The sequence below is a fragment of the Dyadobacter jejuensis genome (assembly GCF_003149085.1).
Lineage (GTDB): Bacteria > Bacteroidota > Bacteroidia > Cytophagales > Spirosomataceae > Dyadobacter > Dyadobacter jejuensis.
Map to the genome: position 1 here is coordinate 173015 of NZ_QGDT01000005.1, position 57671 is coordinate 230685.

Consider the following 57671-nt stretch of genomic DNA (forward strand, 5'->3'; position numbering starts at 1 on the left):
CATCGCCGGGAAACAATATGTCGTGATTGCCTGTGGAGGTACTAAGCTGGGTACCCCTAAGGGTAATCAGTATGTAGCCTTTGCCTTACCCTAAGAAGCGAGTGGGGGGACTTTTACAAATCCTGTTGCGCCCTTGGTGATTAGTCAGTACTGCAAGGAGCACACGCAGACATGGCTATGATGTTGCCGCCAGGGATGCGCATTATAAATCCGCAGCTTCAACCATTGTAGGTAGATAGGAACCAGTAGCCCTTGGACTATTACCCATGCGGTATAGGGCTTTTACAGGAACTCGACTGAAATAAAAATCAATTACTTAACAAGAAAAGTCGTTTCAGGTTAATGTCAAAATGCTTGTAAATGGCAGATAGTGATTGGTTTGAATTATAGAATACAAAAATAAAATGGAAAAATACATAAAGTTTTGAGGCAGTTCTAATTTTGCATCATATCGAAAATTTCAAATTAAATATAAGATATGTTCAAAAAATTACTTAATCAATTTCTCTAAACTTTATGAAATTACTACAACTCAAAACTTTTAGTTTTTGGGCGTTTGCTTTCTGCTTATGCCTGTTGGCATCGGGTGAAAAGGTGAATGCGCAACAAATTATTAAGGGAAAGGTAACCTCTGCCGAGGACCAGCAGCCACTTCCTGGCGCGAACATTAAAGTTAAAGATACCACCATAGGGGTGGTCACCGATGTAGACGGGAATTTTACCTTAGATGCTCCAGAAGATTCCAAAATATTGGTGATATCCTATATTGGTTTTGCCGCCAAGGAGGAATCCATCAATGGCCGATCCATCATTAATATCGCCTTGGACAACGATCAGAAATCCTTGGAGGAAGTGGTCGTAATCGGATTTGGTACTACGTCTAAAAAGAAAATGACGGGGGCAATTTCCACCATGGACGCCAAAAAATTGGAGCAAACTCCCTTTCCAAATGTAGGCCAGGCACTACAGGGGCAGGTGGCTGGCCTAGTGATCCAGAATAATGGAGGCGGACCTGGAAGTAAGCCTTCTGTTTCTATACGGGGGGGAGGGGCCCCATTATATGTAATCGATGGAGTAGTGACTAGTGTAGAGGATTTTAATGCGCTGAATCCCAATGATGTCCAGTCTATCAGCTTTTTGAAAGACGCCTCAGCAACGGCCGTATATGGTTCTAAAGCGGGGAATGGTATCGTTTTGGTGAACACCAAAAAAGGAGAGAGTGGGAAGATTAACGTCAACTATTCTTATAACCATCAGATCAGCCAGCCTACCGTGCTTCCTAAGATGCTTAATTCCTATGACTATGCGCTGATTCAGAATCAAGCTTCTGCATATGATGGAACGGTACCTACCTATACTCCCGAGCAGCTGGAAATCATCCGTACCCATAGTGACCTAGAAGCATATCCCGACAATAACTGGCCTGACTTGGCCCTTAAAAAGTTTGCTAACGAAAGTAAGCATAATCTTTCTATTCGGGGAGGAGATCAGCGCACCAATTATTTCGTGTCCTTGGGGTATATGGACCAAGGAGGGATTCTAAAAGCCGATGTGGTTGATTTTAGCCGTTTCAACTTGCGGAGTAATATTACTTCTCATGTGGAGAAATTGGGCTTAGAATTCGGAATCAACGTGAATGCCAGTCTTGAAAGATACAGAGAACCCTCTGCGGGCATGTGGTCGATCTGGCAGGTGATTACCAATAATACACCCCCCAATTACCGGGCCTTCAATACCGATGGAACCTTGGCAGGAGGAGCGGCAGGAGATCATCCCTTGGCTATTAGCAACGAGGATGCCGGATACAAAAAAGATAGAGATAAGTTTTTAAACAGCCAAGCCTACATCAAGTGGCATGTGCCGTCAGTAGATGGATTGTCGTTTGGGGTTATGGCCAACTATCGCGATGGCGACGGCTGGAGCCGGACTTGGAATCATAATGCACCACAATACCTAAGCGATGGAACGCTGATGAAAGCCAATCCACCTACGATGTCTGTATCTTCTTATTATACCAATCGTTTGTATTATGAATCGAGTGTTTCCTATGCTAAGACTTTTGGGAAACATGGCATCGATGCTACTGCCGTATATACTCAAACGACCACCAACGGTGAAACCTTACAAGCTTCCAGAAGAAATTACCTGTCGAGTGCGGTCGATCAGTTATTTGCAGGGCCAGCCGAAGGCAAGGATAACGACGGAAATCAGACTAAAGGAGCCATTGCTGGGTATGTGGGAAGGTTAAAATACGACTATGCCGGAAAGTATATCATCGAGTTTAGTGGCCGTTACGACGGTAACGACAACTTTGCTCCTGCCAAAAGATGGGGTTTTTTTCCTGCGGTATCGGTGGGCTGGAATGTTGCCGATGAAGGATTTATGGAGCCACTTATTAGTAAAAACATCATCAATGATCTAAAGCTACGTGTTTCCTATGGTAAAACGGGGATTTCTGATGGGGTTCAGCGTTTTGGATATATACCGGTATATAACCTAGAAGCCAATGCATATAACATAGGCAATAGCCTCGTAACCGGATTTTCGGAGGGTAACTTGGTTAATCCCAATGAGCTTACCTGGTATACTAGGAACTCCTTAAATTATGGGGTCGATTTTGCCAGTCTTGGCAATAAACTGACTGGATCTTTCGATTACTTTTACTACCGTACTACGGGGTATCTCGTAAGCCCCAAGGACCGTTATACCACCCCATTGGGTAAGAACTTGCCGCAAATTGCCTCCAATTCCGCTCAAAGAAGAGCCGGTTTCGATATGGTGCTTCGTTATAAAAATAATATAGGCAAGCTTCAATATGAAATAGGTGGAAACGTCTCGTATTTCAACCAATTATGGGAACAACTAGATACTGAAAATGAGGCGACACTTAAGAACCCATATACCCGTCAGACGCACCGCACCGACTATTGGGCGGGAGGCTCGGTGTACGTTTCCGATGGACTGTATCAGAATGGTGCTGAAATACTAAACGCTCCTCGTTTGCTGGCCTCTACCGAAACTCAAGCCGGGGACATTAAGTATACCGACATCAACGGGGATGGGAAAATCGATGCCCAGGATCAAAGAAGGGTCGGCCTGCCTTCGATGCCTCATACCAACTTTGGAGTAGATTTTAACCTTCGTTATCAGGGCTGGTCTATGAGTGGATTGGTACAAGGAACGGGTAGTCGCTACATCGGTTTTCACAATTGGATCGTAGCTGGAGAGGCTCGGAAATATGTGTATGAGTATCAACAAAACTTTTGGTCACCTCAGAATCCTAATGGTGAATTTTCTCGGCCGTCGCATACCTCTGCGGTCAATGGAGGAAATAACGTAGTAGATTCTGATTATTATTTAAAAAACGCCCGCTACCTGCGACTTAAGAACTTTCAGATTGGGTATGACTTAAAGTATTCCCTTTTGAAGAACGTAAAGTTCTTGTCGACCTGTCGTATGTATATCAACGGTACCAACTTGCTGACGGCCTCAGGCATCAAAAAATACTTTGATCCAGAACAGTCTGAGTTAGCTGGTGCTGGAGAACAGAGCTATGGCTATCCAGTTCAAAGGACCTATTCTTTGGGTGTTAATGTCGCATTTTAATTGAAAAACGAGATGAAAAATATAAAATTATTGATACTGATTGCGGCCTTAAGCTTTGTCGGTATCTCTTGCAACGACGATTTGCTGAATACCAAGCCCCTGGACAAGTTTTCTGAAGAGGCCGTATGGAATGATATTAATCTAGCACAAGGGTTTATTTATAACACCTATATGTCGGTTATCCCCGAGTTATATGTCAACCCGGCTGATCCTCAGTCGCGATTTGGTGGAGTGGGCAACGACGACTACACCGATAATGTCTTGATCAAACGGTCGAATGTTGTCGTACGCGACCTCATGGATAAGTTCTTCGATGCTGGATGGGCCAAGAGCAATGCCTACTATTGGTGGAAAAGCATAAGCCCAACGAAGCAGAACTCGTTTGAAGCTATCCGAGACTGTAACCTGATCATCGAAAAAGTGGCAGCTTCTACGGGCATCAAAGAAAGTGAGAAAGCAGGGTTAATAGCCCAGGGCAAAATGTTACGTGCCTTAATGTATTACTCAAAAGCACGTTTGTTTGGTAAATATGTGATTGTGGATCATGTGCTTAGTGAAGAAGATGACTTTAAGCTGCCACGTACCAACACCATCAAAGAGACCTACGATTTTATAGTTAAGGACTTGCAAGAAGCCTCTTTGGCTTTGCCCGACAAGGGTGCGGTGGCAGCCGGCCAACTCACCAAAGGGGCAGCCTTGGCCATGCTGGCTGAAATCTCCTTACACGGCGCTGCTTACATAGAGTCAGGAAAAACAGAATATTACCAGATTTCCAAAAAGGCCAGTGAAGATTTAATAGCCTTAGGGTATACCTTGGATACCGACTATGAAGCTATGTTTAACGATTATGATCATGGGTTGAGTACTCCCGAGGGGATACTGGGGCTCTATAAGCATATTAATGTAACGGTGGGGCAACAAACGATGATGCAGGGACTGGTGCCCAATATGGAGCCGTCGGCAACCAAAGGAAGCCCAGCCTTGGTGGAGCAGTTTGTAGGATGGACGGAGATATGGCCCTCGGTCAGCCTTGTGGACGATTATCTGGTGGTGGATGCCGATGGAGAGGCTAAGAAATGGGATCAGACTAGCTATTATAAGACTTTTAAGGCCCAAGGAGGGTACGTGTCCGAAGCGATATATAAACACCGTGACAAGCGTTTTTATGCTTCGATCGTTCAAGATTCTACCAAATTTTTCAATAATTTGGTCACCACACGTGTGGGGGGGAATATGCATTATTTGTCCAGTACTAAGGGCTTTCAGTATATGACGCCATCTGGGTATTATATGCGTAAGGGAATTTATGAGAAAATAAGATTTCAATCGAACCTCAATACTTCCTACCATCAATTTATCACAAGGTTAGGCCGTGCCTATCTAAACTATGCCGAAGTGTTATTGAGGCTGGGAAACACCTCCGAGGCCATTAACTATATCAATAAAACCAGGGTCGCCCATGGAGGCCTACCCGAACTGCCTACGGGCTTGTCGGCTTCAGAAGCTTGGAAATGGTATAAGATAGAAAGAAGGGTAGAGCTTTTCTTTGAGAACGACCGCTATTGGTCCTTGCTGCGCTGGGGAATGGAAAATGGGGGCAACGTTATTCCTGAAATCAACGATACCCAGCATCAATTCATGGAGATAAGCAGTGACGGCAGGAGCTTTCAGTTAAAAGAACTTTTTCAATATAAGTCGCTTAATGAAAAGAAGTTTACCGTCAAACGGTATCTATTTCCAGTGCCTGAGAAAGAAAGACAGCAAAATGAAAATTTGGATCAAAATCCAGGATGGTAATTATAAAACTTAAGCGTTAATACGATGAAAAATCTATTTAAATATGGGCCTTTACTCTTCATAACTGTATTGATGAGTTCATGCTTAAAAGCAAATCTAGAGGTGTTACCGGTTTTTTCAGATGCCGAGATCACCAATTTTCGACTCGAATACCGTTGGGTGGAAGGCGAAGAAGCCTATGGGAAGTTGCATGTGGTACAGCTCCCTACCAAGAACACCATCGATTCGGAGACCAACACCATTATTTCGGTTATTACCTTGCCTGCCGCCAGTGCGAGCTTTCCCGAATCGGAGCGTAGCAAAGTGTCTCTACAAAACGTAGTAGGGTATGCCGACCTATCTACGGCCGCTAGCATGCATCCTATCGGGGATGCCCCGGTATTGGGCAAGCCAGGCGATTTTAGTAAAGATAATTTACAGTACGAGGTGGTTGCTGCCGATGGGCAAACCAAAAAAGTATGGAAGCTAACCCTGAGTGGATTGTAAAAAGTAGTAGGCTGTAAGCTGCGACGGACTATATATTGATTATTTTTTTAGCGGTGCTAGTCCGGCTATAGGTCGGGTAGCACCGCTATGTTAAACCCTGAATATCTAAGAAATGACAACTAGAAGGGAGTTTTTTAAAAGTACCGGTGCCGGCTTAGCTTTGGCATCACTTACAGATACTACATCACTCGGGGCTCAAGCTTTAACGAACAAACTGGTATCTGGATCGCCTGTGATGGAGTTCAAAGTGACTCCGCCCTTATTTTGTCCTTATTATAGCAGCGGCCGTGCCGACCAAAAAGGAGGGAATGCCTATTACTATAAACGGGATGCCTTTGTTGATAACCCCTTTACTACGCCGGCCTCAGGAATGTCGGGCTCGCCGGTAGTCATCGATGCCCATGGTAAAATGGTGGGCTTTACCAGTAGCCAGGGCTATGAAGATTCGACCTTCTCTTTCGATGGTAAAGATACCCTAAAAGTACAAGTCCCTCCGGGGCAGGAGCTCTTTGTGGATGAGCATGGCGATGGAGAAAAAGCTTGGAAGGATTATAATACCTTGATGATGAAACGCCTTAACATCAGTCCGTTGACCAGCTCTCCTACATTTTGGTCCGACGTGGAATATTGTACATGGGTAGAGCAGAAGTTTTTATCTACCAAAAAACAGGAGCATTTCAACCTGCTCAACCACGACTTTATCAAAAAATACCTCGACGAGTTAATCGCCTTGGGCTATCCTAAAGGTAAGTTGACCTTGGATCATGGCTGGGGGACCTTCCCCGATGGTACCATCGACTCCGGTTTTGGATCGTGGGTTCCCGACCCTAAGAAGTTTCCCGATTTTCGAAAGACAATGGATCTGATCGTAAATAAGGGGTTTACCCCAGGGCTATGGATAGGCTTTCCCAAAATACATGCGCAGAGTATGATAGCCCAGCAGTATCCCGACTTACTAGGGAGCTGGGAGGCCAATAATGCCCAACGAAAGCCTAAGGACATGCGCTATTTAAACCCTAAAGCCGACATTTATAGTTATGCTTCCGAGGTGATTCATCGGTTTTATAAGATGGGGGTCATGAAATTTAAGATCGACATGTCCTATAATACCAAGGCCGATATGTTGCCTATCCATAAATAACTCTATCATGCGGCTAAGGATATTGACCCGAAAATAGAAATGGAATTTCATGTTCCAGATATTTTCTTTACCCGCTATACCGACGTGACGCGCACCAATGATGTTTGGTTAAACGACCAGTATGACTGGCCGGCCAGGGTAAAAACGCATTATGAAATTACCTATAAGTCGTCGCCGGGAAGGGCAATAAATCTCGACCATGTGGGAGGCAATGACACCGGGGCCATTACCGAAGCTAAGTTTTTAAAGCATTTAGATATGTACAAATCCAAAATCGGCTATCCGATGGTGTCGGTATTGCCTAGTCACTTTGGAAGCAAGGTGGTCGATCGCACCGGTGACTTTTTGTGGGAATATCATAAAGGAGCCAGAAAGATCGTGTCTGACTTTTGGTCTTAGCACTAGCCGCTAAGATATCCTTAGCCTATTATTCAATATTAGACTTATCACGATGGATAAGGTAGGAGTATTTTTACTATCGGCAATGATCCACCAGCAATAGGCCGGCTCATCGATTTTAGAAAACGCGGATCGCCAATAGTTGGCTGCCCCAGCAGTACCCACCAGTAGTGATATATTCTATTCGTCTTAAAAAATATGAAACGTAGAAATTTTTTCAAAAACGCCGCTGGTATAGCGATGGTTACACAATTAACTCCGAACGGGGAAGCAGGGACCGAAAAACCAATAGAATCCTTTAAGTTCGACCGCAAGCAATGGGAAGTGATGGGCAACGGCTTTCAGGCTATGCCCGATAGGAAAAAAACGGTATCGTACGACGTAGTGGTGGTTGGTGCGGGAATGGCAGGTATTTGTGCGGCCGTTGCTTCCGCTCGTAATGGGGCCAAAACAGTACTTATCAATGACCGTCCCGTACTAGGAGGGAATGCTTCGAGTGAGATCCGCGTGACTGTCAACGGGGTGGCGCATTTAAAGCCCAAAGGCCTACCAGAAAGAGAGACGGGGATTATTGAAGAGATATTGATAGAAAACCGGGCAAGGAATCCGCAAGAGTCCTATCCGGTATGGGATCATGTACTATACGATTTCGTAACGAGAGAGTCCAATCTTACGCTAATGCTCAACACACAAGCCATGGATGCCGTCATGAAAGGCGACCGGATTACGGCGGCAAGGTGTTGGCAACTCACTACCGAAACCGAGTTTATGGTGCAGGGCCAGGTGTTTATCGATTGTTCGGGGGATGGGCTGCTGGCGGCAAAGGCCGGTGCCATATTTCGTACCGGTAGGGAGGCGGCGTCGGAGTTCGATGAGAAATATGCCCCCAAAGAGGCAGATGGGTGGCAGATGGGAGCATCTATCCTGATGCAAGCCAAAGATATGGGCCGCCCCATGCCTTACACTCCTCCCGCTTTTGTGATCAAATATGATGCTGAAAAGGCCCATGATAGAGCCATCAATCAGTTTATCGATGGTTTTTGGTGGGTAGAGCTAGGTAGTGAGTTCGATATTATCGATGAGCAAGAAGACAATCGTCATAAGCTTATGGGTTATTTGCATGGGGTATGGGATTATGTAAAAAATTCTGGTGAATTCCCTGAGTCCGAAAATTTTGCCTTGGATTGGGTGGGCGCCCTACCAGGAAGGAGAGAGTCTAGGCGGTTTATTGGGGATTTTATATAGTCGGAAAAGGACCTCACCGGGCATCGTCATTACCCGGATGCCATCGGCTTTGGCGGCTGGTCTTTGGATGAACATAACCCGGGGGGGATTGAGAGACTCGATTTGCCTCCTAGTTTTTTTCATGAAAAATTTGCCAAAGTTTACGAGGTGCCTTTCCGTTGCTTGTATTCCAAGAATATTGCTAATCTCATGTTTTCAGGAAGGAACGTAAGCCAGACGCATATTGCCTTATCCTCCACTCGGATTCAAGCTACTTGTGCATTGATGGGCCAGGCCACGGGCACCGCAGCTACTTTATGTGTTAAACTAGGCGTGTTGCCTAGGGATATTGCCCAAAAACATATGGCGGCCCTACAGGAACAATTACTGCGCGACGACGTTTTTATTCCGTTACGTCCCGCCCAGGACCCTAACGACCTGGCCACAAAAGCGAGCTCGATCTTTGGCTCTTCCACTACCACGGGCCAAGCTTCCTTATTGACAGATGGTATGTCGCGCGATATCGACGATCAGGTGCATCACTGGCAGTCGGACGGGTTACCCGCCTATGTACAGTTGGAGTGGGAAAAACCCGTAGACTTGTCAGCCATCGAAATTAAGTGCGACAGTAATCTACAACGAAATATCATGATGCGTAAGGACCATAAGGTAAACCAGAATTTTGGTACCGAAATCCCTCCCGAACTACTCAAAACGGTAGATTTTGAGGTACGAATTAAAGGGCAATGGGTAAAGGTAGGGCAGGTTAAAAATAATATAACCCGATTGGTGAAGGCGCATTTTCAAAGCCAAAAAACTACCGCTGTCCGGATAAATATGACCGAAACCTATGGAGCCGATCATGTCAAATTATTCGAAGTAAGGTGTTATTCGTAAGCTTATGATGGTCAGAAAGCCTTGGCTCAAAATATTACTAATGGTGCTGCTGTGGAGTATGCTGGGTGGGGTGGCTATGGCCCAGCCCAGCCTCACCCAGCATCCGGTTTACTTGGTACACCCTGGGAGCGTGGAGGGGACCCCAAAGGAATACTGCCTGATAGAACAGAAGAGTGGAGCTGGCCAATCTCGTTATTATATGGATGTGGAATCCGTTATTTGCGGGAGTAAAGTTTGCAAGGTCGTAACCGTTCGGCTTTTCTGGGACGAATTGGGAAGATATACCCATTTCGATATGCCGGCAGGTATGGCCCTAGAAAAGGAAGAAGGAGAGGCCTTTACCCAGGCAGATTATGACAAACTTCAACAAATCCTTGCCAATCCATTCTCGCCCCTGCAGGACGTATATAAGGAGGATCTGGTGGATCCCGCGAGTGACTATAACGCCATCGATGCATTGTCGGGAGCAACGGTTACCATCGATCAGACGGCCATCGTAAAAGGGGCCGTTTGGACTTGCTATACCCTGTGGCATTGGGCGCATGGGCCCGTGGTGGCTTATATTAGAGATCATACGGGACGTGCGTATGCCGTCGAGGAATTACTGGTATGGCTTTCCGAGCGGGATAGCCCCTATCAGGTGTTGGCCTTGGAGCAGCTCACCAAAAGAAAAGCCTATGGGGATTCCGAGATAAATGCTGTAGAGCAAATTGCCCTAAAAACAGAATCGCTATTTTCGGCGAGTCTATGTTATTTTGAAAAGGCGCCCTGGTTGTATATGAAAGAGCTATCCCCTTGCTATTCCAGCGTTCCCCAACTGCCTACAGAATGCGCTACCTGAAATCCATTCAAAACAAACCGGAGACGGCACCAAGCGGGTTTTATCAGGGCATAGTAGCGGCCTGGAACTCCAAGGCACCGTATCCGGAGGTGGTGCTGCTTCTAGATATTCTAAAAGCCAAGTCTATCGATTCTCCCGAAGTCTATCAATCTCTCCTAGCTCTGTTAGAGGATGATCTTATGGTTTCTAGAGCCGTTTATTGGTTTCTAGTAGATAAACCATTGACGCCAGAGCAGCAGTTGAAGTTAAAAATGTTTGAACAAAACCATGCTGAGGCTCTGAACTGAGTATTCGAATGAAAGTCAAAAATAGGAGGATTATCAATTTTTAGAAGAAATTGACTAATTTAGGTTCTTTATAATATTGATATTGTACTAAAATGCTGCTTCGGCTACTTAGATTAAATTTATTCCCCTTATATTTTATTCTTCTTTGTTGCCAGACTCATATGGGTTTGGCTCAAGCCAAGCCCTTTGGTTCACCCAAAAATTTATCGATCTCCGATGGATTGGCGCATAATGGGGTCACCAGCTTGTTGGAAGACAGTCAAGGATATCTTTGGGTTGGTACTTACGACGGATTAAACCAATATGATGGATTCAAATTTGTCACCTATAAAAACACCCCAGATACCGAACTTATCGCTAGTAACAGGGTTAGAAGCCTGGCTCAGGATCCTCTTGGGAATCTGTGGATAGGTACCGACGATGGTATTACCATCTATGACTATGAGTCGCAACAATTTAAAACCATCTACTCCAATAAGTTGACCGGCAAGGGATTGAATGGCCCTATCATCCGATCCATTATTGTTCAAAAAGACAAGGGGTGGATGATCTGTGCAACAGAGCTGGACGGGTTGTTGATTTTTAACACCGATTACCAGCTGAAGGCTCATTATATTCCTTCCTTAGGTCCAGGTAGCTTGGGCGTATTATTTCAGGAAGGGGTCGAGATAGGAGAAGGCATTTATGTGTATGCTACATCGGCAGGTTTGTTGCAATTTGACTCCAATAAAGGTCATTTTAGAAGGGTGTATGGCGAGAAATTACCATCTTGTGTGTCAGTAACCCGTACCCCCGACAGCCACCTCATTGTGGCAGGCCAGGACGGGGTTGATATCCTGAAATTTACTAAATCGAGCCAAGGAGTCCGTTATAAGTGGCTAAGCCATAGTTTGTCCTCCCAGCGATTTAAAATTGTAAGAGGCGATATGGAAGGGCGACTGTGGCTGGGGACCTTAAATGATGGTACTATACGGGTCAATTCTATGGCACAACTTCTATCCGCCGACCAACGTGGGCTTAAGCCCCTGGAACCTACCGATTTTGTCCGGGTAAGTAGTATACTCCTTTCACCTACTTCGGGATGTTGGGTGGGGACGTTTAATAAGGGGCTTTATAATTATAATTTAAAACCAAATCCCTTCTCTTTTTTTGATTTTACCCAAGGAAAGACCAGAGAAACGGGAGTTCAGAAAATAATAGGGCATCTGTCTGCCTTTAACGACAAGGAGGTTCTCCTTTCGAACAGGACAGGGGGGCTTAACTTACTGAATACAGAAAACCATACCATAAGGCACTTCCCTTATAAGCTTCCTTTAGGGGGAGATAAGATAGTGGGTAGGTTTATGCAAGATTCGAAGCATCACCTTTGGGTTAATTATAACGCCTTAGGTCGGTTGTATCGGATTGGCTTGGAGGAGGCAACCACTGAGCTCATCACTTTTAGAGGTGCGCCCTTAAGCTTAACTATACAGTCGATGTCCGAAGATCGATTTGGCAATATCTGGATTGGTGGGGTAGAAGGGGCCTATAAAATTACGGTCAACAAAGATGGGAGTATTGGGGAAGTGTTTTCCTTGAATAATCTTCCTTATTTCAAACAAATGGATTTGTCGTTGGTTCGGGCACTATATGCCGACCCAGAGTACGATTTTATGTGGCTAGGTACCGACGCCCAGGGCTTATTCCGAATAAAGATTACCGACCAACAGGATCCTGCCCTCGCGCCTGTCGATCATTATGTTTTTGATAGGAGGAAGCCAGGAAGTATTTCCAGCAACTTTGTGTCGAGTATACTGAGGTTGCCCAACCACGAGCTCTGGATTGGGACCGAGCGAGGAGGGATTTGTCAGGTGCTTCAGAGCGATACGGAACCACGATTCTTAGCCTTTACCGAAAAGAATGGGCTTTCTAATAATGTGGTCAAGGCCATACTCCCTACCTCTGACAACAACCTTTGGATTAGCACCAATATCGGGCTGAATTATTTTAATACCACCACTAAAACTTTCAGGAACCTAACGGCGAATGACGGGCTACCTTTCGAAGATTTTAATTATTCGGCGGTCCGGCTCAATAATGGGAATTTTGTCTTCACTGGGCTCGATGGTATCACCTATTTTAAGGCGGAGGCTATTGATCGGCATGAGGCCATCCCTAAGCTGCAATTTGGGAGTTTATTGGTCAAGAATAAAATGGTAGCACCATCCGATACGCTTAATGGCCGGGTTGTGCTACACCAAAGGTTGCGCGACGGAGGACAAGTAGAGCTCAAATATTCGGAGGATGTTTTCTCCATTGAGGTTAACTCCTTGCATTTTTCCAGTTCCGTCAATCATTTTATTAGATATCGCCTTTTGCCCGAAAATCAGGAATGGATTAAAAGGCCCTCCAATCAGAAGTTTATTAACTATGCGGGGTTGAAGCCCGGGGAATATACACTGGAAGTGGCGGTATCGAATGCCTTAAACGAATGGTCGGCTCCGCAGCAGCTGAACATCGTGATTAGTCCTCCGTTCTGGAGAACGTTTTGGGCCTATCTACTTTATTTGGTTCTGATAGCGGTTGGCATTTATGTCGTGATTCAAGTTTTTCTTCGAATTCAAGGATTACAACACAAAGTCGCATTAGAACAGCTGGAGCTAGAAACAGGACAAAGAATTAGTGAAGCGAAGCTAACTTTTTTCTCGAATATATCCCATGAAATCAAAACCCCGGTAACCCTAATACTAGGGACGATCGAGCTGTTGAGCAAACAGATGAATGCCGGAGTAGGCGTTCGGGAAAAGCTTAATTTGGTGTTAAGGCAGTCCAAAAAGATCTCTCAGCTGATCGACCAGGTGCAGGATTTTCAACGGGCCGATACCAACCTCTTACGTATGCATCCAGACACCTTTAGCTTCGATGCCTTCGTAGCCGAATTGGTGGGCGATTATCAGGTAATGGCTTTGGCCGAGCAGAAAACCATAGAGGTGATTGCTGAGGATAGTGCTGAAATTTTTGTTCGGGCCGATCCCGATAAAATGGAGAAAATTTTAAATAATTTATTAAGTAATGCCTTTAAACATACCAGTACAGGAGCCGTAATTCGGGTCCTATACCGAACAGATCAACAACAACTTTTAATAACCGTCCACGACAATGGGAAGGGGATTCACCCCAAGGATCTTCCCCATATTTTAGAGCGATTCTATCAGTCCAAATACCACCAGCAAGAATACGTAGGAGGGTCAGGGATTGGGTTAGCCTTTACCAAAGTGCTGGTAGAAATGCACTATGGGCAAATAGACATCGATAGTACTTTAGGTGTCGGAACGTCCGTTATGCTTCGCCTGCCGGTGGTGGCTGAGCCAGTAGACAGTCGGGAGCGGGAAGAAGAGACTATCCTTTTGAAAAATGAAGCAGCATACCAGCCTTCTACCATGGCTATGGCACCGTATGACCGGCAGCAGGTGGTTGCCGATAGCAGCTTTGCTGGAGCGACGGTGTTCTTAGCAGAGGATAACCCCGACATGCGCACCTTTGTAGCGGAAGTGCTCGGAGATTTTTATCAGGTCAAGAGCTTTGGGAATGGCCAGGAATGTCTGGATGCTTTGGAGGAAGAGTGGCCCGATGTGATCATCAGTGATGTACTTATGCCGGTCTTGAATGGTTTTGAGCTTTGTAAGCGCGTCAAGGCCGATGTGTCTACGAGCCATATTCCCGTTATACTGCTCACTGCTTGCATATCGGTGGACGACCAGATAACCGGGCTGAATCAGGGGGCGGATGGCTACATCAAAAAACCTTTCGATATTCAGCAGCTTATTTCTACCACCGATTCGGTATTGCGTACCCGCAAGCAAATACGCGAAAGGTTCGATTTGGGGCTTCCTTTACAATTGCAGAATACCAATGCCAAAGACCAAGTCTTTATGGAAAAACTATACCGTCTTATGGAGAGCAACCTCGATAACGAGAATCTGGATATCAGTGATTTTACTAAAGAACTTTACCTTAGCCGTACGCATTTGTATCAAAAAGTTAAGGCAATTACCAACCAAACACCATTTGACCTTTTGAAGACTTACAGGCTCAATAAGGCCGCCCAATACCTTTTGCAAGGGGAATATTCTGTTAATGATGTGTATCTGATGACTGGTTTTAAAAGTAGGACGCATTTTAGCAAGGCCTTTAAGGAGGCTTTTGGCACCTCGCCGGGGAAATATGCAAAGGCTCAACCTACTTCGGAATAAATATCTAAATGAGTTGAGCCTTTTTGCTGTCAAAATGAATCAATTTTAAAGCCTGTCGAAGGATTTCGGTCTACGTGTATTTTTTAAACAATGGATTGTCAGTAGCTTACAATAAAAAAATACATTTCGAAAGGTCCTATCACGCTCTGAGTGATCAATGTGACACGCTACTTTAAACGTCAATTAAATTGTTTTTTTATGAAATAAAATTACCCCACTGGAGGAGCGGCGATATTCATCATTTAATATGCCGCTCCTAAGGAGCTGAAATATGCAATTGAAAAATAATTTCTATTCATATGTCGCCACGCTGTGGCTTGCATAGCGGCTCGATAGGAACGAAATAATATTTTTTCGACCAATCCTCGACCCTTCATTTCTCCACTCGCCTTATGCCCGTCTCTTAGGGCGATATCGGTTTTCTGGGCTGCTAGAATCATTTTCTATTAATGTATTGCATCACTGTGGTTTTCTATGTAGCTACCATTGACCTAATTTGTAATCAATTGACTATTAGTATATTAAAAATGTCGCCTTGAGATAGCTAAGGGTTTAGTTAAATAAGGGTGCCTGTATGGAGGGATCGTCGCTAGAGAGTATTTGAGTCGCTTTACCGGTATAAGTATTGTCCTTGAAAAGCACCTCTTTAGAGGTTTTAACAACCACGGCCGGGTTCTCCGGGAATTTCTGAGGGAAGGTCCCAGAGTTTGTAATCTTATTTTTTTCAAACCTCAAATTTTCAGTATTGGAAACTTCGAGAATAAGGTTGTCAAACTGTTCGAAAGTATTGCCGTGAATATCAATATTTCGGAAGGCGATATGCTCCGATTCGTCGTCGGTCACCAGCCGGATCACCCCTCGGTTAAACCCACTGTGTTGACAATCCTTAAAGGTATTGTTGGTGATGCTGATATTAGCGCCGCTGCCTGACTCAAACCAGCTCCCACTCTCCACGGGGATAAGAATGGCCTCCATTTCGGTGCTGAAAAAATTCCCCTCTACCACCGTCTTCTTCGGTGTAGAAAGTAGCAGTCCACGAGCCCGGTTATTGCTGATGGTGCAGTTCTGTACCAAAACCTCCGGATAGGCATCGAGGTTCTCTAATAAGTCCCCAGGTTGAATGCGCGTGTCTAATTTATCTTTGAACTTGATAATATGATAGCGCCCGTTTATTTTTTGTACCGACTCCACCGTATTTTTGGCATAGGCATCAAAAGATTCGTTGAGCCGTATCAGGCCTATGCTGTCTCCCGGTTTTCCAAGAACAAAGTTTTGTTGTTGGAAATGTCCTATCCGCACGCCTAAGGTATACGGGTCCAGTTGCTCAACCACCTCTTCGTAGGTGCCATGGATGTTACTGGCGTCGTCGAGCTGATTGTTAAACACACAATTTCGGATCGAAATTTTGCCCCTACAGCCTACAAAATGGGTGGCGTCGGCGGTGGTAGAAACCATCCGGTTGCCAGATGGGCGCACATTGAAAGCGTCTAAAGTAAGGTCACTGGAGTTTTCGGCGATCAGCCCCATACCCCCTGCATGATGTACCGTTACGTTTGTGGCATTGAAAGTTTCGCAGTTCAGGACACGGAAAGCAGGAGCCACCCGGTTGCTGGCCTGATCCCCCTTGCCTACCAATATCATGCCTATAGGAGGGAGTTTCTTGGCATGGTTGAATATCCTTACCAGCCCTGGCTCTAGTTCTTTGGCTATCAACCGCTCTTGGGTACCATAAGGATGGGTTTTTTCACTCTTAAAATCCTGTGAGTATTTGTATTTCAGGGACTGTGTATTTCTGGTTATGGCCGATTTGGATAGGTTGGTAAGGGGAGTATAGTCCTCTGTATCGAATGCTATGGCCTTGCGTTTTGGGTCATAAAGGATGGACTGCCCTATGCTGTGCTCATAATATTCTTTTAGGAATATCAATTGATCGTTGCGTATGGCATAGGGGTATTCCGTGCCTATCTTGATATCAAAAGTCTTGTTAGCAACATCTTGTGCCACTACTAGGGCTTCACTATTAAAGGGTGTCTGCCAGTCTATACTGAGGTTTTTGATGCTGATATTTTTGCTGTCGGTAATCAAAAAAGGAACCATTAGCCCATGGAAAATAAATGTAGAACCCTGCCCGTCGATGGTAAGGTTTTCCTGACGATCGATGGGAAAAGCCGTTCTAGTCAGTACATTATCATGATTAGAAATAAAGACAAAGGATTCATAGCCCTTGTCGGGGTAGAAATGATAAGTACCCTTTTGGAATTTAATCTCCCGTATAGAGCCTTTTTTTGCAGACAATATGCTTTTTAACACTTCGGGAGTGGCGTCGTCTCCAATGTCGGTCGTGAAGTAGACCCTGTCCGCGACAGTAGCGAATCCTTTGAGGCCAAGGCCGAAAAGCGCTAAGAATAGGACCATCAGTAATTTAATCGATTGGTTAGGCATAGGAATGGATGATAATAACAAATAATTGAGTTAAAGGAGCTATTAAGGCATTGGGAACAGCGTGGAGTGTTGGTGCTCGTTACGCATGATTTCTTTTACTTTCTTGACGATATCGGGGTGTGCACTGGCAATATTATTCTTCTCGGCTTCGTCTACCGACAAGTTGTACAATTCGAGTTTTGTGTCACCAGTTTTATCATAATCATAAACCACCCCTTTCCATTGGCCCATCCTTACGGCTTTTCTACCCCCATTGGCCGGGAATTCCCAGTAGAGGTGATCGTGCTTTTTTTGCCTTCCCTTCCCCGTCAGGGTAGGTAAAATGGATAGGCCATCGGTACTTACTTTTTTAACTCCTGCCATATCGGCGAAAGTGGGCTTCATATCCCAGAAGGCCGAGATATGGTCCGAAACCGTATTGGGTTTAATTTGGTTGGGCCATACCGCAATAAACGGGCAGCGAATACCCCCTTCGTAGAGGTCTCTTTTCACGCCTCTCAGCCCTCCCGCTCCGTTAAAGAATTCGGGATCGCTGCCCCCTTCTTGGGCTGGTCCGTTGTCGCTGGTGAATATCACCAGAGTATTGTCTGCGATCCCTAATTCGTTCAGTTTATCCATGATTTGCCCCACATAAAGGTCCAGACGGCTCACCATGGTGGCATATACGGCGTGTGGTTCGGTCTGGGAGGCATATTTCTCCAACTGGATGTCGGGGCCATAGTCCGATAGGTAACTTTCTGGCATCACAAACGGTTTGTCCTCCTTAAATTGGCCTTTGTATTTTTGATAAACAGAATCGTTGGGTGAGATGATTTCGGCATGAGGAAGCACGAACGGTACGTAGGCGAAGAAGGGTTTATCCTTATGGTTGGTAATAAACTGAAGCGTGGCCTCCTGGATCATGTCTGGAGCATAGGTAACCTTATTGGTATAGTCGTTACCTTTTAGAAAATCCTTTTCCTGGTTATGCCATAGGTAGGTCGGGAAATAACGATGGGCTTGTCTTTGGCAGTTGTAGCCATAGAACTCGTCGAAGCCTTGCTGATTGGGGTCTCCTTCGGTGCCTATAAACCCTAGGCCCCACTTTCCAAATGCGCCTGTGGCATACCCTGCTCGCTGAAGTACCTCTGCTATGGTTTCCGCCTTTCCGGGCAAGGGGACCTGGCCTTCAGGCTTGGCCTCCTTGTTGCCCCTTATGGGCGTATGACCCGTATGTTGGCCCGTCATCAGCGACGACCGGGAAGGGGCACATACAGAGGACCCGCTATAGTGTTGGGTAAATCGGATACCTTGCTTCGCCAGCTTGTCGATGTTGGGGGTGCTGAATTTTTGTTGTCCATAACAGCTCAAATCACCATAACCGAGATCGTCGGCTAATATATAGATGATATTGGGTTTCTGATTGGACTGGGCTTGTGCACCTATGTTGACTAAAGCCAGCACGGTTAACAAATGAAAAACTCTGAAAATTGGATTAAAATGGTGCATGGGTAGTTAAGAATGACGCTGTTTTACTGAATTTGAAGGCCTATTTTTGCTATAGGCCATGCACTTGGGTATTCCTCGCCATCGATGCTTATCGGAATTGGCATCGTATGGCTTATGAAATATGTATGGCTACAAAACTCTAAAGAAAATAGGTGTCTAGCGTATTCTGTTGTCCTTAAAATGTTGTTTTGCGTATTTATTCTATAAAAATTGATGGGTTCTCGGTAGTAAACTATCTTTGCTGGGCTTGAAATAGGGGAGTAGAAATTCAGATTTGACTCATTTACAGGGAAGTTTACTGAGGAATACAAAGGAAGTACGTAGGGGTACAAATATGAAAGGCCTTGGCTTTACCTTTAATGTCGCTATCCAAATAGGAAGTATAGGAGTATTGAAATATAATATTAAACTAAAGTAATGTGCGTGTTCTTTTTTAGATATGAATTTTTTAGTGAGAATGAAACTAATCCATCTTAAAAGTCTTTTAGTTGGGCTGTTCATCGTAAGCTGCCCTGCTTTTATACATGCGGAAAAAAGGCCCAAGAAGCCTAACATAATTTTTATACTAGTCGATGATCTAGGATATGCCGACGTGGGTTTTAACGGTTCCAAATGGTTCGAAACTCCGGCGATGGATGCCCTCGCCAGGCAAAGCCTGGTGCTGGATAATGCCTATATGTATCCTACTTGCTCTCCCTCTCGAACGGCCTTCTTTACGGGTAAGCAATCCTTTAGGACCGGTGTGTATACGGTACCCGTCTTAGAAACTGGAACCGACCAAGAGAATATTTTTTCTCGCTGGACGGTCGAAAAGAAGCATACTCTTTTTTCGGTGCCTTTGGCCGAGGCTGGCTACCAGGCCATTCATCTGGGCAAGTGGCATATTGTGGGCCCCGACCCACTTCATGAGTTACAGTTGGAGTTCCCTCTTAAGGAAAAGCTAACACAACCTCAACCTGGCGATTTTAGCTGGGTGGCTGCCCATAAGTCCAAGGCCATTCAGGAATATTATCCTCAAGGTCGGGGATTTGTGAAGAACGTAGGGGGAACCTATCGGGGTGATCCTGCCCTAGAAGCCGGTGGCTATAAGAGTGAAACCATGGGCTACCACGCCCCCTTTAGCAATCCATTTATCGAGCCTAAGCCCACCGATTCCTGGCTAACCGATCGGCTGACCGACGAAGCCTTGGAATTTATGGAACAGTATAAAGATTCCTCTTTCTTCGTCAACCTGCATTATTATGCCGTTCACAGACCTATTACCAGCCGTAGCCAAACGCTGATGGATAAGTATATGGGAAAAGAGGGGGATGCCGTGACCGGACAAGGACTGGGCCCACGGCGCAAGGAAATGGCCGCTTACGCTACGATGGTCGAATCGGTAGATCAAAACTTACAACGGATCCTCGATTTTCTTGACGCCGAAGGCCTCCGCCAGAATAGCGTCATCATTCTCACTTCCGATAATGGCTATAACGGTGGTCAGAGTAGCAACGATTTGATGCGCGGCTCGAAGGGGTATATTTACGAAGGAGGCATTCGGGTTCCGGCGCTGATTAACTGGCCAGGGCAAGTGGAGCCTCGTAGGAGCCAAGTGCCTATCACAGTGTTCGATTATTACCCTACATTCCTGGACCTAGCCGGTGTTGACAATTATACTGGCCAGCTGGATGGTCATTCCTTAACCTCCTTGTTTAAAAAGGATGATCGTAAACTACAAAAAAGAAATATTTATTGGCACTTGGCCAGTCAATATAAACATGGCACCTGCTCGGTAATACGAAGTGGCCCCTATAAGCTTATTCAGTTTTTGGCCAGTGGGGAGCTAGAGCTCTACGATTTGGCTCAGGACCCTCTGGAATCGGACAATTTGGTAACGAAAGAGCCTTTGCTTACCAAACGGTTATTGGCCGATCTGGTCCACTGGAGGCAAAGCAATGCCGTGCCCTTACCTCCTAATGCTGCCTTGAAATATTAATAGATCTATAAAAATGACCGGAATACGCTGTATGAAATATTGGAAGTTAAGTCTTCTAGTTGTTTGCTTGATGGGAAGCCTAAAGGGTATGGCCCAGCAAAAACCTAATATTGTATTGTTTTTTGTGGATGACATGGGCTGGGCGGATCTAGGCTTTAGGAACCCTGTTTTTGAAACTCCCAATATCGACAAGCTCAAGAAGGAGGGAATGAGTTTTGAAAGAGCCTATATATCTACCCCTACATGTAGCCCAAGCAGAGCCTCTCTGCTGACGGGTAAGGAACCGGTACGGTTTCAAATGGTACGTCATATTCCGGAAGGTAAAGCCTATAATTTTGATGAGAATGGACGAACCCAAGAGGAATTTCACCTATGGGAGAAGGATCCGGTACAGATGCCATCTCGAAACTGGTTGCCGCTTTCAGAAATCACTTATGCCGAAAGGTTAAAACAATACGGATACTATAATATGTTTATAGGTAAGTGGCATCTGGGCAGCGAAGCGTATCATCCCATCAAGCAAGGCTTCGACGCCCAGATTGGCGCTAGTAACTTTGGGCATCCCAAAAGCTACTATCAGCCCTTTTTTAAGCAAAACAATCCACTGGCTGATAGTTCCGATGGTTCCTACCTGACGGATGTACTTACCGAAAAGACACAAGATTTTATCGCCGATTACAAGGAGTCTAAGCCCTTTATGCTCACATTATGGTATTATACCGTACATGGGCCTCATATAGGGCGGAAGGACCTGGTCGAGAAATTTAAGGCCAGGGGGTTAGAAGGTAAATATGCTGAATATGCGGCGATGGTAGCGGCGATGGATGAGTCCATCGGAAAGATCCGGCAATCCTTAGTCGATAAAGGTATTGCCGATAATACCGTCATCTTATTTTTGTCGGATCAAGGCGGATATTTTACCAATAGTCCCTTAAGTGGGGGTAAAACCGGGGGGAATACCCTCGGCGAGGGAGGGGCGCGCGTACCCTTGCTGATGTATTATCCAGGCGTGACCAAGCCAAATTCCGAAACTTCGGTTCCCGTTCAGTCTATCGATTTGTATCCTACCCTGATAGAAATTGCCTCTGGGAAAAAATGTGAGGACAAGCAGATTAATGGAGTTAGCTTAATGCCCCTGGTGAAGGGCAAAAAACTGAAGAGTCGAAATCTATACTTTTTCAGGAGTTATGAGGATCAATATGCCGCCGTTATCAGTGGCGACTGGAAGTTGGTCAAGTATCATAGTGGACGATACGACCTGTTTAACATCGCCAAGGATATTTCGGAAAAGAATAATCTGTATGGTACGAATCAAAAAGAAGAAAGCAAGCTAAAATCGGAATTGGCCAATTGGGAAAAATCGGTGGTAGTTCAATGAGCAAATACCTATGACTGGTTCAGGGGTAATGGCTAATCTTAAAATATATAAACTATGAGAAACACCTTAATAGTGTTATTAATGGCCTGTTGTGGGGCGGCTTGGGCACAGCAAAATAAGCCTACTCAGCCGAATATCATCTGGCTGATGGCTGAGGATATGAGCTTAGACTTGGAGTGCTATGGAATGCCAGCGGTAAAAACCCCCAATTTGAATAAAATGGCCGAGAATGGAGTTCGTTTCGACGCCTGTTTTGTTACTAACTCCATCTGCTCGCCCAGTAGGTCGGCTATGTTAGTAGGGACACACCAGCTCAAGATCAACGCCCAAAACCATCGGAGCAATCGCAATGTGCCTCTCGATGCGCATTTTAAGCCTTTTACCTATTGGTTACGAGAGGCTGGCTACACCTGCATACTGGGTCATCATGGAGTAATGAGACAGGGACGTAAGGTCGATGCCAATTTTAAACATGCTGATCTGGGACCTTGGGATGGTAAGACCCAGTTTGGACTCTTCGATAAGTATGATACTTTTGAAAAGGCCGACCAGCCTTTTTTCGCCCAGATTCAGCTGCTAGCCACACATCGTGGCGACTGGTGGGATGAGGTCCGTAGCCAGTCCAAGCACCCGGTCGATCCTCAATCCGTGGTGATGCCCAAATATTTGGCCGATCATCCCGTCATTCGTATGGACTGGGCCAAGTACCTCGACCAAGTGGAGTTTATCGACAACGAGGTGGGGATGATATTTAAGGAGTTGGAAGCCAAAGGAATGGCCGACAACACCATTGTTATATTTATTGGCGACAACGGGCGTTGCAACCTGAAGGGCAAAGGGTATCTGCACGATGCAGGCCTGCGCATTCCGTTTATTGTATACTACCCCAAGGTGCTTAAAGGCGGGCAGGTGCGCAAGGACGTGGTTTCTTCTACGGATATTACGGCCACGATCCTCGATTTTGCCAGCGTGAAAATCCCCGACTACATGACTGGACATCCTGTTTTTGCCAAGGACTTTAAGAGGGAGTCGGTATATGCCACCCGCGATTTGTGGGATGAAATTCAGGAAAAGTCTAGGGCCGTCACCACCAATAACTGGAAATACATCAGGAATGATATTCCGGAACTTCCATGGGATGCACACCAGGCCTATCTTGAATTTTACAGGCCTGCCTTACATGTCATGCGCCAATTGTATAAAGAGGGGAAGTTGACGGAAACAGAAAAACAATATTTCTCCAAAACGAAACCGAAGGAGGAGCTTTATGACCTTTCTAAGGATCCAGATGAGATGGTCAACCTGGCCGACAATAGCAGTTATAAAAAGCTTCTAGAAGAATTCAGGGCTGAGACCAAGCAGTTTGACCTACAAATGGCTCCTGTTTCTAATGTTTTTGAGCCGGTAACTGCCGATGCTGTGAAGGTATTGGCCTGGATAAAGAAGGATAAGCCCGAGCTTTATCAGCAGATGTTGGAAGGAAAGGAAATAGGATTCCAGCATTTATCTAAAGACTTTAAGGCTCTTAAGAGGAAAAAGTCCGAGTAGTGAATAAAAACAGACTCTGTCCATTGCCGTGCGATTTGTGGCTAGTTTGGGAGAATAGTTTGTTGAATCATATCAAAATTAGTATCAACCTTGCACCAAATAGTTAATCAATAGTACCCTGATGATAGACTCCAAAAAATACTTTGTGCCCCTGTTGATAGCGGTGGGGCTGTTGGCTTCGGGCCAGTCCCAGGCCAGTGAGGACAAACCTAAGCGACCCAATATTTTGTTTTGCATTGCCGACGATGCATCTTTCCAGCATATGGGAGCTTATGGCCTTACCAAGTGGGTGAATACACCCAATTTTAACCGGGTGGCCAATGAGGGCGTATTATTTATGAATGCCTATACACCCAATGCTAAATGTGCCCCTTCGCGATCCTGTATCCTAACCGGGCGTAATCCATGGCAGTTGGAAGAAGCAGCCAATCATGTACCATTCTTTCCCGCCAAGTTTAGAACCTGGATGGAGGAACTAGCACATCAAGGGTACCAGACAGGCTTTACCGGCAAGGGCTGGGCTCCAGGAAAACCCGGTAGCCTCGATGGGAAACCACGACAGCTGACGGGGAAACCTTTTATGACCAAAAAACTAAAGGCGCCTACCTCTTCGATTTCCACGACGGACTACGCTGGGAATTTCGAGGACTTTATGAATCAGCGTAATCCTGAGGAGCCCTTCTCGTTTTGGTATGGCGGGCACGAGCCCCACCGTACTTATGAGTATGGCTCGGGATTGGCCAAAGGAAACAAAAAGTTATCGGATATCGATCGGGTGCCAGCCTTTTGGCCCGACAATGAGGTGGTCAGAAATGATATGTTAGACTATGCTTTTGAAGTAGAATATTTCGATCAGAATCTGGGCAAAATACTCGATATATTGGAGAAAAAAGGGGAGCTGGACAATACCATTATCATCGTTACTTCCGATAACGGGATGCCTTTTCCTAGAATAAAGGGGCATGTTTATGAATATGACAATCATTTGCCCTTGGCGGTAATGTGGAAGGAAGGGATCGCTCATCCAAAAAGAAAGATAGAGGATTTTATTAGTTTTATCGATTTGGCGCCTACCATCCTAGAGGCAGCAGGGGTGAAGCGAGATAAGCAAATCATGAACGACATTCAAGGAGAATCTTTTTTGTCTATTCTGAAGTCGGATAAACAAGGTATTGTGGAACCCAAAAGAGACCATGTGTTGATCGGCAAGGAACGTACCGATGTGGGTCGCCCACACGACCAAGGCTACCCTGTACGGGGCATTATCAAGGATCATTTTATATATACCAAAAACTATGAGCCTAGCAGATGGCCAGCGGGGAATCCTGAAACGGGATATCTCGATACCGATGGCAGCCCTACAAAGACTGAAATCCTAAATGGAAGAAGGAATGGTACAGACGTGAGAAGATGGGAAATTTCCTTTGGCAAAAAGGGCCCAGAAGAGCTATATCGGTTCGATCAAGACTTTGACAATATGAACAATCTGGCTAATGATCCTAAATACGCGGATATTAAGCAGCGCCTGGTCCAACAAATGGAGAAGGAATTGAAAGAACAAAAAGACCCTAGGATGGAAGGTAAAGGGGCTATTTTCGATAGTTATCCTTATTCAGAAGCCAAAACTAGGAATTTCTATGACCGGATGATGAAGGGTGAAAAGATGGAGGCTAAGTGGGTGAACCCAACTGATGTCGAAACGGTACCCGAGCAGTAAAGTGTTGGTTAGAGGAATGATATTCACTTTGTTTTGATAGGCATTGAAAATAAGCCCCTATTGGTTTGACGATCAATAGGGGCTTTCCGTTTGATAGGAGGTCGCTACCAGTTGGTAAAGGACCCATCGGCTTTGTGCAGCCGTGGAGCCTCCCAAAAACGAAAGGGGTTCTCTTTTAGTTTTTCCTCTATCACATCCATGCCTAGTCCAGGTGCATCTGGAATGGCATAAACGGTGTTTTCAACGATGGGATGGTCTATAAAGAATGCATCCTGGCCCGACATGTCCGTGTCGTAAGGGGGTACCTCTAGCCAGGCAAAATTGGGAATGGCAGCGGCCATATGGATGGTAGCTGCCGTGCATATGGGGCCAAGTGGATCGTGGGGCATGACGTCGATATAATGGGTTTCGGCCATGGAGGCCACCTTCATAGCTTCGGTAAGGCCACCAACATTGCATACGTCAATACGTGCAAAATCTGTGATATGTCCCTCTATATAAGGCATAAAGTCCCATTTGCTGGAAAACTCCTCCCCGATAGCGAAGGGGACATCTACCATTTGGCGCAAAGCCTGATAGGCCCCAGGTACTTGGTCACGGATTGGTTCTTCTATGAAATCAAGGGTCCCCGCTGGTAGTTTATTACAGAAGGAGGCCGTTTCCGCTACAGATAACCGGTGGTGATAGTCGATGCCTAAGGTGATGGCAGGGCCCAATTCTTGTCGTAGGGTCGTCAGGCACGCACTGGTTTCGGCGATGGATTTACGAATATCGAAATGGGTGGGCTGTGTGGCATCCCCGTTGATACCCGTGGTAGTGCGGATGACCGTCCATCCTTCGTCAGCCAGTTTTTTTGCATCTGTAATAAGCCCTTCACCCATGGGTTTGGAGCTGGTAATAAAGCAGGGCACGTGGTTTCGCTGTTTGCCTCCCAAAAGCTCATAAACAGGGACGCCCAGCGCCTTCCCTTTTAAGTCGTGTAAGGCTATGTCGATAGCCGAAATGGCGGCTGTAAGTACCCGCCCCCCTTCAAAATACTGGCTACGGTACATTTCCTGCCAAAGGGCTGCAATATTAAATGGGTTTTTCCCTATTAAAAATTCTCTATAATGCTGCACTGCCCCGGCTACGGCAAGCTCCCGTCCCGAAAGCCCCGATTCTCCCCAGCCGTAAATGCCTGCGTCTGTCTCTACTTTTACGAGGCAGATGTTACGATGACCCAACCAAAAAGGGTATGTTTTGATGTCTGTGATTTTCATTGGATTATGATTTTATTATGATTCTTTCGACCTTCCCTACCAAGAGTACATAACTGAAGAAGCCCAGCATTGCCACCGATCCAATATAGAAAAGGGCAGGCTTGAAGTCCCCACCATCTACTAAGTATCCTATGGCTATGGGAGTAACTACTGCTGCCAAGCCCCCTATTAAGTTAAAAACCCCACCTACGAGCCCTATCATCTGTTTCGGCGCCATGAGCGATACAAATACCCAAGTGATAGACGCCAATCCATTTCCGAAAAAGGCCAGTGATAAAAAGGCGATTACAAGAAAGGTACTATCGCTATAATTAGCGAAAATGATAGACGTAGACAGGAACATGCCTATCAGGATGGGGGCTTTTCGGGCTAACTCGGGGGAGTATTTTTTCTTAACCAAATAGTCCGAAAGGAACCCCGACAAGATAACGCCAAAGAAAGCGGCTAGGAAGGGGATAGATGCCAGCCAGCCTTTTTTCATGAAATCGAGGCCTCTATACTCGACCAAATAAGTGGGAAACCAAGTAAGGAAGAAGATAAAAAGGGTGCCCAAACAAAATTGACCAATATAAAGTCCCCATAACTTCCTATATAAAAATGGCTCTTTGAATTCTGACCAAGTGATTGCCTTCCTTGGGGTATCGGTGTCTTGTTCGTTGACGATGCCCCCATCGTTTTCGATTAGTGATAACTCGGCCTCGTTGACCGTGGGGTGCGTCTTGGGCGAGCGGTATACATAGTACCAAATGACGGCCCAAACGAGGCCCACAATCCCCGACGAAACAAACAGCCCTTGCCAGCCTAAATGCGCCTGGACGTATATCAAAACGGGCGTTAGGAATGCCAGCCCTATGAACTGCCCTGAGGTATAGATGGCAATGGCCGAGGCTCTTTCTTTTTCGGGAAACCACGAAGAAACGATCCGATTGTTCATGGGGTAGGAGGGCGCCTCAAAAACCCCGATAGTAGCCCTAGCCACTATAAAGGCTACAAAGGTTTGTAGGTAGCCCTGAACGAGGGTGGCAAATGACCAGCAAACCAACAATATAGGATAGAGCTTGCGCGGGTTGGCCCTGTCTACTACTATACCTCCCGGAATTTGCAATAGCGCATAAGTCAGTGAGAAGGCCGAGAATATATAGCCCATCTGAATGGTATCGAAGCCCAGGTCTGTTTTTAGGGCAGCCGCTGCAATGGAAATATTGCTTCTATCCAAATAGTTGATGACTACCGAGCCAAATATCATGGCTAGAATATGGTAACGCTTACGGGTAGGTTTCACTGAGATGTTGGTTTTATTAGAGAAGGTTGGAATAGTCTTGTCAAATCAAAGAAAGTTGATAAAGCCTATTGGTGGCTTATTCTACTTCTATTTTAAATACGGTAGCCATTTCGCCTAATTCCGGCTTTTTCTTAGGCAGATTAATCTTTAGTCCATCGGCCTGTCTTGTCCAGGTTATTTTTTCGGAGCTGCCCAGCATCGATACCTTTTGTACTTTGAATTTTTTGGCTTTGTCACCGAACGTAGTGAGCAAAATGCTGGTAACTTGGTCGTTCCATCCTAGTTGAGTGCAGTAGATCACCCTTCCTTTTTGTGTGTACCTGATGTCCTTAAAGTTGAGCAGGTCCAGTCCTTTTTTTACGGCCCCGTACTCGTTCCATTCGTCACTGGTATCGACAGTGAGCCTGGTAGGTCCTTCTCCAAAAGATACGAACGGTCGAGTACCATAGACAGCCTCTCCGTATTTCTTGAGCCATGCGCCAATTCCATGAAGGGCTTCCACCTGTTCGGTCGGAATGGTGCCATCGGGCATGGGGCCGGCAGAGAGCAGCATCACCCCATTTTTACTAACAACCTCTACCAACATTCTAATGGCTTTTTCGGGTTTTATGGCGATGCGGCGCTCCTTATCATAGCTCCATGCGCCCCCCCAATATGAAGTCGGTGATCCATACGTTGGGGGTGATGTCCTGCATGGTAGCGCGTTCCACGTTCACGATAGCCAGGCTTTTAGGAAAAAAATCACCTTTGGTATTTACCAGCACCTCCTTGCCTTGCCTTTGGGCATGATTGAAATAATTGGCCAGGAATTGCTGCCGGTAAGTTTCTTTGATATAGCGTTGTCCGAAATCCATCCAAATAAAGTCGGGGGAATAACCATCGATCACCTCATTGAGTTTGTTTATCCAAAGGTTATTCGCCTCGGCATAGCCTATATTACCATAGAGGAGTCGGTACTCTGGGTCTTGGGAAGGAAATATCGTGTCGTTTTCGAGTAGCAGCTCCCGGTCGGGCCTGTCTACTGAAGCGGTTTTATGGGGGTAGAAATTCATATGAAAGCCATGGTGAAAAGTCGTCATAAATTTGAGTCCTTTCTTTTTAGTTTCTTGTTGGATGGCTCTTACGATATCGATTTTAGGTCCCATATCTTTAGCGTTCCACGGATTGGCTTTGCTTTCCCATAAAGAAAATCCATCATGATGTTCGGCAATGGAGCCTATGATTTTAGCTCCGGAGTCGGCAAAAAGGTCTACCCAGCTGGCAGCGTCAAATTTGTCGGCTTTCCACATCGGGATAAAGTCGTGGTACTGGAAGTTTTTTCCGTAGGTATCCTGGTGGTATTGGTATATTTTTTCTCCCCATCCCACTCTGTTGTTAACGTACATCCACCGGGGGTACCATTCTCCACCCCAGCCTGGCACCGAATATACCCCATAATGAAAATAGATACCAAATTTTGCATCGGCAAACCACTCAGGTACGGCCTTATGCTTTTCTAGTGAGGGCCAATTGGCCTCGAAGTCGGTCGTTTGCCCCCAGCTATGCTTCGCTACGCACAGTAGTAAAAGCGCCTGGATGGAGGCCATGAAGTATTTCATGCGATTTTGATTGTTTATATCTTAACTTAAAAAAGTTATATTTATAAAAAGATAGTACACTTCTAAGTAAAGCGAGGCTGGCCTAGACTATTGACACCAGGCATCATTTCACTTTTGGATGGTACAGTGAAATCTAAAAAAATGCACCACCGACGGATTGTCGATGGTGCTAAGGCGTTATTTAAATGAAGGTTAGTTAATTTTAAAGACGTAGGCGTATTTACCTACTTCTTTCGATGGCATCTCGATGGTCAAGCCATCTTTAGATTGTTTAAATTTAAGGTTTCCTTCGTTTCCAAGCAGAGCCACTTTAGATACTTTTTTGGTCATCAGTTTATTGCCTTTTGCCAAGGTGTGGATGGTTGCCTTTCCATTGGCTGGCCATGCCATAATGGTAGCATAAAGCTGATCGCCTTTTACGGTATAGCGTACATCGTGCTCGCCTAGGGCTTTATTTTTTTGCTCTGAAATATGACCTTCTACAATCTCGGTAGGTCCTTCACCGTATATAGTGAAGGGTCTGCTGCCATAGATGGCCTCACCGTTAATTTTAAGCCATGCTCCCAACTCACGTAAAACTTGCCTTTGGTCGTCGGGGATGGTGCCGTCGGCTTTAGGTCCAACATTGAGGAGCAGGCAGCCATTTTTGCTGACAATGTCCACCAGGTCGTCTACAATAGTGTCGGGACTCTTTGAGATCCATCCTTCTACATATCCCCAAGAGTTGGCGCCTACAGAAGTATCTGTTTGCCATGGATCTTTGCGGATATTGGCCAATTTACTTCTTTCAATATCCAACATATGAGTGCCTTCAGGGAAAGAGTTATACTTTAGGTTTTTGGTCTGAAGTACGACCCCCTTATTCCACTCAAGTCCCTTATTATAGTAGTAAGAGGCTAGTTTTATGTGTTGTGGAGCGTACTCTGGGCGGTCAAAACCGAAGTCGAACCATAACACATCGGGCTGATAGTTGTCTATAATTTCTTTGGTTCTGTTCCACCACATGTTCCGAAAATCGGCGCTGGCCGGGGAGTAAGGCTTGTGGTTAGGGCCATACAGGAGTTCATATTTTGAAGCCATATTGTTGAATGATGGCTTTTTGTTGAAGTAGTCCCAGTTAAAAGCCAAGTGTGAAGAGGCACCAAACTTAAGTCCTTGCTTTAGGGTCTCTTCCCGCAACTCCTTAAGAATGTCCCGATGCGGGCCCATATCTACCGAGTTCCAGATGGTATAGGAAGAGTTGTACATGGCGAAGGCATCGTGATGCTCGGCCACCGGGACGATGTACTTAGCACCGGCTTCTTTAAAGAGGCTAATCCATTCGGAGGCATCGAATTTTTCAGCTTTGAAATCTTTGATAAAATCCTTGTAACCAAACTTGTCTAGAGGGCCATATTTTTCAATATGATATTTGTACACGGGTGAGGCCTGTTTTTTGAGCACCTCCCCATGGCCTCCCAATATGATGGAGTCCTGGTACATATTGCGCGGGTACCATTCCGATCCATATGCAGGAACCGCATACACGCCCCAATGGATAAATATCCCAAGCTTGGCGTCTTTAAACCATTCAGGGTAAGTATAGTTTTCTTTGATAGACTCCCAATTTTCCTGGATCTTTTGTTGAGCCATCAAATTACTGTAGGTGCTTAATAAGGCAACTAGGATAAATAATTTTTTCATTCTTTTTTAAGTTAATCCGGGTTATTTCCGGTAGAGCAGTTTGTTTTACGATTGGTAGGTATTATAGGTCAATGATTGCTTTTATCACTTCTTGGTCGGGTTCCAAAAAACTTAGGAAAGACGTAGGAAGTTGTTCGAAGGTGGTACGATGTGATAACCAGGGCAAGGTGTCGATCTGCTTGGATTCTATCAATGAGATGATCGTCTTAAAGTCTTCTGGCATGGCGTTTCGGCTGGCCAGAAGGGTCAACTCTCGTTTGTGGAAATTGGGATCATGAAATACGACATCACCTTGGAATAACCCAACGAATACAATTTTGGCTCCATGAGCGGCTATGTTAAAAGTATTGAGCATGGAGGCTTGGTTTCCAGAAGCATCAATGATGACGTTGGGGAGGTCTCCATCGAAGAAGGTCCTTATATAGTCGCTAGTCAGGGTGTCTTCGACCGGGATCGTGGTGTCGGTCATTTGATGGTCTTCGACGAATTTTAAACGGCTCTTCGATCGGTCGGCCATGGCAATACGACCGCCCTTTAGCTTGGCAAACTGAGCCACCGACAGGCCGATGGGGCCAGCGCCAATGATTAGGACCTTGTCGGTAGTCGATAAGGATGCTCTATTGACGGCATGAAGTCCGATTCCCAAGGTTTCGACTAAGGCCAGCTGATCGAAGGAGAGTAGGTTAGAGGCGTGTAATTTTCGTACCGGAACTTTTAGGTATTCGGTCATTCCACCGTCGGCATGAACGCCCATTACCTGAATCTTTTCGCAGCAGTTGATATGGCCATCCCGGCAGGCTTGGCAATCATTGCAGTTGATATAGGGTTCCAGCGCTACTTTATCACCGACTTTGAGGTCCAAATACTTCCCGCTCCCACCAATGGCGGTTATTTCTGCCCCGATTTCGTGGCCAAGGACTCTTGGATAGGAGAAAAACGGCTGCTTGCCTCTAAAGGCGTGGTAGTCCGTACCACAGATACCTATTCTTCGTATTTTGATGATGGCCTCACCTTCCAGTGGTGCTTCCAGTTCGCTTCGGTTAATGATCTGAAGTTCACCAGGGTTATTTAGGATGATCGTTTTCAAGGGGCTTCGTTATTTTGTAAGTGATGCCAGGTCTATTTAGGCTAAATTTTGCTTATTAATTGTATAAATAGTATTAAACTTTGTATGTTTGAATATTATTTGAGAGTCGATTATTTGGTTTATTTTATCAAATTTAGTCTTATGTCAAGAATTATAAGCAAAATAAGTGATTTGAAAGGCCGATAGCATCACTACCATTGGCATAAATCAATACAATACTGGCATTTGTTATTTATCAGCAATTTATTTGTATGAAAGCGCAGCTTTTAAAAATTTCTAATAAGATTGAACAATCTTTTAGTATCCGTCACGATATTATACCGGTGTACCATAACCGCTGGCACTATCATCCCGAAATTGAAATAGTCCATATTCGCAAAGGAAAGGGTACCTACATCATCGGGGATAGCATTTCGTCCTTTGAGGAAGACGACCTTTTCGTGCTAGGGGCCAACCTGCCGCACTTATTTCGCTACGATCACCATAATGAGGAGATCCTATCGGACGCTTATGTGATTCATTTTTTGCCCAACTTTTTGTCCGAAGAGTTTTTTAAAGTTCCCGAGATGAAAGTCGTGCGGGAGTTTATTGCCAAAGCCCAGCAAGGTATTCATATTAAGCAGGAATCGTCCGATAAGTTTGGCGGGATAATGTCAGACCTGCACGATTCCAGTGGGGTTTTTAGGCTTATTAACCTCCTAAAGGTATTTGCGGAGCTATGTAATGCCAAGTCGGAGACTAAGCTGGCTTCCTTTGGGTATTTCAACAACTACGACGCCGTCGATAGCGAAAGGCTCAATAATATATATCATTATGTATTGGGTAATTTTGAAAAAGAAATTACGCTTCAAGAAATTTCTAACGTGGCCAATTTAAGTGTTAATTCCTTTTGCCGCTATTTTAAGACCAAAACCAATAAAACCTTTTCTAACTTTCTACTGGAGGTTCGGGTGGGACATGCCTGTAAATTATTGATAGAAACCGATCTTAATATCTCTCAAATCTGCTTTGAAAGTGGTTTTAATAACCTTTCAAATTTTAACCGATATTTTAAGAAAATTGCCGGTAAGACTCCCTCGCAATACGTGTACGATGCCAAATAGGGTTCTATCGTTTAAAGGCAGCGGAGGTTTTGGAGCCAATAGGAAACCGTTATTTGATGGTATGATTGTGGCTTCTGTAAAATTTATAATCCTTGCTGCTTAGGGTGTTTTGGTTTGATGGAAAGGGGTTATAGTTGAGCCGTCCAAGTTGTTCCTTGAATTATGATACCAATATGATATCAGTTGTTGCCAATATAGGATTTTACCTTACCGAGTTATGGGTGTTAGTTTTGCAGGCATTAAAAGGGAAGGCAACGCCAGTGTATTTGCGAGGCAGGGGCTCTTTCCGAATTAATTATCTTCCTAGGTGGCCATGGTAGGCAAGCCTACATGGAACATCTTAATTACTGTATCTATCGGATCATGAAACCAACATATTTATCGGATATCCATCATTCAGACTACGACTTTTCTCATGGAAGTAGGCTGGTGTATGGCTGTTCTGGATTAGGGGGCGTTTGGGGGGAAACCAATTACGACGAATCTGTCGATTGCCTTCTTTATGCTTTTGAAAATGGCATTACCTCCTTGGATACTTCCCCGTCCTACAATCATTCTGAAACGGTGGTAGGCCGGGCTTTAGCCCAATGGAAGGGTCCCAGGCCGTTTATAAGCACCAAAGTGGGTCGTTTGAAGAGTGAAAATGCCTATCACACCGTAGTAGACTACAGCCGCGAACGGATGCATAGAAGCCTACAAGAGAGTTTGGAAACGCTAGGCGTAGACCATGTCGATTTGCTTTTTTTACATGAACCTTACTTGGTACCTCTTGAGCGAATGGAGGAGGTGCTAGACACCCTAAAAAGTTTTGTAGATGCGGGGTATACCCGGCTGATCGGCGTGGGAGGGAACCCTACCGATGGTTTTAGACCATTTATTACGTATGAGAACTTTCAGGTGATTTCTGGCTTTTTGAAGCTTGATGCCTGCAATTTTTCTGCCTTTGACAAGGATTTGCCTCACGCTCAGCAGGAAGGAGTCGCCTATTATGCGGCGTCAGCCTTGCATTTTTCGCTACTAGGCAATCGCTACGATCAATTTGTTAATACCCCGCCAAACGACGGTTGGATAAGTGAAAAGGATATTGAAAATGCCAAAAGAGTAAAAGCTATAGCCGATCGAGAAGGCATGAAGTTATCTTCTCTGGCCCAGCGTTTCTTGTTTTCTACCAAAGAAGCCAGTAGGGTGGTGATGGGAGCTCGTAAAAATGAACAGATCAGGTCTACCCTCGATGACTGGAAGGCTGGAGTCCTTCCCGAAGCGCTGTTCAATGAGATCGTTGAAAATGTATATTAAGATTATTGTTATTAGATTTGGTTAAGAAGTAGTGAGTATTCCATCGGGTTTCCCGATGGTTTCTTTTTTTTATTCCGTACTAAAACAGACCTTTAGGGGTATTTATTAGACTCGTTTTTTTTGAACCATATTACCATGACGTCCAACATTCGATATACGTTATTAAATCTGTTGCTGATCGTGGCACTTTATGCCTGTAGTTCATCTGAAAAAACGAGTGGGGACGGGTCTAATAGGTTGAAAGATGCCACTAGCCCCTATTTGATAGGGCATGCCGATAACCCCGTAGATTGGTATGAATGGGGAGAAGAGGCTTTGGAAAAGGCTCGAAAAGAAAATAAACCCTTGATTATCAGTATCGGATATGCTTCCTGCCACTGGTGCCATGTCATGGAAGAGGAGACCTTTATGGATACGGCCGTTGCCCGGTATATGAACGAACATTTTGTATCGATAAAAGTAGACCGTGAGGAACGACCCGACTTGGATGAGATATACCTTAATGCCGCTCAATTGATAAATGGTGAGGGCGGTTGGCCGTTGAATGCCTTCGCTTTGCCCTCGGGGAAGCCTTTCTATGCCGGGACTTATTTTACAACGAAACAGTGGCTGGGGATGCTCCAAAACATTCATGATGCCTATCAAAACGACTTTGAGAAAATCAGACAACAATCTGAAAATCTAACGGCCGAAATTGTAAAGATTCAGTCGGGGACTCAAGAAAATTTGGAAGGACAAGTGCACCAAAAAGACTTATTGGAAGGCCTCAAAGACTCCTTGATACAGGGGTACGATAGGCAGTTTGGGGGGGTAAAAGGGGCTCCAAAGTTCCCTATGCCCCTTCATTGGGAATTTTTACTTCAGCAAGCATATTTGGATAAGGACAAGCAGGTGGCATCGGCCGTGGAGCACACCCTCGACCAGATGGCCGCAGCGGGGATATACGATCAGCTTGGGGGCGGTTTTTGTCGCTATGCTACCGATCGGGCATGGGATGTCCCTCATTTTGAAAAGATGCTTTATGATAATGGGATGCTGGTGAGTCTTTATGCCCACGCATTTCAATATTCTCAAATGGAATCGTATCGGCAGGTTCTGGAGGAGACTCTTAGATGGGTGGCCAGAGAAATGACCCATGCAGAGGGAGGGTTTTATTCGTCCAAAAACGCAGACAGCGAAGGAGAAGAGGGTAAGTTCTATGTTTGGGACAGAAAGGCCATTGAGGAAGCGTTGACTGCTGAAGAATATGCAGTGCTTTCGCAATACTACGATCTGCAAATCCCCGGAAAAGGCGAGCATGGAAGAATTATTTTGGCAAAAAAGAAAGCGGTAAAACCAGGTAGGTTGGAAGGGAATACCCTGGTAGAATCGGCGAAAACCAAATTATTCAACCTCCGATCGAAGCGTATACACCCTTCCACCGACGATAAGATACTGACCTCCTGGAATGCGCTGATGATGAAAGGCTATATAGATGCTTATATGGCTATGGGTACCCGGGCTTACTTGGATGCTGCCTTGAAAAATGCTGAATTTATTGAGAAAAACATGCGTACGACGGGTGGCGGACTGTACCGAAATTATCGAAAAGGGAAAGCCGGACATCAGGGATTCCTTGACGACTATGCCTATCTTGCCGATGCCTATCTATCACTTTACCAGGCTACTTTCGATATTCAATGGCTGCATAAAGCGGAGGCTTTGGTGGAGCAGCTCGATGCCTACTTTGCCGATGACGCCTCACCATTCTACCGTTTTGCTCCAGTACAAAAGACCTCCTTGGTAGAGAGTGTCCCTCTGGCCGACCAAGTGTTGCCCTCGCCCAATGCCGTGGTGGCGCGGGTCAAGCATCAGCTAGGGGAGCTACTCTATAAGGAAAACTATATATTGGAGGCCGCTGAAATGATGAAGGCAATGATTCCTAGAATGCAGCAAGGGGGATCTTTTTATAGCTCTTGGGCCTATCTGGCTAATATGCAGTATCGTGGCCTCCATGCCGTCGCCATTGTGGGGGACGATGCCCCTGTACTCCAAGGCCAGCTTCAGCGACATTATTTACCCACTGCGATCTTTGCTGGTGGAGCCACGGAGAACCTGCCCCTCCTTGAAAGCAAGTACCATAAGGGGCAAACGGTGATCTATGTTTGCAAAAATAAGATTTGTAAACGCCCTACTACCGAGGTGTCGGATGCCTTAGGTATATTACTTTTTAATAATTATTGAACTAGTAAGGTGCGTTGACCCTTGATTGGTTTCAGATTTTCCTTGTACATAAATCTATTCACTTTTTCGTACTGATTTAGTCTATCTTTTTGATCGTAAACCAAGCGCAATAAATCGAGGCGGCCAAGAACACCAGGTAAACAAAGAATACCTTGCTGACGAGTAAGGTGGGGGGCGTCGTGGTGATTTGCCCCCAAGCAACTTGGGTGCATAACTTGAGCAAGGCCACCAACATCGTAGACCAAATCAGCAGTTGCATCAATTGCTTCAAAGGATTGTTTCGCTTGGCAAACCTAGCCACTAAAATGGCCACGGACAGGGTCGTGACGATGGTAAAGACTATTTGGGATGTCAGGCTGGTTGCAATCTGAGTTTCGCCTTCCAGATCCACCATCAGGTCGATTACGGTATGGCAGAAGGTGAGTGTAATGGCCATTTGCCAGGCGAAACCATGGTCCCAATATGCTACCACGAGCAATAGAAGACCTATAAATGCATAATTGGACATTAGCCTAAGTAAGTCATGAGCCATGCCACTGATGAGCCCTTGTGCATAACCGGTCGATGCCGCAAGGGGTTCAATTATAAGGGGGTATAGCCAGAAAATAACCAAGGCCATGACGGCCACGACGGCCAGTTCAGTCCAGAGTGGTCTGTGATCATTCTTTTCAGTAGCTTCGGTAATGTCTTGTAAGTAGGCCCTATTGAGCCAGGTGGCCCAACCTAGAGCCATGCCGAAAATTAACCCAAATGAAAATTCCATCATTTTCCACCAGTTATTAAACCAAACCAGTTTTAATTGAGCGCCCAGAAATAGCCATAATCCACCCAGTCCAAAACCCAGACCGCCTCCCAAAGTGCCCCAGAGGACAAAGCTTAATACAACTTTAAAATCGCGTGCGACTAATTTGATCTTTAACCAAATTAATAAGGCGACGGCGCCTATGCCAATGGCGGCCCATGACTCGGATCGTGGCTTATGGATGGGATCTGAAAAGTAAATTAATTTTGGGTCGTTGATTAGCTTGAAGCCTAGTAGCATGCCTATAAAAAACAAGAGCATCCCTACACCCAAGGTACGTTTCTCAATATGCCTGTTGAGTAACCCTATAGCCAAAAATAACCCTCCCGATAGCCCCCATACGGCACCTTTGACCGTCGTGCCCACCGTTCCAAACCAGAGCGTGTCGACATGACGAATATAACGTAAGGTTTGCCCGTAGGTCATTTCGCCTCCCAAACCTATTCCGACTACGGCAAACACCGTCACCAGGGCCGAATGTCGTGGCGATAAGTTGAGCATCATACTCATCACCAGGCCGATCAGTGCACCGGGGATCATCGCCCCAAATGGCCCACCACCAATATACCCGCGCAAGCCCCAGCCTAGTAGCATGGCTATGCCAGGGAATAGGATATAGGTTGTCTTCGTTTGATTTTTGCTCATTATATGGATTCAGGAACGCATGATTTTAAACAATAACTTATATCCAATACGATCAACTGTGCAAGACGGGCTATAAACAGGCAGGTTTCAACGTGATAATGACCGTGTCCAACGGTAGTGCCGATTAGGGATAGGGGTTCCGTCAGACCCTGGATTGACTGCTACTATGTGATGGATATTTTGTGCCTCCAGGTTCTTATTTGGGTAGTTTTGAGTCAATATGCTCTTTGTTTTATGAAGGAGGGCGTTTACCCGGAATTTCGGTGATTTGGTGTTGAGGAAAAAGGGTACCTGGTCTATGTTGGTTCTTATCGGTATATTAAAGGGCTCGACAGTCGCCCTGTGGTATGCTTGTGACAGGGTAACTGAGGCCTTATTGACCTTTATTTCCATTGCATTGACGTGTGGAACCTCAAATTATCTCAACGATTGTAAATAAAAACTAAGTTTTCGATTAAAGTAAAAATGAAAAAAAATACTTGCCTATTTATTCTGTTGTCCTTTTTTAGTCTGTATGCCAATGCTCAAAAAGTGATTTATATTTCCCCCACGGGCAGTGACGCCAACGAAGGCACGAAAGAGCGGCCATTGGCTTCGCTGACAGGGGCCCGCGATGCGATTCGTGAATACAAAAAGAGTCAGGGCAAGTCCGTTTCCTTTACCGTTAGTATTGCCGACGGAGTCTATACCATGCAAGAGCCCTTCGTCTTAACCACCGAAGATGGAGGAACTGCGGAGCATCCCATTGCCTATGTTGCAGAAAAAGGAGCCAAGCCGGTATTTAGTGGCGGTAAAAAGATTAGTGGATTTAAAGTTCTGGAAAATGGCGTATGGGAGGCGAAGATTCCTGAGAGTAAGTACTATAAGTGGCGGTTCGATCAACTGTATATTAATGATAAAAGGGCAGTGCTCGCTCGTACGCCCAATAAAGGTTTTATAAAAATTGAGGGTATTGAAGAGAACGTTTGGACAAAGGGAGAGGGACGCTCACCAGAAAGGGCACAACAAATATTAAGATTTAAGGAGGATGTTTTTAAGTCCTTGCACAACCTTAGTGCTGCCGATAGGGAATTGGTTCGTTTTCGGGCTTACCACAAATGGGACTTCACCATACGACACGTCGATAAGGTAGACGATCGGACTATGGCCTTATACACTTCTGGAAAAGGGATGAAACCATGGAATGCTATCAAAAAAGGGGATCGTTTGATATTAGAAAACTACGAAGCCGCCTTGGATACTGCTGGGGAATGGTTCCTTAACAAAGAAGGGACATTGACCTATATTCCTCTTCCCGGGCAAACGCCTGAAAATACAGAGGTGATTGCGCCCGTCTTAGAGAATCTGATTTCGGTAAGAGGGGATTTTGCTAATAACAACTTGGTAGCGCATGTTACTTTTGAGGGTATCGCTTTTAAGCATAGCCATTCCAACATCCCCTCAAGTGGGTTTGAGCCGAATCAGGCTGCCACGGTAATTCCAGCGGCCATCATGCTGGAGGGAGCAAAGAATATCACTTTTACCAATTGTGAGATCGCCGAAGTCGGCCAGCATGCCTTATGGTTTGGTAAGGGATGTAGCCAATCTGCTCTACGTCATTCTTATCTTCATAACCTTGGAGGTGGGGGTGTTTACATAGGCGATAGCGCCCCTCAGGAGGGGATTGCGCATACCAGCCATATTACCTTGGAGAACAATATCATACAATCGGGTGGACAGGAGTATCCCCCCGCCGTTGGGGTATGGGTAGGTCATAGCTCCGACAATGAAATTACGCATAACGACATTGGGAACTTTTACTATACAGGTATTTCAGTGGGGTGGATTTGGGGGTACAAGCCTAGCAATGCCAAAAGAAATATAATTACCCACAACCATATACACCATATCGGTTGGGATTTATTAAGTGACATGGCTGCGGTTTATACCTTGGGCAAATCGGAAGGAACCGTTGTAAGCAATAATGTGATACACCATGTCCATGCATTTTCTTATGGTGGCTGGGGACTATATCCCGACGAGGGGACATCTGATATTATCATGGAAAACAACCTCGTCTATAGTACCAAAACGGGTGGGTTCCACCAGCATTATGGAGAGAATAATACCGTAAGAAACAATATTTTTGCCTATGCCAAAATGTATCAGGCGCAATGTACCAGGGTCGAAGCCCATCGATCCTTTAATTTTACCAATAATGTCGTCATCTTCGATAAAGGAGCCGTTCTTAATGGTGCTTGGAATAAAATTGATATTTACATGGACAAAAATCTATACTGGAATACTGGGGGGGATACCTACGATTTTTCTGGTAAATCATTTAAGGAATGGCAACAAACGGGTCATGACACGAACAGCTTGATAGCCGATCCAAATTTTAGAGACGCCCCTAATTATGACTTTACTTTTAAGAACAAAAAAACCATAGGCAAAATTGACTTCAAGCCCTTCGATGTGTCAAAAGCGGGAGTTTATGGAAGTGCCGATTGGTTAGGGAAGTCCAAACTACCCCCGTCCATCCTAGAAGACTTCGATAAGGTAGTTGAGGAGAATTTAAAACAGGAATAAATAAGTGATCCTGAGGGAATACCATACGCGCTTACATACTTGGCTTGGGTCTCTTGAAAAGAGTTCTCTTGGATCAGTAGACGCAGCTATCTAGGTAGCTGCGTCATATATTACCATTTCAGATAACAATAAGCCGACAACCAATCAAAGAACATAGGATTGTTTTTTTTAATAACATGGGGTAGGTATGGACCGGAATAAGTACAATCTATCAGATTGGTAACTCATTGAAATCCATTTTCAATATGCACCTTCAAGGCTTAAAACGATTGAATTCCTCAAGGGTATATAAATGACCTCTTGGTTCGCCCACCTTGACAAATCCAATGGTGATTTTTAATAGCACCTGAAAAACCGATTTTATGAAGCAGTTTATTATTTATCTGAATAATGGCCCAATGCAGACAAAATGATAACAATTGCCTCAGATTCAACGATTTCATAGACCAGCCTGTCTTTCTTGTTGATTCTTCTGGACCATAAGCCCGATAATTCATTTTTTAATTTTTTGGGCTCTCCTATGCCTGTTTGAGGCGTTACTGTCAATTCTTTAAAAATTCACTCAACTCTTGCAATATCCGCCTTTTTGCCCGATTTGTATATTTGTTTTAAATCCTGCGCTGCCGTTTTCTCTACTCTGATAGTATAGTTTCCCATATATTATCAGGATCTTTTATAGTTATGGTTTCACCATTATCAGAGTTGTTGCGCGCCTCTTGGATTTTTTTTACAAATGCGGGGTTGTATCCTTCATCTTCAAGAGTTTCGATAGGTACTATTTCAAACGCTTTCCCATTGCCCCGATTAACTATAACCTTTTCCGTATTCGCTAAAACAGCATATTTTTTGATATTTTTTCGAAATTCACTAACAGTTATCGTTCTCATAACATCATTATTTTTATACGAAAATACCCATTTGTATGTACATAAACAAGTATATCAATGGATTGGATCAACGTTCGTCATGATATTGTACCGAATGTTAGAGCTATAAATGTTCTAACATTCGGTACAAAAACTGGTCTAGTAAGTTCACGTGTAGGATTTGTTGGCGCATCTAATGCTGGACTAATGAAGATAATCAGCATGTCATACAATTAGGATTAATAAATATCTTTACCGGACTATTGTGGGCATTAGCATTTGGTATATAATTTTTAATAATTGCAGTAGAAAATAGACTTTATAAAAATGAGTGATTTTTAATTTTAGGGTGGATCCTATTATTTTTATTTGCCTATTAAGGAAATCATAAAAAGAGATAAAATGTTTAATTGATTTTTGACAGAGGGATTTGATGGATCATCAAATCCCTCTAATCACCTCCATTATTTTCTGAAATTTAGGGAAGTATGTTTGTATTGCAATGATTAACATTCAACGCATAAATTCCTTTTTAATTAAATCTAATCAACTTTGTATTTTAACCCCCGAGAGGTCCAAAGTGTCGTCATAATGCTTTTGCAGCTCAAGCAGGTCGTTGAAAAGGCGGGCTTTTAATGCTGCATTTTCAGGCTTGTCGGCTATATTCTGCATCTCTTCAGGGTCTTTATTTAGGTCGAACAATAATACCTTGTTGGCTTTGGGGTAAACAATAAGTTTGTAGCCATCCTTCCTGATCATTCGTTGAAGGTTCAGGTAGCATCCATAAATTCCGTCGTAAGACGATGTGCTTTGCGTATCGTCCAGCAGGGGCAACAGGCTATTGAACGCTACAAAACTAGGTTTTTCTATTCCAGCTAAGTCCAAGGCGGTGGCCATAAGGTCTTGGTAGTACACGTCTGTATCGATCACCGTTCCAGGTTTTACGGCGGGGCCGCTCATCATCAGTGGGGGACGCATGCTGTGGTCATACATATTTTGTTTGCCAAGGAGGCCATGACGGCCAACGGCCAAGCCATGATCGGCGGTAAGAATAATGTAGGTGTTCTGCATCAATCCTTTGGCTTTGAGGTCGTCAATAATGAGTCCAATCTGAGCATCCAAATGCGTGATGATGGCGTAGTATTCTTTTAGATGCGTTTTAATAGCAAATTCTGTTCGTGGAAATGGAGCTAAGGCTTCGTCGCGAAGGCGGGGGCCCACGCCAATTTCGTCGTGGTACGGGTAGTCGGGTTGAAAACTTTCTGGAATCTCAATGCTATCGACAGGGTACATATCCAGATAGGCTTGAGGGGCTTGGCGGGGGTCGTGGGCCGCATTGAAGGCCAAGTACATAAAGAATGGCTTGTCTTTCTTACTCGCTTCGTCTATAAAGCCCAGGGCATCGTCGGTAACGACCTCACTCCAATGCTTGCCTCCTTCCCAAAAGCCCCCTTTGGAGCTATCGGATGCAGACCAAGACTCGTCCGAACGGGAGAGGGGCCGGTTGTATCCATTAGGCATAATCTCATTAAAGGTTTTTTTGCCTGTTTTTACCTCCGTCTCATACAAGTTGGCCATTTTAGCGTGGTCGTAGGCGTCGGCGGGCATTCCATGTCGGATGTGTTTGGTTTTCATAAACACGCTGTCGGCAGGAATGTCTACATGCCACTTGCCCGTCATATAGGTATCGTACCCGGCTTTTTCCATTAGTTTTGGCCAGGTATTATCCCGGGCCTGAGGGTCATTTTTATGCCAGAGTTTCCTATGCTCATTGGTGCGCCATACCGACATGCCCGAAATGAGCATGGAACGTGAGGCAGTACAAACGGCGCCACTCCAAGAGCCCATATTATAGGCATGGGAGAATATAGCACCACTGGAGGCAAGTTGGTCGATATTGGGAGTTTTTACTTGTTTGTTGCCCAGGCTATGGATGGCCCTATAGGTAAGGTCATCGGTAAAGAGATAGACAATATTGGGTTTTTTGTTGGCTTTTTTCTCCGTTTGGCAGGCAGAGGTTAGTCCAATTAGGGCCAGTAATGCGATACAGGTTAATGATTTGAAGGAGTAATTATACTTAGCTCTTTTCATGATTTTGATGGTCCAAGGGTCGTTTGCAGGCAATGACACTGATTTAAAACATTCGGTAAATAAAAATAAAAATAATGCTTATAATTAATACATAAGTCCAATTATGGGATGGTTTGCCAATATGATATTATAGTTTGCTAAAGTAGTTTAATAGCATGCTAGCCATCCTGTATAAATTTGTACGATAGTGTCTTTAGATAATACTATTATTATAGTATTGTCTGCTAGAATCGCTGCAGACATCCTTGTCTGTGTATGGATTAGTACAATTTTAACGCCTTTAAATTATCGTGAAGTATCCCAAACCCAACTTCCTAAAATTGAGTGCCAGTATGGTTACTCTAGGATTATTAAATTCGGCGTTCTGCTTTGGGCAGGCCGTCGTAAAGGCCGATTTTACAACCCAAAAAAGTATCGGAGGCATCAGTTCCTTGGACAGAAACGCCTATTTCAATTTGCATCAAGGGATTCCTAACTCGGAATTTACAGATGCTGAGTGGAACTACCTGACCAAAGAACTAAAAATAGGACTTGGTGGTCGTTCTTTTAGTGGGGTTGGCGGATTAGGGGCTGACTTGAAGCAGCTACCCGATGAGAAAACGATGAAAAAGGCTGGCGCTTTGCAAATAGCCAAGTTTAATTCAAGCCAGATACCTACGCAACCGTACCAGCTAATTGCAACGGAGCACCCCAAGTTGGTATTTTCGACCAAGGTGGACCTGGAGAAGCTTACAGACTATACCACCCACTATTTTAAGTATTATTATGGAGGGGAAAAACCTTTGCCGCAATACTACGAGCCTATGAACGAACCTTTCGTTCATGCCCGGGAATTTGATAAGGACAATGACGCGGTGATCGAGCGGATGAGTGAGTACCATGCCTTATTGGCGAAAAAACTGCATCAGCAGGTTCCAGGCCTAAAGGTGGTGGGGTATTCATCGGCCTGGCCCGAATATGACCTCAATGACTTTGGCATCTGGGAGAGCAGGATGAAAAAGTTTATGGACATCGCGGGTCAGGATATGGACTACCTTTCTATTCATCTTTACGATGGCATGAATCTGGAAGGAGACATAGCCAAAAGGTCGGGGAGTAACTCGGAGGCCATCCTGGATCTGATCGAAACTTATTCGCAACTCAAATGGGGGAAGGTCAAGCCCATGTTAATTTCGGAGTTTGGTATTACCGGTAAGGGTTGGAGCGACCGTTATATGGAGACGCGCAATCCCCTCACGGTGAATTCTATGCACAACTTGGTCATGGGATTCATCGATCGGCCCGACGTTATAAAACTTTCCATCCCTTTTATAACAGGAAAGTCCAAATGGCGCCTCTCGGGGGGGAATAAAACGCCCTATCAATGGTGTATCTCCAGGCCGTCCCAAACCGACGCCTCGGGCTGGGAATTTACCTCGCTAACCCAATTTTATGATTTTTGGAAAAATGTTCAGGGAGATAGGGTCGAAGTGCAAAGTTCCGATCCCGACATAGCCGTTCAGGCCTTTATCGCCGATGGGCAGGGCTTTTTGGTACTCAAAAACCTTGAAGAGGAGGCCACGGAAATTGAGTTGTCCACGCAGTTGGGAAAGATGAAAATCAAAGGAATCGTCCAAAAAACCTGGTATATTAATCCAGATAGTAGCGTCGTATATCGTACTGAAAAATTGAAAAAATTGCCCACAAGCCTAACCATGCCTAAGGAAGGGGCAATGATTTTCGAAATACAGTATTCGGGCAAGCCGTCGGCTGTAGTGGCCAAGACCATGGAGCATAGGAAGTTTTATGCCGATCAATATATATTGCCGATTGCTAAAAGTACCCCAGTTCTCTTTAATATCAATCAGGTAGCAGACCGGGCCGAAGTGGCTACCCTAAGGCTTTCCCTGAGTAGAAAACCGGGGGCGTCCTTGAAGCCCACTGTAAAATTCAATGGAGCCCGCCTGCAGGTTCCCGAGGATTGGGCGGGCTATGACCAGGCAGGTCGCCACGATTATTTCGGAACGCTCTACCTCGAAGTAGATGGTAGCCTCATAAAGAAGCAGAACGAAGTGGAGATACAGTTCGACGACGCCGACGGGGGACGTGTAAGTTCAGTCGTCCTAGAAACTTCTACCATTAGAAAACCATAAACCAAATCTTTACTATCAAGCGATTAAACACAAAATGGAAATGATGAGAAAAAATAGACAGAGGTCTTATTGGCCCAGAGTAGCCTTCGTCCTAGTAGGGATCCTACTTTTCTTAGGCAAAGAAGCTTTAGCCCAAAAGAAGCCTAATATTATTTATATTATGTCCGACGATCATACCTCCCAAGCCATTGGAGCTTATGGGGGACGATTGGCCGGCCTGAATCCAACCCCTAATATCGATAAACTGGCAGCCGAAGGGATGCTTTTTGAAAATGCCTTTTGTACCAATTCCATCTGTACACCTAGTAGGGCCAATATATTAACGGGTCAATATAGCCAAACCAATGGGGTGCTCGATTTGGATGGCCATTTGGCACCCGACCGCCAGTTTTTGCCCATGGAAATGAAAAAACTAGGCTATCAGACCGCCATGATCGGAAAATGGCACTTAAAAGAAGAGCCTGCAGCCTTCGATTTCTATAAGGTGTTGCATAGCCAAGGGGAGTATTTTAACCCTAAGTTCAAAGACATTAACAATGGAAAATGGCCTAATAATTTTACAAATTATAAAGGCTATGTTTCAGACGTGATTACCGATATTACCATCGACTACCTTGATCATATCGACAAAACGAAGCCATTCTTTTTGATGCACCATCACAAGGCTCCACACGACGATTTCGAATATCCGGAGCGTTATGAGAGTTACCTGGCCGATACGTTTATCCCTGAACCAGCATCGATGTATGCTCAGCCATTTTTTGGCTCTGAAGGTACTTTGGGTCGTAATGGTTCCCTTAAACACCGAATCGGTACTTCCGTTTCGGGGCGTCACCCTTACCGAAGCTACCTGACCCAATATGGGCTTGATACCATCCGGAACGAGGCCCAAGGTACTTCGGCCGCATATCAGATGTATCTGAAAAAATATTTGCGATGTGTAAAAGGTGTGGACGATAATTTGGGTCGTTTGTTCGACTACCTTAAAAAGAATAATTTGTGGGATAACACCATTATTATCTATACCTCCGACCAAGGTATGATGCTGGGAGAGCACGATTATATGGACAAGCGATGGATGTATGAAGAGTCGATGAGAATGCCTTTTATCATCAAAAATGTAAAATCAACCAATGCCAATACCCATACCAAGGCACTCGTAAACAATACCGATTATGCTCCAACTATGATAGAGCTGGCAGGCGGTAAAGTGCCCGCATATATGCAAGGGGAGAGTTTTAAAAAGGTGGTTCAGAATCCCAAGGAAAGCTTCCATAAAGCTACCTATTACCGCTATTGGATGCACCTGACGCACCACGATGTACCGGCTAACTTTGGGTTGCGGACCGAAAAATATAAATTGATATTCTATTATGGAGAGCATTATCTACCCGAACTTTATGGTAAAAAGACCATGGCCTGGAAAAAGGATAATAACGATTCCTTCACTTTTTCACCCACGCCAGCGGCCTGGGAGTTTTACGATTTGACTCAGGATCCACAGGAGCTCATTAACCGATATAAGGACCCTGAATTCCAGACCATCATTGCCGATATGAAAACGGAATTGAAGGCTCAACGAACAAAATACAAGGAAACCGATGAAAAATATCCTAATATTCAGAAGGTGATCGATAACCACTGGAACGATTAAAATGAATTTTTAAGAAGATATTATGAATACGAAAAGATATTGCCTGGCCTTGGACCTCGTAGATGATGCCAAGTCGATAGAAAAGTACAAATGGCATCACGCAGCCGAAAATCAATGGCCCGAAATCAACGCTTCTATTCGAAAGGCGGGAGTAGAGGAAATGGATATTTATTTGTTTGGCAATCGCCTGTTTATGATTATGGAAGTGAATGAAACCTTCTCTTTCGAAAGAATGGAGGAGATTAATAAAAACCCCAAATCCGTAGAATGGGAAGACCTCATGTGGGGCTTCCAACAGCCCGTACCAGGGGCCAAGCCTGGAGAGAAATGGGTGCTGATGGAACAAATATATCAATTGCCAAAATGAAATACTTGAGTAAAAATGAGGTAATCCAACCGGCTTGGTTGGATTACCCCGAAAAAGTGATGTTCTTCGGAACAGGAGTGCTCCTAAGAGGCCTGCCCCTATATTTTATAGATAAAGCCAATAAACAAGCAGTATTCCAGGGTAGGGTAGTGGTCGTAAAGTCTACTGCCCATGGCGACATTAGCCGATACGAACGGCAAGATAATTGCTTTACGACCGTAGTACGCGGTATTGAAGCCGGTGCCGCTGTAGAGGAGAATATCGTGAATTGTGCCATATCAAGGGTGTTTACCGCCGCTTCCGATTGGGATAGAATTGTGGCGATAGGCTCCAGCCCTGACCTTACCTTAGTAGTGTCCAATACCACCGAAGTCGGGATTGCCTACCAGCCTGAGCGTATAGGGACAGATAGCCCTGAGTCCTTTCCCGCTAAGCTGCTGGCCATTCTTTTGGCACGTTATAAGGCCTTTGAGGGGGACAACGACAAGGGGTTGGTGATAGTGCCTACCGAGCTCATTTCGGAAAATGGACAAAAATTAAGGACCATATTGAACCAATTAGCAGCATATAACGAGCTGGATGAGGCTTTTATAGCTTGGCTTAACGACGCAAACTTCTTCTGTAATTCCTTGGTGGATCGCATCGTTCCAGGGGAAATTAAAGGTGCCTTTAAGGAGGAGTTGGAGCGTCAATTTGGCTACGTGGATGACCTGATGATTATGGCGGAGCCGTATAGGCTATGGGCTATTGAAGGAGACCATACAGTAAAGGAAAAACTTTCCTTTTGCCAGGTCGATTCTGGGGTGAAGGTGGTACCCTCTATTGCCGAGTTTAAAGAACTAAAACTTCGCTTGCTCAATGCCCCTCATACCTTTTGTTGCTCTATAGCCCATCTCCGTGGTTTTGAGACGGTAAAGGAGGCCATGAAAAATGCCAACTTCGTGGACTTTATGTCGACTTTGATGACCGAAGAGATTAGCCAGTGCTTGCCCGATGCTATTCCTGCCGAGACGATTACGACCTTTGCAGCTACAGTTCTGGACCGTTTTCGCAACGAAAGTCTGGAGCATAAGTGGTTGTCGATTAGCATGAATTACACCACCAAAGTCAGGATGCGATGCGTAGGCCTATTGGAGGCCTGGTATGCGAAGCACCAAAGCGTACCACAACATATGGCCTATGCTTTTGCAGCTTATTTAAGGTTTATGAAAGTGGTGAAGCAGGAAGGAGAGGTCTATTATGGTGCGGTTAATGGGGCATTTTACCCTATAAACGATACCGAGGCAGCCTATTTTGCTACCATCTGGGCCGATAATGAGTTGACGACCACCGAAAGGGTAGATACCATCCTCAAAAATGAATCGTTATGGGGTGTAGATCTTTTAGCTTTACCAGGTTTTGCTGAAACGGTATCTCAAAATCTTCAGGAGATCATCGAACAGCCGGCCTTGATTGGCTAGGCAAGTATATTCGGATTATTGGTCTTAATCAATAAAAAAGAATCGGGGAAGTTGATAACATGATCAACTTCCCCGATTCTTTTTTGCTTTATGTCTATTTAAGGCCTTACCTCTTTTTCTACCAAATAGAAGTCATCGAAGTAGTAGGTTCCTAGTTCAGGTAAATGGATGTACAAGTAGCGTCCATTAGGGTCTCCTTCGTATTTTACCTCCCTGGTTACCGTTTCCCATTGGCCGGTTTTGATGGTCGCCACACTAGTCCAAAACTGTTGCCAGTTGGGCAATATCCAGGTGTTTAGCGACTTGGCAGGGCTTGTTGGGTCTATCCATACCTTGTAGCTATAGATATAGGTAGTTCCATTTTTTAGACTAAACGGTGCCTTATCGCTGGTAAAGCCACCCACGCCATTGGTTAGTTCTACCTTGAGGCTATAATTGCCCGAAGCGGCTTTGGTGGTCGTAAACTCGTAGGCCGCAGTATTGGTGCTATAGGGCACCCAGCCGGTTCCTCCTGCTTCAAAGCCGTAGGTGGCAGCAGGCAACAGGTTGACGTCGTGCATGACAACTGGCTGCTTGCTGAAGCTCGTTACCGCTCTTTGATCGGCCGATAGTAAGCCACTGCCCTCCAGCAAGCTCACGGTGATGACGTCGGGACGGTAAATGCGTTCACCTAGTTTCACATCAAGCATGGTAGCATCGGCCGTATTGGGAGCTACCGAGCTCACCTTCGCTTTTTTGCCATTAACAAGTACTTCGAAAAAGTCAGTCTTGCCGGTAAAAGGGGCGAACTCTCCATTAAATGGAATCTGAATAGTTTCGTTTTCCAACTCCTTGATCGTTCCCGTCAGTACGAATGGTTGGCTAGACTTAACGACCTTTATCGGATTAGGAATTCTGAGGAATTCGAAGTCGGTCGGGAAGTTTAGCGCCGCCCTGCTAGAGGTAAACGAAGCTGAGACAACGCCTAGGGTATTAAATGAAATGGTGGCAACGGAATCGGTGCTGGTTTTGTTGCCTATGGTCCACTTGCGGGTGTCGGGCTTACCGATGGTGGTAAGGTCCACAAAATTGAGCTTGCTACCCGCTTCTACGTAAATCGTATCTTTGGACAAGGGAATAACAACACCCGCCAAAGTCCGTATTTCGATTTGTGGAACGATGGTGTCAAAGACTTCGACATTGAAGGTTTTGTCAATAACCCAATGGTCGCCTTCCCGTACGGAATACATGGTGTCGAGACCAAAAAAGCTAACCGAATCGCGAAAGGTGTTTCTCAAACGGACCGTCTGCATACCGCTTTTCTTAAAGTAAACATGTACCGTAGCGTCAGAGGTCTCTAATCCAGCATCTTTTTTGATAAACTGCTCTAGTAGTGAATCTTTACGCGTGATCACGCCCTCCAAAAAGTAGTTTCCTTCGCTAATTTCCCACTTGTGAGTGAGGGTGTTTTGCGACAAATCGGAAAAGGACATAAAGTCATTAATGTTGGTACGATAGTTCACTTCCCGGAAATTGCTGGTGTACCAGCCTACATCCGAAAAACTTGTCGGCTCCACATATTCCTTAGAGCAGGCCGACATAAATGCCGCCACGGCTATAATTAGTAGTATTTTATATTTTTTCATCGTTCAATTTTTTATCAAGACACAGTTTTCTTTTTACTGGTTTACCGCTGGGTTGGTAATAAGCTCCGAATTGGGCAAGGGCCAGTAGGAATGAGCCGATTCTACAAAATTTTGAGCCGCTTGGGTATAGTCGGTCATTTCTTTATAAGTAGCTTTCTTGCCTTCGGTAAGGACACTGGCCCACCGGGTTACATCTTTACCAGCCACATCCTTGAATGGGAAATGCTCCCCATAGTATACTTTGGTGGCCAAGTCGGCGAAACGTTGCTTGGTGATGCCCCATCTACGCATGTCGATTACTCGGGTAGCATGCCCTTCTAGCGACAACTCTAAGGGCCTTTCGATATACATCAAGTGATCCATTAGTTTGGTGGCGTTGTAGGTAATGCCATCATGAGTGGCAGCAGGGAATTCGCTGCCCGCTGCTAAGCCTATTAGTTTCAAAGCAGAGCGATGCCTAACCTTGTTGATGTACTTAATGGCTTGGGCTACGCCAGCTTCGTCGCTCCCACCTTTGATCAGACATTCGGCGTACATCAAATAGATATCGGCCAGGCGAATGACCCTTACATTCACAGCCGAGCGCTGTGTTGGTTGTATGTCCTTTTCATTCTTAACGATATCCCAGTTAGAGTACTTTCTGAAGTAGGAAGTCTCTCCATTATTGAATGCGGTAGCTTGGGCGGTCGTCAGTTGGTAGTAGGGCGTGTCCAGGTCGTCGGGGAGGGCTATGGAATAAGAGGTTCTTAAGGAGTAGGACCGGAGCCTTCTGGTGCCGGTAGTGGCATCAATCACATAGTTACGCTCATCGTTCAAGTCCATCTCTTCTTTCTTATAAGCCATAATGAGCCAGCAGCTGGGGTATACCGACCGATATCCTCCAACAGGGCTAACCATAAAGTTTAGGTTGCTGGACACCTGCTCCTCGGCACCTGGGTTAATTTCCGACTTAAATGCCAGGGTATAGCTGATTTCTAGAATAGACTCCCGGTTAAATTCATTTTTGGAAGTGAAATTGTCTCCGATACTAGGGGCCAAAGCATAGCCATAGTTTGGGTTTTCTATCACATCTTTGAAATAGTCCGCTGCCTTAGCATAGTCGTTTTCATAAAGGTAGCTTTGACCTAAAACCGCTGCAGCCGCTCCAGCCGTTACACGACCTAAGTCCTTATTGGCCGTCCATTTGTAGGGAAGGTTAGCAAGCGCATATTCCAAATCCTGACGGAAAAACTCCTTCACCTTTTGAGCCGGCTGTATGGGCTGATAAAACTCACTTTCGTCCTGAGGCACAAAATCGTAGATAGGGACATTGCCTTCGTTAAACGAACTATGTAGGTAGGAGTAAAACAATCCCCTAAAGAAATGAGCTTGCGCTTTGATAATAGTAGCACGCTCTATAGATGCGGCATCGCTATAGGTAGGTAGCAGGCCGTCTACGGCAGCTATTACCTGGTTAGCCCTGAAAATCCCTTTGTTGAGGGCATCCCATTTGTTGTTGGGTGTGTTGGAGCCATTATTGAAATTCTGTAAATAATACTCATTGGCAGTGTTAGGGCGGCCCCAGCCTGGGTACGTCATGTCGCTGCGGTTATTCTCATCTCCTATAGCCAACACATTATTGTTTTTAAATGCATTGTATACGGTGATCAGACCAGCATCGGCATCGTCCAGGTTCTTCCAGAAACTATCCGTCGACATTTCATTGGGATTCACTTCTTCCAGAAATCCCTGGCATCCCACTTGCCCTAGGGTAAGTACTCCTATGGCTATATATTTTATGATCGATTTTTTCATTGTATAAAGTCGTTTATTCTTAGAAGTCTAATTGAAAGCCTACACGGTACTGGGAGCTAACGGGGTAGCTGCCGCGGTCAATACCCCGCGATTGCAGTCCATCTCCCCCTACTTCAGGGTCGAAGCCGGTGTATTTGGTAAGCGTCAAAGGGTTCTGAGAGGCCACATATACCCGCAGACTATTGAGTCCTATGCCCTTCAATGCCTTTTTGGGGAGGGTATAACCAAGGCTAACATTCCGTAACCTCACATAGGTGCCGTCTTCAATCCAGTAATCGGACCAGCCGCGCGCGTTGATATGGCTTCCTCCACGATATACGGGGATATTAGATTCTAAGTTTTGAGAAGAATATTGGTAAATCAGGTCTCTATGGGTACCATAGTTATACGCCTGAAGTTTACTTCCATTGATGATCTCCGAACCAAAGGCTCCAAACCACTGCATAGAAAGGTCGAAGTTTTTGTAGCTGGCGTTTAAGTTGAGTCCTATTTCGAAGTCTGGAGTTCCGCTACCAGCGAATACCCGGTCGTTTTCATTCAAAATATTGTCGCCAGCATCGGGGATGCCATCCCCATTGGTATCTACGGTAAGAGCATCTACATATTTTAGGTCACCAATTTTGGCTGTCGGTACCAACGATTTATAGGCATCCAGTTCCTCTTCGGTCCTGATGATACCATCGGTAGGCATTACCAAAAATGCCCCGGCGATTAGCCCTTCTTTGATCACCGTAACCCGGTCCTTATTGTCTACCGTTCCACCCGTCAGATAATTGACCTTGTTGGATCCGGCCATTTTGGTGATTGTATTTACGTTTTTAGAAAAGGTAGCGTTCGTCGACCAAGAGAATTTACCACTGTGGCGGTATCCGGCCGCTAGCTCTATCCCTTTGTTGTTCATGTCGCCCACGTTCAAAATTACTGTGGAGCCCGCTCCCGCACCGGTAGACGGTGGTACCAAAAGGGGGAAAAGCATGTCCTTTTTGTTGGTATTGTACAAATCGGCCGTAAAAGTCAATTTGTTATTCAAGAAGGCCATGTCTATCCCTATATTGCTCTGCACGGTAGTCTCCCATTTAACATTTTTGTTAGCAAAGCTAGTTTGAATGGCCCCAAGCCCTAATACCTCATTGCCATCGGTCCCGAAGGCATAGTCTTTGGAAAGGGTAATGGTGGCGGCATTGCTATAGTCTAAGAAATTTTGGTTCCCGGTAGTTCCTTGGCTAGCACGAATCCTTAAGTTATTGATGGTATTGGATAAGGGCTTAAAAAACTCTTCGTCCGACACGTTCCAGCCGGCAGATATGGAAGGGAAAACACCCCAACGATATTTTTCTGAAAAGCGAGACGACCCATCCCGACGAGCGCTCACGCTAAGCATGTATTTGCCTTTATAGCTATATTGAACCCTTCCCAGCATCCCAATCAATGAATTGGTGCGGTCTTGGTTCCATCCCGTGCCCGATCCTGCATTAGGGTCGAGGGTTCCTCCGTTAATCACCGTGATGTCGTTGCTAGCAAGGTCAAATTTTTCGGCGAAGAAAGAGCTGTAGTTGTAGGTCTCCATGGTTAGTCCTGCGAATGCCGAAAGGCTATGTGATCCGAAGGATTTGTTGAAGTTTAAGGTATTCTCAAATACCATGCTAGAGCCTTTGTCGCTGGTATTCCTTACGCCGGAACGTACCTGCTCGGGTTGTCTTACACCTAGGTTGTCGTAGGTAACGAATAGGGGGTTAATGCGCACCCGGGTGTTAAAAGTATTGGAACCTCCAAACCGACTCATGAATTTCAAGCTATTGGTGATCTTATATTCTGCTTGAATATTACCATTGAACTGACCTCCTTTACGGCGATCTTTTTGCTTGATACGTGCCGTTAAAAAGCCAAGGTTCACCGCCTCGTTACTTCCATTGTTTCCGGCATCTTGAATGGTGCTCACGTTAGGGTCAATAACCTGCTGATAGGGCTTGTAGCGATACACCTCGGCGAGCATCCCCCATGGTTCGTACTGTTGGTCTTCGGTACGAATACCCAAGCTCGTCCTAATGGTCCATTTGTTTTTGGTATAGTTGGTGTTGGCTCTCACATTGAATCGGTTGTACCCCGAATTGATGATCATCCCTTCTTGCCCAAAATAGTTGGCGTTGATGCTGTATGAAAGATCATTCTTGCCACCCGAAACATTCAGACTATAGTTTTGAATGGAGGCATTGTCGTTCTGAAGCACATCGCTCAGATCGGTGTTATTGGTAAATCCATAACGATTCGACTCCAAGGAGGTCCATGTGTTACCATAGTCAGTGCCATTCAGGTTTTTCTTGAGCAGGAACTCCACATACATTTGTTCTTCGAAGTTGGTAAGTGGCACTCCCGAAGTGATGCTTTGAACGCCGTAATATCCATCCAGACTCACCTTCATAGATCCGGCCTTGCCCTGCTTGGTGGTGATCAGGATCACCCCACCGGCACCACGGGTCCCGTATATCGACGCCGATGCGGCATCCTTCAGAACGTCGATGGTCTCGATCTCCGAAATACTTAACTTCGGATCACCACTATAAGGAATACCGTCTACTACATAAAGTGGTTCGTTGACGCCCGTCACGGAACTGATACCCCTTATCTGAATATTGGAACTGGCCCCAGGAGAACCCGAGCTGGCCTGAACCGACACCCCGGCGATCTGCCCCTGAAGGGCGGTTCCTAAGTCGGCTGTCGATGATTTGGATAGCACTTCATTGTCTACCTGAACCACCGCACCGGTCACTTCTTTCTTTTTCTGGGTACCATACCCCACCGTAATCACCTCCTGAAGCTCTATGGCATCCTCCTTCAGGATTACATCGATCTTGGACTTCCCATCGATGGCGATGCCGGTAGTCAGATAACCTACAAAGGAGATCATCAGTGTTCCTTTTGCCGGGGCTTTAATCTTGTATTGACCTTGGGCGTCGGTGGTCGTACCGTTTTGAGTTCCCTTTACGATTACTGTCGCTCCAGGGATTGTCTCACCGTCTTCGCCGGTTACTTTGCCACTAATGTCGATTCCCTGAGCATAGCTGCTGGCCAAGGAAAGTAACATCAGAAAAGTACCAGCTACTAGCAGTTGGTGGGTTTTTGTAATTGTCTTGGTCATATGAACATCGGTTTATTGTACTTCATGAATTGATTAGTTGATTGAATCCTTTAGTTATTATTTTGTTCACCAAAAATGAATGGTTAATTCGGGCACTGCTGAAATTAGATCATGGTAAAAAGACTGTTTATTGTTTAAAATTTACAATTCCGTTCCGGGAAGATTAATGGGCCCGGCATAAAATGACGCAATTGTACATACTTGTTTTACTGGTACTTTTCGATTGGGTAGGGGGTAGTTGTTGGTTATGTCCAAGATCTTCCTCTTTGGATACATATATCAACTTTACAAAAGTGGTGCTTAAATCTTCGCCTAACTTTCACTCGATTGGCAAAAGATAATATTAACTTGGCATTGGTATGTATATAAGGTTATAATGTTGGATTATATGTATATCTATTGGCTTATATGTATAGAATTTATCCTAAATCGAATCAATTGGTTTATCATTGAGGAGCTAATGGTGACTTCCTTTTTGGTTCTATTAAAAATCCGTTAAAATTAGGATTAGAGACTTGCCTAGCGTATAGTACTGTAAATCAATAATTTGAATTTTTGTCAAAAAATGAGGTTAACCTAATTTTAATGAGGAGTGCTTGCAAAGCGGGATAAACGAGGGGGTTGAATGCGGATTATTAATAAGATAATACAATGTGTCTATCCGGGTACTTGTGGTAGAGATAACAAAAAGGCCCCAAGACGGACCATCGGTCAGCCTTGGGGCTTGGTGTTCTGAGTAGGCCATTGCGTTTAGGGTAAGTCAATAGGGGAGTACCCTATACGTAATGGCCAGGGTTTTACTTTATATTTAACTTAATAAGGTTCTCTTTTAGCCTCATGAGTGCTTTTACATACATGTCGGGCAATAATCCCTCCTGATTAGGGGGTACATTCAGCAGGAAGTTGGCCCCCCTCGACCGGTTGATCAGGTACATGCCGAGGAGCTCTTCGTCGGACTTGGGCAAATCGCCTTCAACAAAGAACCATTCGTTTCCGATAGGCAGGTTCATCTCCCCGGGTAAATAGTATTTTTTACCATCCACGGTCTTCCAGGGTTCATATTTAGATTTCTTGGACATAAAGGACCCGTCGGGCAGCTGTCGTTCCATTTCTAGTAAATCGGTAGGCCAGGTGCTTTGCTGCTTCATAGTGGTACCATCTCCATGGCCGTTGTTGAAGGTGATAACTGCTTCGGGTTGCCATTTTACTATTTGGGCATAAAGCTTGTCACGATAATCTCTAGGTAAAAAGCTAGGAATATCGATCCATACTTCCCCTATAGCTCCATATTGGGTACAAAGTTCTTCTAGTTGATTCCACTGAAATTTCCTGTATTCTTCGGTGGTAAAAGCGGTGCCGAAACCTGTATGTGCCGGGGGTGTTTTACTGCCAAATAGATTTTTGTTGTCCCATGAGCAATAATATAGCCCAGGCATAAGTCCATATTTCCGACATTGCTTCACGAATTCACCGACGATGTCAACCTTTACGCTGCTGTTCATTACATGGTAGTCGTTATACTTGGTAGGCCAGAGGCAG

38 protein-coding genes and 1 pseudogene (2 of these 39 running past the window's edge) are annotated in these 57671 nt (G+C 45.1%); 22 read left to right on the forward strand and 17 right to left on the reverse strand.

Annotated elements, in window-relative coordinates; all coding sequences use genetic code 11:
• The 10 genes and pseudogenes from CLV98_RS11960 to CLV98_RS12005 all read left to right on the forward strand — a co-directional run.
• Positions 1–94: the 3' end of an outer membrane protein assembly factor BamB family protein gene (locus tag CLV98_RS11960; protein ID WP_229203351.1), read on the forward strand. It extends 1982 nt beyond the left edge of the window; 94 of the gene's 2076 nt are visible here — the last part of the coding sequence; the start codon falls outside the window, past its left edge; its stop codon occupies positions 92–94.
• 422 nt (positions 95–516) lie between these two features.
• Positions 517–3606 carry a SusC/RagA family TonB-linked outer membrane protein gene (locus CLV98_RS11965; protein ID WP_109674562.1) on the forward strand — a complete coding sequence of 1030 codons (3090 nt, stop codon included), beginning with the start codon at positions 517–519 and terminating at the stop codon, positions 3604–3606.
• A 12-nt stretch (positions 3607–3618) separates the two neighbouring features.
• Positions 3619–5403: a RagB/SusD family nutrient uptake outer membrane protein gene (locus CLV98_RS11970; protein WP_109674688.1), complete on the forward strand. Its 1785-nt coding sequence runs from the start codon at positions 3619–3621 to the stop codon at positions 5401–5403.
• 24 nt (positions 5404–5427) lie between these two features.
• A complete protein-coding gene (locus CLV98_RS11975; protein ID WP_146202269.1) occupies positions 5428–5889 on the forward strand; it encodes a DUF5018-related domain-containing protein in 462 nt (153 codons plus the stop codon).
• Positions 5890–6001: 112 nt separating this feature from the next.
• Entirely contained in the window at positions 6002–7030 is a 1029-nt protein-coding gene (locus CLV98_RS11980; RefSeq protein WP_109674564.1) for an alpha-galactosidase, read from the forward strand.
• A gap of 39 nt (positions 7031–7069) precedes the next feature.
• Positions 7070–7429, forward strand: coding sequence for a hypothetical protein (locus CLV98_RS11985; RefSeq protein WP_109674565.1), 360 nt, complete (start codon positions 7070–7072; stop codon positions 7427–7429).
• A 348-nt stretch (positions 7430–7777) separates the two neighbouring features.
• Positions 7778–9550 (forward strand): annotated as a pseudogene (locus CLV98_RS23910) (FAD-dependent oxidoreductase).
• 4 nt (positions 9551–9554) lie between these two features.
• Positions 9555–10391 carry a hypothetical protein gene (locus CLV98_RS11995; protein WP_109674566.1) on the forward strand — a complete coding sequence of 279 codons (837 nt, stop codon included), beginning with the start codon at positions 9555–9557 and terminating at the stop codon, positions 10389–10391.
• Positions 10379–10678 (forward strand): hypothetical protein, encoded by a 300-nt coding sequence (locus CLV98_RS12000; RefSeq protein WP_109674567.1) that lies wholly within the window; start codon positions 10379–10381, stop codon positions 10676–10678. The genes CLV98_RS11995 and CLV98_RS12000 overlap by 13 nt, the downstream gene beginning before the upstream one ends.
• Before the next feature lie 167 nt (positions 10679–10845).
• Positions 10846–14910, forward strand: coding sequence for a hybrid sensor histidine kinase/response regulator transcription factor (locus CLV98_RS12005; protein ID WP_158281243.1), 4065 nt, complete (start codon positions 10846–10848; stop codon positions 14908–14910).
• 242 nt (positions 14911–15152) lie between these two features.
• On the opposite strand, the gene CLV98_RS12010 is transcribed toward CLV98_RS12005, so the two are convergent.
• The 3 genes from CLV98_RS12010 to CLV98_RS12020 all read right to left on the reverse strand — a co-directional run bounded on the left by CLV98_RS12010 (position 15153) and on the right by CLV98_RS12020 (position 18840).
• Positions 15153–15350, reverse strand: a complete 198-nt coding sequence (locus tag CLV98_RS12010) for a hypothetical protein (protein WP_109674569.1) — start codon at positions 15348–15350, stop codon at positions 15153–15155.
• A 112-nt stretch (positions 15351–15462) separates the two neighbouring features.
• Entirely contained in the window at positions 15463–17352 is a 1890-nt protein-coding gene (locus CLV98_RS12015; protein ID WP_211320019.1) for a right-handed parallel beta-helix repeat-containing protein, read from the reverse strand.
• Between the two features lie 42 nt (positions 17353–17394).
• Complete coding sequence (locus CLV98_RS12020) at positions 17395–18840, reverse strand: arylsulfatase (RefSeq protein ID WP_109674570.1); 1446 nt, start codon at positions 18838–18840, stop codon at positions 17395–17397.
• Between the two features lie 457 nt (positions 18841–19297).
• Here CLV98_RS12020 and CLV98_RS12025 point away from each other — a divergent pair, with 457 nt between their 5' ends.
• From CLV98_RS12025 to CLV98_RS12040, 4 genes are all read left to right on the forward strand, one after another.
• Positions 19298–20818 (forward strand): sulfatase, encoded by a 1521-nt coding sequence (locus tag CLV98_RS12025; protein WP_211320020.1) that lies wholly within the window; start codon positions 19298–19300, stop codon positions 20816–20818.
• Positions 20819–20906: 88 nt separating this feature from the next.
• A complete protein-coding gene (locus tag CLV98_RS12030) occupies positions 20907–22196 on the forward strand; it encodes a sulfatase (RefSeq protein ID WP_211320021.1) in 1290 nt (429 codons plus the stop codon).
• A gap of 54 nt (positions 22197–22250) precedes the next feature.
• Positions 22251–23744: a sulfatase family protein gene (locus CLV98_RS12035; protein WP_229203337.1), complete on the forward strand. Its 1494-nt coding sequence runs from the start codon at positions 22251–22253 to the stop codon at positions 23742–23744.
• A gap of 121 nt (positions 23745–23865) precedes the next feature.
• Positions 23866–25461 (forward strand): sulfatase-like hydrolase/transferase, encoded by a 1596-nt coding sequence (locus CLV98_RS12040; RefSeq protein WP_109674573.1) that lies wholly within the window; start codon positions 23866–23868, stop codon positions 25459–25461.
• Positions 25462–25565: 104 nt separating this feature from the next.
• On the opposite strand, the gene CLV98_RS12045 is transcribed toward CLV98_RS12040, so the two are convergent.
• The 6 genes from CLV98_RS12045 to CLV98_RS12070 form a co-directional block, all read right to left on the reverse strand.
• Positions 25566–26720, reverse strand: coding sequence for a mandelate racemase/muconate lactonizing enzyme family protein (locus tag CLV98_RS12045; protein ID WP_109674574.1), 1155 nt, complete (start codon positions 26718–26720; stop codon positions 25566–25568).
• Between the two features lie 4 nt (positions 26721–26724).
• Positions 26725–28002: an MFS transporter gene (locus tag CLV98_RS12050; RefSeq protein WP_229203338.1), complete on the reverse strand. Its 1278-nt coding sequence runs from the start codon at positions 28000–28002 to the stop codon at positions 26725–26727.
• A 76-nt stretch (positions 28003–28078) separates the two neighbouring features.
• Positions 28079–28618 carry an alpha-L-fucosidase gene (locus CLV98_RS12055; RefSeq protein WP_310588718.1) on the reverse strand — a complete coding sequence of 180 codons (540 nt, stop codon included), beginning with the start codon at positions 28616–28618 and terminating at the stop codon, positions 28079–28081.
• A gap of 13 nt (positions 28619–28631) precedes the next feature.
• Positions 28632–29600, reverse strand: a complete 969-nt coding sequence (locus CLV98_RS12060) for an alpha-L-fucosidase (protein ID WP_109674577.1) — start codon at positions 29598–29600, stop codon at positions 28632–28634.
• A gap of 192 nt (positions 29601–29792) precedes the next feature.
• Positions 29793–31283: an alpha-L-fucosidase gene (locus CLV98_RS12065; RefSeq protein WP_109674578.1), complete on the reverse strand. Its 1491-nt coding sequence runs from the start codon at positions 31281–31283 to the stop codon at positions 29793–29795.
• Positions 31284–31344: 61 nt separating this feature from the next.
• Positions 31345–32370 carry a zinc-binding alcohol dehydrogenase family protein gene (locus CLV98_RS12070; RefSeq protein WP_109674579.1) on the reverse strand — a complete coding sequence of 342 codons (1026 nt, stop codon included), beginning with the start codon at positions 32368–32370 and terminating at the stop codon, positions 31345–31347.
• Between the two features lie 251 nt (positions 32371–32621).
• Between CLV98_RS12070 and CLV98_RS12075 the strand changes: the two genes are divergently transcribed.
• From CLV98_RS12075 to CLV98_RS12085, 3 genes are all read left to right on the forward strand, one after another.
• Entirely contained in the window at positions 32622–33473 is an 852-nt protein-coding gene (locus CLV98_RS12075; RefSeq protein ID WP_109674580.1) for an AraC family transcriptional regulator, read from the forward strand.
• Between the two features lie 363 nt (positions 33474–33836).
• Positions 33837–34769, forward strand: a complete 933-nt coding sequence (locus tag CLV98_RS12080) for an aldo/keto reductase (protein WP_170120679.1) — start codon at positions 33837–33839, stop codon at positions 34767–34769.
• A gap of 135 nt (positions 34770–34904) precedes the next feature.
• Positions 34905–36992, forward strand: coding sequence for a thioredoxin domain-containing protein (locus CLV98_RS12085; RefSeq protein ID WP_146202270.1), 2088 nt, complete (start codon positions 34905–34907; stop codon positions 36990–36992).
• Positions 36993–37068: 76 nt separating this feature from the next.
• On the opposite strand, the gene CLV98_RS12090 is transcribed toward CLV98_RS12085, so the two are convergent.
• Positions 37069–38439: a hypothetical protein gene (locus CLV98_RS12090; protein WP_109674583.1), complete on the reverse strand. Its 1371-nt coding sequence runs from the start codon at positions 38437–38439 to the stop codon at positions 37069–37071.
• 465 nt (positions 38440–38904) lie between these two features.
• On the opposite strand from CLV98_RS12090, the gene CLV98_RS12095 reads away from it, so the two are divergent.
• On the forward strand, positions 38905–41007 hold the full coding sequence (locus tag CLV98_RS12095; RefSeq protein ID WP_109674584.1) for a right-handed parallel beta-helix repeat-containing protein: 2103 nt from the start codon (positions 38905–38907) through the stop codon (positions 41005–41007).
• 375 nt (positions 41008–41382) lie between these two features.
• On the opposite strand, the gene CLV98_RS23915 is transcribed toward CLV98_RS12095, so the two are convergent.
• The 3 genes from CLV98_RS23915 to CLV98_RS12110 form a co-directional block, all read right to left on the reverse strand.
• Positions 41383–41553, reverse strand: coding sequence for a Txe/YoeB family addiction module toxin (locus CLV98_RS23915; protein ID WP_229203339.1), 171 nt, complete (start codon positions 41551–41553; stop codon positions 41383–41385).
• A gap of 86 nt (positions 41554–41639) precedes the next feature.
• Positions 41640–41894 (reverse strand): type II toxin-antitoxin system Phd/YefM family antitoxin, encoded by a 255-nt coding sequence (locus CLV98_RS12105; RefSeq protein WP_109674585.1) that lies wholly within the window; start codon positions 41892–41894, stop codon positions 41640–41642.
• Between the two features lie 525 nt (positions 41895–42419).
• Positions 42420–43964, reverse strand: coding sequence for a sulfatase family protein (locus CLV98_RS12110; RefSeq protein ID WP_109674586.1), 1545 nt, complete (start codon positions 43962–43964; stop codon positions 42420–42422).
• Positions 43965–44254: 290 nt separating this feature from the next.
• Between CLV98_RS12110 and CLV98_RS12115 the strand changes: the two genes are divergently transcribed.
• The 4 genes from CLV98_RS12115 to CLV98_RS12130 are packed head-to-tail and all read left to right on the forward strand — an operon-like array spanning position 44255 to position 49577.
• Complete coding sequence (locus CLV98_RS12115) at positions 44255–46096, forward strand: hypothetical protein (protein ID WP_109674587.1); 1842 nt, start codon at positions 44255–44257, stop codon at positions 46094–46096.
• 40 nt (positions 46097–46136) lie between these two features.
• On the forward strand, positions 46137–47750 hold the full coding sequence (locus CLV98_RS12120) for a sulfatase family protein (protein WP_229203340.1): 1614 nt from the start codon (positions 46137–46139) through the stop codon (positions 47748–47750).
• Positions 47751–47772: 22 nt separating this feature from the next.
• Positions 47773–48117, forward strand: a complete 345-nt coding sequence (locus CLV98_RS12125) for an L-rhamnose mutarotase (protein WP_109674588.1) — start codon at positions 47773–47775, stop codon at positions 48115–48117.
• Positions 48114–49577 carry a tagaturonate reductase gene (locus tag CLV98_RS12130; protein WP_109674589.1) on the forward strand — a complete coding sequence of 488 codons (1464 nt, stop codon included), beginning with the start codon at positions 48114–48116 and terminating at the stop codon, positions 49575–49577. Before CLV98_RS12125 ends, CLV98_RS12130 begins: the two co-directional genes overlap by 4 nt.
• Before the next feature lie 98 nt (positions 49578–49675).
• Here the strand turns inward: CLV98_RS12130 and CLV98_RS12135 are convergent, their stop codons facing one another.
• The 4 genes from CLV98_RS12135 to CLV98_RS12150 form a co-directional block, all read right to left on the reverse strand.
• Positions 49676–51202 carry a carbohydrate binding domain-containing protein gene (locus tag CLV98_RS12135; protein ID WP_109674590.1) on the reverse strand — a complete coding sequence of 509 codons (1527 nt, stop codon included), beginning with the start codon at positions 51200–51202 and terminating at the stop codon, positions 49676–49678.
• 33 nt (positions 51203–51235) lie between these two features.
• Entirely contained in the window at positions 51236–52996 is a 1761-nt protein-coding gene (locus CLV98_RS12140) for a RagB/SusD family nutrient uptake outer membrane protein (RefSeq protein ID WP_109674591.1), read from the reverse strand.
• Between the two features lie 19 nt (positions 52997–53015).
• Positions 53016–56132 carry a SusC/RagA family TonB-linked outer membrane protein gene (locus CLV98_RS12145; protein ID WP_229203341.1) on the reverse strand — a complete coding sequence of 1039 codons (3117 nt, stop codon included), beginning with the start codon at positions 56130–56132 and terminating at the stop codon, positions 53016–53018.
• Positions 56133–56929: 797 nt separating this feature from the next.
• Positions 56930–57671, reverse strand: the 3' portion of a protein-coding gene (locus tag CLV98_RS12150) for an alpha-L-fucosidase (protein WP_158281244.1). The gene runs 338 nt beyond the window's last position; only the last 742 of its 1080 coding nucleotides appear in the window; its start codon lies beyond the right edge, outside the window; the stop codon is at positions 56930–56932.

Bases quoted from the DNA above. Each gene is read 5' to 3' on its own strand.
- CLV98_RS12120 (WP_229203340.1), top strand. From the start codon at position 46,137: ATGATGAGAAAAAATAGACAGAGGTCTTATTGGCCCAGAGTAGCCTTC.
- CLV98_RS12010 (WP_109674569.1), bottom strand. From the start codon at position 15,350: ATGATTCTAGCAGCCCAGAAAACCGATATCGCCCTAAGAGACGGGCAT.
- CLV98_RS11965 (WP_109674562.1), top strand. From the start codon at position 517: ATGAAATTACTACAACTCAAAACTTTTAGTTTTTGGGCGTTTGCTTTC.
- CLV98_RS12110 (WP_109674586.1), bottom strand. From the start codon at position 43,964: ATGAAAAGAGCTAAGTATAATTACTCCTTCAAATCATTAACCTGTATC.
- CLV98_RS12035 (WP_229203337.1), top strand. From the start codon at position 22,251: ATGAGAAACACCTTAATAGTGTTATTAATGGCCTGTTGTGGGGCGGCT.
- CLV98_RS11975 (WP_146202269.1), top strand. From the start codon at position 5,428: ATGAAAAATCTATTTAAATATGGGCCTTTACTCTTCATAACTGTATTG.
- CLV98_RS12140 (WP_109674591.1), bottom strand. From the start codon at position 52,996: ATGAAAAAATCGATCATAAAATATATAGCCATAGGAGTACTTACCCTA.
- CLV98_RS12080 (WP_170120679.1), top strand. From the start codon at position 33,837: ATGAAACCAACATATTTATCGGATATCCATCATTCAGACTACGACTTT.
- CLV98_RS12135 (WP_109674590.1), bottom strand. From the start codon at position 51,202: ATGAAAAAATATAAAATACTACTAATTATAGCCGTGGCGGCATTTATG.
- CLV98_RS11985 (WP_109674565.1), top strand. From the start codon at position 7,070: ATGGAATTTCATGTTCCAGATATTTTCTTTACCCGCTATACCGACGTG.
- CLV98_RS11995 (WP_109674566.1), top strand. From the start codon at position 9,555: ATGATGGTCAGAAAGCCTTGGCTCAAAATATTACTAATGGTGCTGCTG.
- CLV98_RS12065 (WP_109674578.1), bottom strand. From the start codon at position 31,283: ATGAAAAAATTATTTATCCTAGTTGCCTTATTAAGCACCTACAGTAAT.
- CLV98_RS12045 (WP_109674574.1), bottom strand. From the start codon at position 26,720: ATGAAAATCACAGACATCAAAACATACCCTTTTTGGTTGGGTCATCGT.
- CLV98_RS12060 (WP_109674577.1), bottom strand. From the start codon at position 29,600: ATGAAATACTTCATGGCCTCCATCCAGGCGCTTTTACTACTGTGCGTA.
- CLV98_RS12090 (WP_109674583.1), bottom strand. From the start codon at position 38,439: ATGAGCAAAAATCAAACGAAGACAACCTATATCCTATTCCCTGGCATA.
- CLV98_RS11970 (WP_109674688.1), top strand. From the start codon at position 3,619: ATGAAAAATATAAAATTATTGATACTGATTGCGGCCTTAAGCTTTGTC.
- CLV98_RS12020 (WP_109674570.1), bottom strand. From the start codon at position 18,840: ATGCACCATTTTAATCCAATTTTCAGAGTTTTTCATTTGTTAACCGTG.
- CLV98_RS12025 (WP_211320020.1), top strand. From the start codon at position 19,298: ATGAAACTAATCCATCTTAAAAGTCTTTTAGTTGGGCTGTTCATCGTA.
- CLV98_RS12030 (WP_211320021.1), top strand. From the start codon at position 20,907: ATGGCCCAGCAAAAACCTAATATTGTATTGTTTTTTGTGGATGACATG.
- CLV98_RS12125 (WP_109674588.1), top strand. From the start codon at position 47,773: ATGAATACGAAAAGATATTGCCTGGCCTTGGACCTCGTAGATGATGCC.
- CLV98_RS12040 (WP_109674573.1), top strand. From the start codon at position 23,866: ATGATAGACTCCAAAAAATACTTTGTGCCCCTGTTGATAGCGGTGGGG.
- CLV98_RS12075 (WP_109674580.1), top strand. From the start codon at position 32,622: ATGAAAGCGCAGCTTTTAAAAATTTCTAATAAGATTGAACAATCTTTT.
- CLV98_RS12015 (WP_211320019.1), bottom strand. From the start codon at position 17,352: ATGCCTAACCAATCGATTAAATTACTGATGGTCCTATTCTTAGCGCTT.
- CLV98_RS12130 (WP_109674589.1), top strand. From the start codon at position 48,114: ATGAAATACTTGAGTAAAAATGAGGTAATCCAACCGGCTTGGTTGGAT.
- CLV98_RS12085 (WP_146202270.1), top strand. From the start codon at position 34,905: ATGACGTCCAACATTCGATATACGTTATTAAATCTGTTGCTGATCGTG.
- CLV98_RS12145 (WP_229203341.1), bottom strand. From the start codon at position 56,132: ATGACCAAGACAATTACAAAAACCCACCAACTGCTAGTAGCTGGTACT.
- CLV98_RS12095 (WP_109674584.1), top strand. From the start codon at position 38,905: ATGAAAAAAAATACTTGCCTATTTATTCTGTTGTCCTTTTTTAGTCTG.
- CLV98_RS12105 (WP_109674585.1), bottom strand. From the start codon at position 41,894: ATGAGAACGATAACTGTTAGTGAATTTCGAAAAAATATCAAAAAATAT.
- CLV98_RS12000 (WP_109674567.1), top strand. From the start codon at position 10,379: ATGCGCTACCTGAAATCCATTCAAAACAAACCGGAGACGGCACCAAGC.
- CLV98_RS11980 (WP_109674564.1), top strand. From the start codon at position 6,002: ATGACAACTAGAAGGGAGTTTTTTAAAAGTACCGGTGCCGGCTTAGCT.